We start from the raw sequence: 57671 nt of genomic DNA, 5'->3' as shown, positions 1-57671 counted from the left end.
CCGGAGATCCTCGATAAAGCCATCTCGCGCATCCCAGCAGAAGTAAAAGAGAAGTACACCGTATTGAAAAGTGCGCCGTATTTCCTCGAAATCCTCGATAAACGCGTCAATAAAGGGACGGGCGTAAAATCGCTGGCCGATGCGTTAGGTATTAAAGCCGAAGAGGTGATGGCGATAGGCGATCAGGAAAACGACATCGCGATGATTGAATACGCAGGCGTGGGCGTTGCCATGGACAACGCTATTCCATCAGTCAAAGAAATCGCCAACTTCGTGACCAAATCCAACCTCGAAGATGGCGTCGCGTATGCCATTGAGAAATTTGCGCTGAATTAAGAAATTATGGGCAAGTGCCTTGTTACATTTGCCCTGTTTCAGCCATGATTTGTGGTGCTGAATGGTCTCCCTGGGGAATATGCGCCACGCCGCTGCGCATAATCCATTTACGGGAAAATGCCGACGTCAGGGCTCGGCTTTTCAGGATTTTGCCATACAGTTTGAGACGTAACCTGTGGGTGGCTTTACGGTAAGCGTGATTCATATCTGGCGTATCCCGCAGCAGTACCGATTTGAGGATCTCCGCGCTGTCCAGCGCATAGCTAATCCCTTCCAGCGAGCTGGCGCTGATAAAACCGGCCGCTTCACCAATCAAAAATGCGTTGTCCTCTCCGCAGACAAAGTCTTTCCAGCGTGAGGGGAACAGAACCGTACATTTTTCACTTTTCACCGGTTTGCCGAACTGGAAATGGAATGCTTTCAGCTTCTCCTTCAGCGCGTCAAAGCGTGCCTGTCCGTCCTTCATGGGGTAGGCGCCACCAAAGATAAAATAGCCATCTTTGCTGATACTCCATGAATAACAGTCAGTTGCATCGTTATCAAAAATACAGGAATAGAACGGCACAGGATGTTTCTCCGCAAACCATTGTTGAATAGCGACATATTTACGGATTTGGTGCTGGGGATAGAGATGACGGCGCACCAGTGAATTCGCACCGTCTGCCCCCACCAGATAACGCGCGGTGATCTGCTGCTCCCAACCGTCGGCGCGGAAAATAACATGCCATTTATCGCCCTCGCGCCAGATTTTCCGACACAGGCTGTCGTGGTACACCTGCACATCATCAGGGATGAGAGATTTAAGCCATAAATCAAAAGCATGGCGGTTGATATTAATGTAGCTGCGCTGGTAGTTACGCGTCAAAGAAGCGGCAACATCAACCGTTTTAACGCTAAAAATCTGCGGGTTGGCGATGACATCAACGGGTAAGGTTATACCATCGCGGATAAACGAACGCTGGGCGTCCGGGGCCAGCAGACCGCCGCAGGGTTTAGTGAAACCTTCGTTGCCGCACTGGCGTTTTTTATCCAACGCAATCACGCGCATTTTTCCGCTCAACTGCCGCGCCAGCGCTGCGCCTGCCGGACCTAATCCGATAATCGCCACGTCAAAATGTTCCATCTTTCTGTCCGCAAAAATGAAGATGGCGATACGCTAAAGCCTGAAAGTGAAGTGCTTGTGAAGTATGATTGCTTTAATCGTCTTGTATCAGGGCATCCCATGAAGCAAATCACCTTTACGCCGCGTAATCATCAGCTTACCAATATTAACACCTGGACACCGGACAGCCAGTGGCTGGTCTTTGATGTGCGTCCTTCTGGCACCTCCTTTACCGGTGAAACAATTGAGCGCGTCAATATCCATACTGGCGAACTGGAGGTGATTTACCGGGCTACTCAGGGAGCGCACGTTGGCGTGGTGACCGTTCATCCAAAGTCGGAAAAATATGTATTCATTCACGGGCCTGAAAATCCTGATGAAACATGGCATTACGACTTCCATCATCGTCGTGGGGTGATTGTTACGCAGGCTGGGGTGGAGAATCTGGATGCGATGGATATTACCGCGCCGTACACGCCAGGCGCGCTGCGTGGCGGGAGTCATGTGCATGTCTTTAGCCCGAACGGTGAGTTTGTCAGTTTCACCTATAACGACCATGTTTTGCATGATCGCTCGTCGGCGCTGGATTTACGCAACGTCGGCGTGGCTGCACCATATGGGCCGGTGAAGGTCTCCGCGCAGCATCCGCGTGAATACAGTGGCAGCCATTGGTGCGTGCTGGTGAGCCAGACGACACCAACGCCAAAACCGGGTAGCGATGAGATTAACCGTGCCTATGAAGAGGGCTGGGTAGGAGAAAACAGGCTGGCGTTTATCGGCGATACGTTGTCAGTGAATGGCGAAAAAGTACCGGAATTGTTTATTGTCGATTTGCCACTGGATGAAAGTGGCTGGAAACAGCCGGGGGACGCGCCTCTGGAGGGGACTGACATGACCATGCCTGCGCCGCCATCCGGTATTTGCCAACGTCGCCTGACGTTTACCCATGAGCGCGCCTTCCCGGGGCTGGTGAATCAACCTCGCCATTGGGTTCGCAGTAATCCAAAGGCGTCTGAGATTGCGTTTTTAATGCGTGATGACAGCGGTATTGTGCAGCTATGGCTGATTTCCCCACAGGGGGGAGCACCGCGTCAGCTTACCCAATGCGCTACGAATATTCAGTCAGCCTTTAACTGGCACCCATCGGGGAAATGGCTGGGATTTGTACTGGAGAACAGAATTGCTTGTTGTAATGTTCAAACGGGCGAGATTGATTTTTTAACGGAACGTCATGGTAACCCGCCGTCGGCCGATGCGATCGTCTTCTCCCCTGATGGTCGACAGGTTGCGTGGATGGAAGACGTCGAGGGTTTCCGCCAGCTGTGGGTGACTGAAACCGGGCGTTAACTTATGGAGCGGACATTTCTGCCGGGGGAATAACGGCGTTCGTGGCCTGGGTTCTCTCCTCGCTCTTTTCTACGCGGGATCTCACCGAGTTGTCTTTGCGAAAGAGATCCCACGGTAGCAATACCGTATCGAGCACCGCGGTGAAAGGCATATCCAGAATTGCCAGTGACTTGGTTCCCCAGTTCGTATCACTTTCGCTAATCATTGTGGCACTGGCTCGCGTGCCAGGATATGTCCCTTCTTTGCCACCGGTATGCGACATGATGCTGGAACAGCCGCTTACAAACGCCATCCCACTACACATCGTCAGTGTTACCAACATTTTTTTAATCATCATTTATTCATCTGTATTTATCGTGTTTGCATGGTGAGTTAAAGCGATCCGTTGCGAAAATAACATCACCATTTCGTCGCACTGTGGCGGCCATCGCGATTTAACGAGAACAACTGCTCCCCCCAGTGTATGCAATAGACAACAAACTGCAAAAAAAGTCAGATGAATACGCTTGAAAAGTTTGTATTAAGACCCATTTTTAGAGTGTAGACAAATGAAGGGCATGCCTGATGGGTGTCCTGGCTACCTGACCTGTCCATGATGGAAGGTCAATTATTCTCGCTGATTTCAGGAGCTATTAATTATGCGTAACTTTGATTTATCCCCGCTGTACCGTTCTGCTATTGGTTTTGACCGTCTGTTTAACCTGCTGGAAAATAATCAGGGCCAAAGCAATGGCGGCTACCCTCCGTACAACGTTGAGCTGGTAGACGAAAACCATTACCGCATTGCAATTGCCGTTGCCGGTTTTGCTGAAAGCGAACTGGAAATTACTGCCCAGGATAATCTGCTGGTGGTGAAAGGCGCCCATGCGGACGATCAAAAAGAACGTACTTACCTGTATCAGGGTATTGCCGAGCGCAACTTCGAACGTAAGTTCCAGTTAGCGGAGAACATTCATGTTCGCGGCGCAAACCTGGTAAATGGTCTGCTGTATATCGATCTTGAGCGCGTGATTCCTGAAGCGAATAAGCCGCGCCGCATCGAAATCAACTAATTCTACAGGCCGCTTCAGGCGGCCTTGCTAAGTCATCGGCTTGCCGTCAGGGAGCCGAAAGGTACCTACTCGCTTCTTAGAAGGAGATTATTATGCGTAACTACGATTTATCCCCACTGCTGCGTCAATGGATCGGTTTTGACAAACTGGCCAATGCTTTGCAAAACACCGGTGAAAGCCAGAGCTTCCCGCCTTATAACATCGAAAAGAGCGATGATAACCACTACCGCATTACCCTTGCGTTAGCCGGTTTCCGCCAGGAAGATTTGGATATTCAACTGGAAGGTACGCGCCTGACCGTGAAAGGTACGCCGCAGCAGCCGGAAAAAGAGACCAAATGGTTGCACCAGGGGCTGGTCATTCAGCCGTTCAGCCTGAGCTTTACGCTGGCTGAAAATATGGAGGTCTCCGGCGCAAGCTTCACTAACGGCTTGCTGCATATCGATTTGACCCGGAATGAACCTGAAGCCATTGCTCCACAACGTATCGCTATCAGCGAACGCCCCGCATTAAATAGTTAAATAGCTCCATGCCTTTGCCCCGCCAGAAATGACGGGGCTTTTTTGTGCTTTACCACCCATACATTGCGACTGTACTCTGCGAGAATCCATTTACTTAATGATGTTATTCACAGGGAACAGGATAATGAGTGATATAGCATTGACGGTCAGCGTTCTGGCATTAGTGGCGGTTGTCGGATTATGGATCGGCAACGTAAAAATACGTGGTGTGGGTTTTGGCATCGGAGGTGTACTGTTCGGCGGTATTATTGTCGGGCATTTTGTCGATCAGGCAGGGATGACCCTGAGCGGCGATATGCTGCATTTTATTCAGGAATTTGGCCTGATCCTGTTCGTCTACACCATCGGTATCCAGGTCGGACCGGGTTTTTTTGCGTCATTGCGCGTTTCGGGCCTGCGGCTGAATCTGTTTGCCGTGCTGATTGTCATCATGGGTGGCCTGGTCACCGCGATTCTGCATAAGCTTTTTGCCATTCCTCTTCCCGTGGTACTGGGTATATTCTCCGGGGCGGTCACCAATACCCCGGCGTTGGGTGCCGGGCAGCAAATTCTGCGCGATCTGGGTACCCCTGGCGATGTGGTAGACCAGATGGGGATGAGCTATGCCATGGCTTATCCTTTCGGCATTTGCGGAATTTTACTCACCATGTGGCTGATGCGCCTTATTTTCCGCGTTAACGTCGATGCTGAAGCCCAGCAGCATGAATCCACGCTAACCAACGGGCACGCACTGATTCAGACGATGAACATCCGTGTGGAAAACCCAAACATCAACAATATGGCAATTCAGGATGTCCCGATTCTGAACAGCGACAAAATCATCTGCTCGCGTCTGAAACGTGACGAGACATTGATGGTGCCATCGCCGGGAACGGTTATCCAGATGGGCGACCTGTTACACCTGGTCGGGCAGCCAGCCGATCTGCACAACGCGCAGGTGGTGATTGGTCAGGAGGTGGACACATCGTTGTCGACACGCGGGACTGATTTACGCGTTGAGCGCGTGGTGGTGACCAACGAACAAGTGCTGGGTAAACGTATCCGCGATCTGCACTTTAAAGAACGTTACGACGTGGTGATCTCCCGCCTGAACCGTGCGGGGGTTGAGCTGGTAGCCAGCAGCGACGCCAGCCTGCAATTCGGGGACATCCTCAATCTGGTTGGGCGCCCTTCGTCGATTGACGCCGTTGCCAATGTTGTTGGTAACGCGCAGCAAAAACTGCAGCAGGTGCAGATGCTACCGGTATTTATCGGTATCGGACTGGGTGTTCTGCTGGGGTCAATCCCGCTGTTTATCCCGGGTTTCCCGGTGGCGTTAAAGCTGGGGCTGGCCGGTGGGCCGCTTATTATGGCTTTGATTCTTGGACGTATTGGCAGCATAGGTAAGCTGTACTGGTTTATGCCTCCCAGCGCTAACCTGGCGCTGCGAGAGTTGGGTATCGTACTGTTTCTCGCGGTGGTTGGTCTGAAGTCAGGCGGTGATTTTGTTCATACCCTGACGCAGGGCGATGGTCTGAGCTGGGTGGGCTACGGTATTTTCATTACCGCGATTCCGCTCATTACCGTGGGCTTGCTGGCGCGGATATTCGCCAAAATGAACTATCTGACGCTGTGCGGCATGCTGGCCGGCTCAATGACCGATCCTCCTGCGCTGGCGTTTGCTAACAACCTGCATGCCACCAGCGGGGCGGCAGCGCTCTCCTACGCCACCGTTTATCCGCTGGTCATGTTCCTGAGGATTATCACCCCGCAACTGTTGGCGGTGATCTTCTGGGGAATGGGTTAAAGCGTTAAACCCAGTCTAATAAATTGCTCTGCTGGAGCGTCGCTCTCTTTTAGTAGACGTACCAACAGGGCAATCATCCGCTCCTCCACCTCTTTATCATCGATTGGCGTAAGCTGTTGCGGGTCGGTGTGCAAATCGAACAACAAATGGCCCGTGCGATTGATTCCTGGGTATTTCTCTCGGGACGGAATACGCAACGTTTTAACCCCTTTGGTAAAGCTAAATGGAGGGGACAGTGTTAACGACTGTAATTCCGCCACATCAAAGCGAGTATTCATCTTGATTGGCATCAGGGTGTAGTTCGCAATGTCATTCTCACGTCCGGGTAGCGCCGCGCGCATATAGACATAGCGGCCATCGGTGACATTGACATGCCCACTGAAAACGCCAAACAGGGCCGCATCACGGACTGGAGTGTCATCCGCAAGGATTTTCGCCAGTGGATGACCCTGCACATCAGCAGGGATTGGTTGGTTAAAGAACTCCAATAGTGTCGGCGCCCAGTCAATCATCTGAACCAGAGCGTTACGTTGAACACCCCGCTGACCACCACGTGGGTCCCAGATAAATAAAGGATTGTTTGCCACTTCGTTGTAGTACGGCATCTGATTTTTTGCCCACCACCCATGCTCTCCAAGTAGGAAACCATGGTCGGTACCGACAATGAGCATCGTGTCGTTCCACATGTCAAAACGGTCCATCAGGTCGAGAATACGTCCCAGATTGCGATCGCACATTGACACAAGGGCCCGATATCGGCAGCGAATATGCTCTACCGCCTCTGCGCTTTCTTCAACCTTGCCCCTGGGCCAGTCGTAATGTGGGCCATCCCAGGGATCCTGATACAAGGAGAGATACTCTTCGGTTGTATAAAAAGGTTCATGCGGATCGAAGGTTTCGACCTGCAACAACCAGTTGTCCTGTTTAGCGTTTTTTTCGAGGAATTCACATCCCGCGGTAAAGACGCAGGTTTGCGGGAAGTCTGCTTCCTGCTGTATGTAATTTCGGTTTACCCAGTCATGTCGCCATAATCCTGAAACACCTCCACCGGTCTGTTTCTGGGGCACGCGTAACACCTCAGGAATAGCGGGATCTGCAACACTGGCTTTCCAGTGATCGCCCTCCTGACCACGAATGATTTCCCAAGAGCTGTAGCGGTTATGATAGTTACCACCACCGTCTTCCCAATAATGCAGATGGTCACTGATTAGATGTGTGTAGACCCCCGCTTTTTTCAATAACTCTGGCATTGAGTCGTCAAATGGCTCCAGTGGTCCCCATTCCCGGTGCAAAAAGTTATGTCGACCTGTGTGCAATTCTCGACGGGCTGGCATACAGGGCATGCTGCCAACATAACTGTTGTTGAACGTCGTACAGTGTGCGGCCAGGCGTTGGAAGTTGGGAGCCTGGGTGATCATATCGCCATAAGGTGGCAGATAATGTTTATTCAGGCTGTCGAATAGCAGGATAATCGCTTTCATCACTGCTCCTTACCGGGCAGATAACAAGTGTGGGAAATGCGCCTCAATCACCGCGTAAATCTGCTTACCAATGGTTTCTCCGTCCATAATATTTTCGATGGGTATAAGGTATTGACCATGGCGCGGATCCAGACTGACGACATCAATCAGTTTTTTTGAAATGGCATAGATATCAGCCCATTCAGTAAATCCACCTACTTCGCCTGCTGCTGTATGTTCCATCGCAAATTCGAACTGGAAATCATATTTAGCCAACGCTTTTTTGACGACCGTCTGTAACATTACGCTACTCCCGACACCATAGCCGCAAACAAACAGAAGGTTAATTTTGTCTTTCATGACGATATCCTTTTTATGCAAAGTTAGTTAGCCCGCGTAAGGGCCCAGATTGAATACAGTGGCGATCAGTTTTAGTAATTCGCAAATGGCAGGCCATAATGTCGCCCAGTCAAATATTCCGGTCCAGCCAACCCCTTCTGCTGCCAGACCTGTTAAGGGAATTGCCCATACTGTGCCGAAGGTTTGAATTATCCCCAGCAGGAATGTACAAATGATAACGGAGCGATAACCTCCCATCCGGTTGGCTAAAACACCAATAGGACCGCCAGAGAAGAAAAGGGGCACAAAACCAGGTAATACCATAATAGGGCTTTTGGTAATCAGCAGGATGCCCATCGAAAATATGGTGCCGAAGGTGCAGAAGATGAATCCAAGCGTGGCTGCATTTGGTGAAAAAGGTAATAAAGCGGCAACATCTACTGCCGGAATTGCATCGGGAATTAAACGATCTTGCCAGCCTTTAAAGGAGGCATTTATTTCCCCAACCATCATTCTTACACCCTGCAGGAGAATGACCATATACATGGAAAACTGCAGTCCGAGGTTGATAATATAGATATACCAGGGTTTACCTTTTGCCATCAATTGAACATTTTCAATACCGGTCGACAGCAGAAATCCGCCGACGAACAGCGTCATCACAATGGCAATAGCGGTTACATTATGGTTAAAAATAGCCAGCCAGCCGGGCAGCTTCATGTTTTCTGCATCCTGTTTTTCGGCATCGCCAAACAGGTGGGCAAATTTTGAAAAAAACCAGATCCCGAGCATCTGATTATGGGCGATAGTAAAACCGGCATTATTGGTGATTTTCGCAACGGGTTTAGCGATTAACGTTGTGGCAAAGGCCCAGAAAATACCCGTTAAAACACCAGCAATGATGATTGACTGTACCCAACCAAAACCTAACCAGAATACGATCAACCAGAGTACGGCCTGCGAGTGGGAAACTCCGGTGTTACCGGTTAAGAAGATCCCTTTTACACGTGTATAGCGGCCAAATAATACCAGCAAAAGGTTTGTGAAAAAGGCCAACACGAAAACGTAGCCCACATAACCAAAGTTATCCCCGAGAGCAATTTGGGTGGCGGCTTTCATGGCATACGAATCCATTAAATAACCATGAATACCGTAAGATTTACTGACTGCATCAGCGACAGGCTTAAAGGTGGCTGAAAATTGGAAGCCGCCAAATAACACCATCATCAACCCAACCATCGCGCTGACCATACCAGTAATAATTTTAATTAGCGGTTTTTTATCAAGGGCATACCCCAAACCGACTAACAATCCTATTAGAATGGCGGGTTCTGTTAGAAAAGATTGTATTACATCGATAAATTCAGAAAACATAGTTCAGTCAACCTCCATGATATTCGCTTCCAGATCAAAGTTGGTGATACTCATTCAGTAACGGACGACTATTTGTTTCTGTGACATATTTTTATGAATCTAAAATCACTCTAATAATCAAAATTGCTCATTAAAAGATTGTTTGTGATTTTTTGTGATTTAATTTGCAAAAATACCATGATCATAACCATCATTTATTTAATTGTTTTAAATATATTTAATTTGTATTTATGTTTTACTTTTAAATAAAACTTGCGTAGTCATGTATTTTATTTATATTTCATAATTGAATATTTATGCTTTAATTATTTGTGGTATTTATTTTTATTGAATTAATAGTGTGGTTTTATATTGGTTGTTTCATTTTGTGCACTTATCCACATAAAAAAACCAACATGAGATGTAGGTTTGTTTTTGCGAAAGTCATTACATTCTGTTTTTTTATAAAAAGGAATAGAAAATGAGAGCAACGTATACAGTGAAAATAAATCCTTACAATCAAAACAAACTTTGTGCATTAATTTCATTGGAAAATATAGAAGCGGTAAGGTTTGATTATACTGTTCATGGTAAAACATCAAATACAGACTTCTATTACAGTACTGACGAATATACTTCTCACACACAGGTCATCGTTGTTGGCTTGTATGCTGACTATTTGAATACTGTCGAGATCAATACTTACACGGCGGACAATGAAACCACCACCTTCACGGTAACAATTTCAACAGAGGGTCAGGACTACGGTGATGTGCCTCTGGCGCTGACAATCAATATTGACGACAGCGAGATGGCGGAAAGCACCTTGGGACAGGGCTGGTTTGTCACCAGTGCCTGGAATGGTTATGACATTAATGGCGATCTGCGCATTACCGGTCTCTTCCCCTGGATGTACGGTAACCTGAAGATTATAGACAATGCGTTGTGGTCAGCGTTGGCCAGTGAAACGTATGATCCTGATAAGCATGCATTTGCCCCCACTTTGTATCGTTTTAACCTGGCGGGTAACGTCTCGCAAACCTATACCGCACCTACTGGCTATGGTTTTCATCACGACATCACTACGGATGAGAAAGGTAATCTTTGGTTGTTGGGTTCGTTGCTGGATAACTGGAATGATGAGCAAAAACTGGAGTGTGTAATTTATAAATATGACATCGCCAGTGGGGGGTTACTCTGGCAGCGCGATTACTCTCAGGAGTTTTTGGGAGCCACGGTACTGGATAATACTGATACCAACGATGTACATTTTAATAGCCTCGAATATGTAAAAGAAACCAATCAGTTAATCGTCAACTCACGTTCAAGCTGCACGATTATTGGCCTGAACATTGACTCAGGCGATCCTGAGTGGATTATTGATAATCCGGATTTTCCGGTGTTGAATAGCCCACTCAATTTGAGTGTGGTGAATATCGACGATTTTAACTATCCCAACGGAGAGCATGCGGTTTTTATTACTCAAAACAGCAAGTATCAAGCCTGGCGGGGTGAAAATAAGTTTGTCCTTTCTCTCTTTAACAATAATTCCTGTGCGGATGAGAGTGGGAATGAGTTGGTTCGCATCATTGAATCTGATCCCGTCTCTTATACTTCAGCCGCGCTTGATTCCCTACCTACCATTCTTGCTGTCGATTTAACCGCTGCAACGGTAGAGCAATTGGATCAGTTTAGTTTTCCAGGGCAACGTAGTGAGCTTACATCGTCGGTCTTTGATGTAGGTAATGACTATTACAATGTCTATTTTGGCGCAGAACAATCCTTCTTCGTCTTTGATACAAATAACAATATTGGCCTCTCTATTTACAATATTGATACGGGATTAGGCTATCGCGGCCGCATCTTTTCGTATGAGGAATTACGCTCACTGATCTAACGATTTCATCTTTTCCTACATTATTCTGCACCTTTCAGGTGGATGTACCAAAAAAGGTTGTCCACCTTACATCTATGGGGTTGTCATTTCACTTTGCATGTTTCAGCACAGCCGACGGCGCATAGCCAAATTTGTGTTTAAAAGCTTTGCTGAAATGAAACGAGTCAAAAAAGTTAAGCATATCTGCCACCTGTCCGACCGTATTTCCCTCCTGTTTTAGCAGTGACAGCGCCAGTTCCAGCCGGGCATCGAGATAGTATTCTTTTGGCGTTTTTCCGGTATAACGTAAAAACAGACGGCGTAGCCAGGCTTCGCTACAGGGAATGGTGGCTGCCATATCCGCTACGCTCCAGCGTTTTTGCAGGCTGGCATGCAGAGTGGCAATCAGTTTTTCAATTTGCATCCGTTGTGGGTCTTTTTTACCTTCAGCGTAAATAAGACAAATCCATTGATAAATTATTTTTGTGAGAAAGGCGACGGCCAGATTATTTATCATTGAGTCTGAGGAAGTAATTAATTGTGAAACTTCAGCCAGCTCCTGATTATAAATATCACCATTATAAATAATGCTTTGTTGGCGTAGCGGAATATCCATTACGCTGGTTGGCGTGAACTCCATCCAGTATTGTTCCCATACCAACCCTTCGCAATGATAAGACTGTATATCGGTTGGTTTTAAAAAGATTATACAGTTTCCGGTGAGAGTAATCTGTTCGCCACCTTTTAGCAGGATTTTTCCACAACCCTGGACGGTATAGACAGCAACCCATGAATTAGCTATCAGTGGCTTTTTCTTATCGCGCGGCCAAATAACCCGGTAATGTTCGTCGGCATAGGTATGCCACAGCGAGATCAATGAAATTCCGCTTGAGATCACATTTTCGTTAATCAACAGGGGAATATTGTACGTAGTTTCGTTTTTTACATGCGAACTTTGCATCTTTCCATTCATTTTAATTTCCCGCCGGAGAATTATGCCCACAACCTGAACTTAACAGAAAAAATCCGTTCAGGGATATGACGTTTTTATTTTAAGAAATCTGACTGCCTGACCCGGTGCGCAATACCTCCTGTTACACCCTACAGCTACCGGGACATAATGAAAAAAAAGGGCTATGAGATGAATACGCTACAAATTTTAAGCTTTGTGGGCTTTACGCTGCTGGTGGCGGTAATCACCTGGTGGAAGTTACGCAAAGCGGATACCGGTTCGCAGCAGGGATATTTTCTGGCGGGACGTTCGTTAAAAGCGCCGGTGATTGCCGCATCGCTGATGCTAACCAATCTCTCCACGGAACAACTGGTAGGACTTACCGGCCAGGCTTACCGCAGCGGAATGTCGGTAATGGCCTGGGAAGTGATTTCAGCGATCCCACTTATTTTTCTGGCGCTGATTTTTTTACCGCGTTATCTGCAACGCGGCATCGCTACCATCCCGGATTTTATTGAAGAGCGCTATGACAAAACCACCCGCATCATCATCGACTGCTGTTTTTTGATCGCCACAGGGATTTGTTTCCTGCCGATCATTTTGTACTCCGGCGCACTCGCCTTTAACAGTATGTTTCATGTCACTGAAACTTTTGGTATTTCCCAGCATACGGCAATTTGGCTGATGGCGGTGGTTCTGGGGATAAGTGGCATTTTGTACGCCGTGGTCGGCGGAATGCGGGCGATTGCCATTGCGGATGTCATCAACGGTATTGGTTTGGTGATTGGCGGTCTGATGGTACCGCTGTTCGGTTTAATGGCAATGGGTAAAGGCAGTCTGAGCGAAGGCATTACGCGTTTAACCCAGGATCACAGCCAGATGCTGAACTCGATTGGCGGAAGTCACGACCCGGTACCTATCGGCGCGGCGCTGACCGGGCTTATTCTGGTGAATACTTTCTACTGGTGTACCAATCAGGGGATTGTTCAACGTACTTTGGCGTCAAAAAGTCTGTCGGAAGGACAAAAAGGAGCATTATTAACGGCAGTGCTGAAGATGCTGGATCCGTTGATTCTGGTATTGCCGGGCGTTATCGCCTTTCACCTTTTCCAGGATCTGCCAAAAGCAGATATGGCTTACCCAGCGCTGGTAAACAAAGTGATGCCGTTGCCGCTGATCGGTTTTTTCAGCGCGGTGCTGTTCGGTGCGATCATCAGCGCATTTTGCGGTTTCCTCAACAGCGCTTCGACGCTGTTCAGTCTCGGCATTTATCGTCGGTTGATTAACGAGCAGGCCAGTCCCGACAAGTTGGTCAGCATTGGCCGCCGCTTTGGGTTTATCGTCGCGGTGATCTCTGTGCTGGTCGCGCCGTGGATTGCTTATGCGCCGCAGGGGCTTTACAGCTGGATGAAGCAGCTCAACGGGATCTACAACGTTCCGCTGGTAACCATCGTGATCATGGGATTTTTCTTTCCGCGCATCCCCGCGCTGGCTGCGAAGGTGGCGATGGGGCTGGGTATCGTCAGCTATATCACCATCAACTATCTGGTGAAATTCGACTTTCACTTCCTCTACGTACTGGCCTGCACTTTCTGCATCAATGTGGCGGTCATGCTGGTTATCGGTGCCATCAAGCCGCGTGCCACGCCGTTTAAATTCCATGACGCCTTCGCGGTAGACATGAAACCGTGGAAAAACGTGAAAATCGCCTCTGTTGGCGTCCTGTTTGCGATGATTGGCGTTTATTCCGGTCTGGCGCAGTTTGGTGGCTACAACTCTCGCTGGCTGACGATCCTCAGCTACGCCATTACGGTGGCAGTCGCAATTTATTTGATTTACAGCAGTTGGCAGACGCGGCGTAACGCGACTGCACAATGTGTCCATGACGCTAAGGATGAAGCATGACCCGGCCCAATTTTCTGTTCATTATGACCGATACCCAGGCGACCAATATGGTCGGCTGCTACAGCGGTAAACCGCTGAACACCAATAATATTGATAGTCTGGCAGCGGAAGGTATTCGCTTTAACTCGGCCTATACCTGTTCACCGGTGTGTACGCCGGCCCGCGCGGGGCTGTTTACCGGGATTTATGCCAACCAGTCCGGGCCGTGGACCAATAACGTCGCACCGGGGAAAAACATCTCCACCATGGGGCGCTATTTTAAAGATGCGGGCTATCACACGTGCTACATCGGCAAGTGGCATCTCGATGGACATGACTACTTTGGGACCGGCGAATGTCCGCCCGAGTGGGATGTTGATTACTGGTATGACGGAGCCAATTACCTCGCGGAACTGACTGACGCAGAGATCGGTTTGTGGCGTAACGGCCTCAATAGCATGGAGGATCTGTTGACCAACAATATTGATGAAACCTTTACCTGGGCGCACCGCATCAGTAACCGGGCGGTCGATTTCCTCCATCAGCCTGCGCGTGCCAAGGAACCGTTCCTAATGGTGGTTTCCTATGACGAGCCGCACCATCCGTTTACCTGTCCGGTCGAGTATCTGCAGAAATATCAGGATTTTTATTACGATCTCGGTGCGAAAGCCCATGATGCTTTGCACGATAAGCCCGAGCACCACCGTCTATGGTCGCAAGCCATGCCATCCCCGGTTGGCGATGACGGGCGCTATCACCATCCGCTCTATTTTGCCTGCAACGACTTTGTTGATGATCAGATAGGTAGGGTGATCAATGCCTTAACGCCGCAACAGCGAGAGAATACCTGGGTCATTTATACCTCCGATCATGGTGAGATGATGGGGGCGCATAAGCTCATCAGTAAAGGGGCCGCGATGTATGACGATATCACACGAATTCCACTGATTATGCGCCCGCCGCAGGGAGAGTCTATGCAGGTAGACACGCCGGTCAGCCATATCGATCTGCTGCCGACGATGATGGCGCTGGCGGGTATTGAGAAGCCGCAAATCCTGCCGGGTGAAAACATTCTTGCCGTTGAAAAGCCGCGCGGTGTGATGGTGGAGTTCAACCGTTATGAGATTGAACATGACAGTTTTGGCGGATTTATTCCGGTACGCTGCTGGGTGACGGACGACTGGAAACTGGTATTAAATCTGTTTACCAGCGATGAGCTTTACGACAGGCGTAACGATCCTGATGAGCTACACAATCTGATTGATTCGCCACAATTGGCCGACGTTCGTTGCCAGATGCACGACGCGCTGCTGGACTACATGGATAAAATCCGCGATCCGTTCCGCACTTATCAATGGAGTTTGCGTCCGTGGCGACCTGATGCCGCACCGCGCTGGATGGGCGCTTTTCGCCCGCGCCCTGAAGACGGCTATTCTCCGGTAGTACGCGATTACGACACCGGTTTACCGACCCGGGGCGTAAAAGTGGAAGAGAAAAAGCAGAAGTTCTGACTACAATGCCAGTTGGCGCAAATATCCTTATTTGCACTTACTTGTAGGCCGGATAAGGCGCGAGCCACCATCCGGCAATGACAACCAGAGGAGTTTGGATGAAGATTTCCCGCCTTGGTGAAGCGCCGGATTACCGCTTCTCGTTGGCAAATGAACGTACTTTTCTGGCGTGGATCCGCACCTCGCTGGGGTTTCTGGCGGCGGGTGTGGGTCTTGACCAACTGGCCCCGGATTTTGCCACGCCGGTAATTCGTGAACTGCTGGCGCTGTTGTTGTGCCTGTTTGCCGGTGGCCTGGCGATTTATGGTTACCTGCGCTGGCTGCGCAATGAAAAGGCAATGCGTCTGAAAGAGGACTTGCCGTACACCCATAGCCTGTTAATCATCAGCCTGATTTTGATGATCGTCGCGGTGATTGTCATGGGACTGGTACTGTATGCCGGATAGCCGTAAATCGCGACGGATCGCCGATCCAGGGTTACAACCGGAACGTACCTCGCTGGCCTGGTTTCGCACGTTGTTGGGCTATGGCGCGTTAATGGCGCTGGCGCTAAAGCACAACTGGCATCAGACGGGGTTCCTGTTTTGGGTTTCAATTGTAGTGCTGGCGCTGGTGGCAATCGTTCTCTGGCGTTATACCCGTAGCCGCAACCTGATGGATGTCAGTCATAGCGATTTTTCTGAATCTCATGCGGTGCGTGACAAATTTATGATCTCCCTCGCGGTGTTATCCCTCGCAATACTGTTTGCTGTAGCGCATGTCCGCCAACTTATGGCATTTATCGGGAATTTAGCATGACAGGATGTCAGGTCATGGCCAAGCCGGCCAGCTCTCGTTGTAACCTCGATTGTCGCTACTGTTTTTACATTGAGAAACCCACTCAACCCACAATGGATGACGCTACCTTAGAGACGTTTATTCGCCAGCATATCGCCGCGCAGCCGGGGTCCGAAGTGATGTTCGCTTGGCAGGGCGGTGAGCCGACTCTTTGTGGGATCGACTTTTTTCGCCGCGTGGTGGCGTTGCAAAAACAGTACGGGGAAGGGAAGCAAATCCATAACGCTTTCCAGACCAACGGAATTTTGCTCAATGACGAATGGTGTCAGTTTTTACGCGATAACGGCTGGCTGGTTGGGATTTCCCAGGATGGCCCGGCCGAGTTGCATGATGCTTATCGCGTTAACCGCAGCGGAAAACCGACGCACCATAAGGTGGTGGAGGCCATTGCCAGACTTCGTGAGTATCAGGTGGAGTTCAATCTGTTGGTGGTGATTAACCGCCTGAACAGCCAGCAGCCCGGACAAATGTATCGTTACCTTCGCCAGTGCGGCACGCCGTTTTTGCAGTTCATTCCGCTGGTTGAATATGATGAAAAAGGCGAGCTTACCGCCGACTCGGTCCCGCCGCAGGCATGGGGAACCTTTCTGAATTCCGTCTTTGATATCTGGGTCAGAGAAGATATTGGCCGTGTATTCGTCCAGTTATTCGATTCAACCCTCGGGGTATGGTGCGGGCATCCGGCGCAGATGTGTTCGCTAAGCTCTACCTGTGGGCATGCTTTTGCCCTGGAAGCGAATGGCGATTTGTATCAGTGCGATCACTATGTTTACCCTGATTATCGCTTGGGTAATATTCATCACACATCGCTGGGTGAGCTCAATGCCAGCCCTCGGGCAGGGGAATTTGGTCAGTCCAAGAGAACCACGCTGAGCGCGGAATGTCAGGCGTGTTCACTGCTGCGTTTTTGCCACGGCGACTGTCCTAAGCACCGTGGCAGAAATGGAAAGAGTGCGATTTGCGGTGGATACAGCGCTTTTTTCAATCATACCGCGCCGCATATGCGAGTTATGCGCGATCTCATTAAGCAGCATCGCTCACCCGCGGAGCTGATGGCGATGCTGCGCTGAGATTAGCGCCCTTTCGCCAGGTATTGCGCCATCTCGGTTTCCGGCACCATGCCGCCGCCGGTTGCCCACACCAGATGGGTGGCGTTATTGAGCTGATCCGCGCTGAAGCCATGCATCTGCTGGTAAGCCCTGGAGGCACAAACGTGCTGAGGGCCAGCCATGCCTGCCAGCGCCGACGGCTCAAGACGAATGCCTTCTTCCTGCGCCAGCCAGCCCAGCATATCGTACATTGTCTGATCGTCCAGGGTGTACAGACCGTCGAGCAGACGTTCCATCGCCCGGCCAACAAAGCCTGAGGCGCGACCCACCGCCAGCCCATCCGCCGCCGTCAGGTTGTCGATACCGATGTCCTGTACGGAAATGGTATCGTGCAGCCCGGTGTAAATCCCCAGCAGCATGCACGGTGAATGAGTCGGTTCAGCGAAGAAGCAGTGCACGTTATCGCCGAATGCCAGCTTCAGGCCAAATGCCACTCCGCCAGGGCCGCCACCGACACCGCACGGTAGGTAGACAAACAGAGGATGATCGGCATCCACCACGCGCCCCTGCTGGGCAAACTGCGCTTTCAGACGCTGACCGGCGACCGCATAGCCTAAGAACAGCGTGCGGGAATTTTCATCATCGATAAAGAAGCAGTTCGGATCGGACTCTGCCGCCTTACGACCTTGTTCAACCGCCACGCCATAATCTTCTTCGTACTCCACCACCGTCACGCCGTGGCTGCGCAGCTTGGCTTTTTTCCACGCGCGGGCGTCGGCAGACATATGCACCGTAACGTTAAAGCCGATGCGGGCACTCATGATACCAATCGACATGCCGAGGTTGCCGGTGGAGCCAACCGCGATGCTGTACTGGCTGAAGAACTGTTTAAATTCAGGCGAAAGCAGAACGCGGTAATCGTCTTTGGTGGTCAGCAGACCGGCTTCCAGCGCCAGTTTTTCCGCATGGGTCAGTACTTCATAAATGCCACCGCGGGCTTTAATCGAGCCTGAAATCGGCAAGTGACTGTCTTTCTTCAGCAGGAGTTCGCCGTTAATGTGCTGCCCGAACTCTTTTTCCAACCGTTTTTGCATGGCAGGGATTGCGGCCAGCTCAGATTCGATAATGCCCCCAGTGGCGGCAGTTTCCGGGAAGGCCTGCGCCAGATACGGTGCGAAGCGCGTCAGACGCGCGTGGGCGTCCTCAACGTCGTGTGCTGTCAGGCCAACATACGGTAAACCTTCCGCAAGAGAGGTGGTGCCAGGGTTAAACCAGGTTGTCTCTTTCAGAGCCACCAGATCTTCCACTAAAGGATGCTGGGCGATAAGTGTTTGAATGTTTTCCATAGTCAGTCTCTTCGCGCTTAGATAATAAAGGAAAGCAGGAATGTGCAAGCCAGTGCAATAACGGACGCGATAAATGTCGCGGTCGTATAGTATTTGAACGTTTCATTCAGGGTGGCGCCGCAATACTGCTTCACCAGCCAGAACAGGGAATCGGTGACGATCGTGCAGCCAATAGCGCCGGAACCGATGGCAATGGCGATGATCTCCGGGCTAACGTTGGGATACAGCGGTAGCATCGGGGCAACGATTGCCGTTGCGCCCATCATCGCCACCGTGGCAGAGCCTACCGCCGCATGCAGAATCAGAGCGACCAGCCATGCCAGTAGAATCGGGTGCATATGCATGTTTGAGAGGATCAGCGCCAGAGTATCCGCCAGCCCGCTGCTCTTGAGAATAGCGTTGAATGCGCCGCCTGCGCCTATAATCAGCAAAATGTTAGCAATCGAGCCAAAACCGTTTTCGGTGTGGGTCAGCAGCGCACCCATACCGATGTGCTGACGCAGACCGAGAATGTAATAGGCTACGAAAACGGCGATAAACATCGCGGTGATCGGGTTACCAATAAACTCCAGCAGCGTATACAGCGTACCGCCTTTCGCCATGTTCAGCTCAGCGACGGTTTTGACCAGCATCAGGCCAATAGGTAACAGGACGGTAAACAGCGTGGCACCCAGCGACGGCAGCGTACTTTCGTCGCGCACTTTCAGGTCGGAAAACTCAGCCGGTACCGGTTTAAATGGCAGACGGTTACCGAGGAATTTCAGGTACAACGGTCCGCCGACAAGCGAAGCCATTAAACCAACCAGTAAGCCGTAGACAATCACGGTGCCAATGTCTGCGCCCAGCTTGTTCGCCACGAACAGGGCGGCTGGATGCGGAGGTACGACGCAGTGTACTGCCATCAGCGCCGTACACAGCGGAATCGCCAGCTTCAGTAATGAGGTATTGGTTTTTTTAGCAATCGAAAAGGCCAGTGGAATCAACAGCACCACGCCGACCTCAACGAACAGCGTGATCCCGCAAATCAGCCCGACCAGCACCATAATGACGTCAGCGGAAAGCCAGCGGCAGCGCTGCAGCGTCAGACCGATGCGTTCGGCCGCGCCGGACACTTCCATCATTTTGCCCAAAATGGTCCCAAGGCCAATAACCGCCGCGAGGAAGCCCAGCGTACCGCCGATGCCGCTCTCAATGGCATTGACCATATCTAGCGGCCCCATCCCCATCATCGTACCCACGAAGAAACTGGCTAACAGCAGCGCCAGAAACGGGTGGAATTTGAACTTCACGATGGTCAAAACGATTAACACGATGCTTATCAGCAGCGTGCTCACAACCCAGATTTGAGAGTGCATAGCTCACCTTGCCCTGTGATTAATATAAGGTTATTGGACAAAAATAAGGCACCGTCTGACAAACGATATAAATCTCCTTTCACATGAGCTAGATTGCATCAAGTGAGTGATTTATGTCTAATTACGCTATGTTTATGCGATATGGTTCACCTTGATTCATCTTTATGCTGATTTTTGCAGCGAAGTTTTTTACACTCCGGCGAATGAATCAGGAGGACAGGAGGTGAGTTTGGATCCCCTACGCGAGGTCAGAAACCGGCTGCTCAATGGCTGGCAGTTGTCAAAGCTGTATACTTTTGAAGTGGCGGCCCGGCATCAGTCGTTTGCGCTGGCGGCAGATGAGCTGTCGTTAAGCCCCAGCGCCGTCAGCCATCGCATTAATCAACTGGAAGATGAGCTGGGCATTCAGCTGTTTGTCCGTTCGCACCGTAAAGTGGAACTCACCCACGAGGGTAAGCGGGTGTTCTGGGCGCTGAAATCGTCGCTGGATACGCTGAATCAGGAAATCCTCGATATTAAAAATCAGGAGTTGTCCGGGACGCTCACCGTTTACTCTCGACCTTCTATCGCCCAGTGCTGGCTGGTTCCGGCGCTCGGTGACTTTACCCGTCGCTACCCGTCAATTTCACTGACCATCCTGACCGGAAACGACAACGTCAATCTGCAGCGTGCCGGGGTCGATCTGGCTATCTATTTTGATGATGCGCCCTCCGCGCAGCTTACGCACCACTTCCTGATGGATGAAGAGATCCTACCGGTATGCAGCCCGGACTACGCTCGCCGCCATGACCTTACCGGTTCGTTAGTGAATTTGCCGCACTGCACCTTGCTGCACGACAGACAGGCATGGAGTAACGACTCAGGAACCGATGAATGGCACAGCTGGGCGCAGCATTTTACGGCGAATTTGCCGACATCATCGGGGATTGGTTTCGATCGTTCTGATTTAGCGGTAATTGCCGCCATGAACCATATCGGCGTGGCGATGGGCCGAAAGCGGCTGGTGCAAAAACGTCTCGACAGCGGAGAACTGGTCGCGCCTTTTGGCGATATGGCGCTGAAATGCCATCAGCATTACTACATCACCACGCTGCCCGGCAGGCAGTGGCCGAAAATCGAGGCGTTTATTAGCTGGCTTCAGGAACAGGTTAAATAAGCGGACCGCGAATATTTTTTACGCTTTCTCTCTACACGGAAAGTGAAAAAGCGTGCTAAATACGTGATATCACTCCTGATGATTTGCGTAAGGACGACCGTGTTAAAGCCGATTGTTTCCCTTTTACTGTTGGCCAGCGCCACCGTGTGTGCCGCGCAACCTGCGCTGACGGCGGCGCAGTATGCGCAGCAGCTTGGCGTTGGGATGGACGTAGATTGGGCGCGCACCGATCGGGGTATCCGTGAATTCGATCCGCTGGTAGTGCGGGACTACAAGGCGAAAGGATTGGCCCACGTACGCATTCGCGTAGCGGGAGAGCCTACGGAGGCACGGCTGATTCATCTGCGCAAGCTGGTGGAAGCCTGCGAGCAGTATGGCGTGATCCCGATAATCGCCTATCAGGCAGACGAATATAAAAAAGACCCCAGCGCCGGGAACGAAAAAGAGGTGGTTAACTGGTGGGTGGCGGTGGCGCATTACTTTGGTCAACGCTCGCCGTTGCTGGGGTTCGACCTGATCTACGACCCCTCTGATAAGCTCAACCATAATCAGGCGTCGCTTAATCGCGTGTATGACAAAACCATTCGAACCATCCATGCCATCGATCCACAGCGAATGATTTTTATCGCGCCGAAACTGCATGCCGCTCCGGAAGATTTGGCCAACCTAAAGCTGCCGCCACAAAGTCAGAATACGGTGCTGGCCCAATGGCATATTTTTCCGTGGGGACCGCTGAAAAATAACGGCAAATATCCGTGGACCTCAGGGACTGCGGCAGAAAAGGCCGCCATTCGCGCCCGTATCAATACCGCCATTCATTGGCAGCAGAAAACCGGGCATGTCAGTTGGGTAGGGGGCTGGTCGCCGGGAGAAACCGTCAAAAACGCGCCTTCTGCCTCGCAAATGGCGTTTGCCCGCTTTATGGCGTGCGAGCTGAAAAAAGCGAAAATTCCCTATGCTATCAATGCGGATACGCAGTTCTATGATGGTGAGGAGGGGGCCTGGCGTCCGGCGCTGGAGCCGTTACTGACGACGATTATCGCGCCAGAATGCGAAAAGCCCGGCGATAAGCCGGGCCATCATACGCTTAAACCGCCTGTCCCTGATGCGACACGCGTGATGCCAGCGGAAGCCAGCAAACAAAAATCAACAGCCCCATAAGGGTCATCAGCAGTCCCAGACTGGCTTGTCCGGTCTGCGGCAGCATGGCAGAGAACCACGCCAGCACGCCGGAACCAATGTTCTGTAATCCCCCAACCAGCGCGCCAGCAGTGCCTGCCAGGAACGGGAAAGGCTCCATTGCACCGCTGGTTGCCAGCGGAAACAACATTCCGGCGCCGAAGAAAAATAGTGCGGCAGGAACCAGCAGCGTCCAGACGTTCATCACGTCAAACAGCCCTGGGATCCACATCATTAAACCCGCTACCAGACAGCAGGTCACCGACTGCCACATTAGCGTCGAGAAACGTTTATTCGGGCGACCGGCGAACCATGCGCCGAAAAACGCCGCCGGGATGGGCAGGATAAACAGGATACTGACCACCATGCTGCTTAGACCGAGACGTGCGCCCAATAATACTCCGGAGCAGGCCTCAAAGACCGCAACACCCGCCAGACCACCGATCAACATCAGCACGTAACAGGTGAAAGCGCTATTACCAAACAGGGTTTTGTAGCTGGCGATCAGCTGTGGACGCGGCGCACCTGCAGGGCGCGTTTCCGGCATCCAGCGTGCCATGCTAAACGTCACGCCCGCACACAGAATCAACAGAAAAATATAGCAGGCACGCCAGTTCCACACTGTATCCAGCACACCGCCAATCAGCGGAGCTAACAGCGGACTGACCAGAATCCCCATGTTTAACAGACTATTGGCGTGGCGCAGCTGCGTGCCTTCGTACAGATCGCGCGGTAACGTTCGCGCCATCACACCGCCGACGCCCGTTCCCATCCCCTGGATGGCACTGGCGATAATCAGTACCGTCAGGCTATGCGTGGTAATCGCGACCAGCGTGGCAAGCATAAAAATAGACATCCCGGCGAGGATAACCGGGCGGCGGCCAACGCGGTCTGAAAGGGGACCATAAACCAGTTGTGATAGACCATAGGTCAACAGATAGGCGGCCATTACGCTTTGCACCGCCCCTTCGCGAACGTTCAGTTCACGCGCCATATCAGCAATCGCGGGGATATAAATGGTTTGCGCCATCTGACCTACCGCCACCAGTAATACCAACATCAACAACAAATTGACGCTTCTATGCCTTTTCATTTCGCTGATTACTTTTAAAAAAGAGAAAAAAGAAGAATAAGGTGCTGCACTTTCCCGTAAATGCGCGTGGAATCTACCACAACAGAAAAAGAAGGCCAGATAGTGGGCTGGAATGTTTATTTGATGGACGGCAGGAAATGTAAACAAAAAGCGGCAACAAATGTTGCCGGATTGCATCGGGTTTACAACGCGATCATGATAAGCGTAGTAAAACTGCGCCTACGGCAATACCTGCTGCCGCGACAAGACGTATTCCGGCAACCTTCTCTTTCAGTAGCAGCCACGCGAGCAGCGCGCCAAACAGGATAGAGGTTTCACGCAGTGCCGCGACTACCGCCAACGGAGCCTGGGTCATGGCCCACAGCGCCAGGCCGTAAGAACCCATTGTGCCAATGCCACCAAGAATACCTTTTTTCCACTGCTGTACCAGATAACGTGACGCTTCCCGGCGTCTGGCGATCATCGCCCAGCCCAGCAGGCAGGAGCCGTTCAGAAAGAAGGTCCACAGCGTGTAGCCCAGCGCGGTTTCTGATAAACGTACGCCAGTGCCATCAACCAGCGTATAACCGGCGATAAAGCAGGCGTTAATGAGCGCCAGGATAATCCCGCGTTGCGAACCGCTGCGTCCGTTAAATGCCATCCCGAGAATAGCCAGACAGATGGTGGCAATCCCCACCCAGGCGAGTAGCGAAAGGCTATCGCCAAGAAACAGGACGCTGATAATCGCGACCAGCAGTGGCGCTGTGCCGCGCATCAGAGGATAGGTCTGGCTCATATCCGAAACCTGATAGGTTTTAGCGACCAGGACGGTATAGACCACCTGTAATGCGGTTGAGACAGCCAAAAACGGCAGGCTGGCGGCAGAGGGTTGCGGCGCAAAGGGTAAACAAATCAGCGCCATAATCGCAGCGGTTCCGCTGACGCTGATCGCCGAGTACAGCTTGTCGTTTCCCGCTTTTACGATGGCATTCCAGCTGGCATGCAGCAGTGCGGCGAACAGCAAAATGCAGAAAACAGAAAGCGTCATGGCGGAATTCTTCCCTGAGGATGTCATAAAAACGTAACATATTGACGCGATACAAGCACCAGGGAGAAGGTGAAAGGGGAGCGGAGTGTTATCCGCCCCCCTTAGGTGCGACTTGAATCTGAATTACTTAATGTATTTCAGAACGGCATCAAGGAGTTGCAGTGCTGCAACAATGAGTTTGAGGATAAGAATAGCGATATCCACGAGGCTCATACGCTCTCCTTTTGGTACAAGGAGCACGGTGCTGACGTACCTCGCCGCTGCCTGTTGCCAGCACCTTTGTTGACATAACACAGTGTGCTCACGCGGGGGTTAAGGCGCTGACGGCACCACCCGTTTCAGCCAGGACTTTGATGCGCCGGTTTACGATGCGGCCCCCGCATAACACATTGCGTACCGAGACATTATAGATAAATACTGTATAAGTTAACAGTATTTTATGGACGTTACGCTATTCATGTTCCATACTCAAAAACATCAAAATTCGTGCCGAAATTGCGTGTTCTTCGTAGAACGCGTATACTTTTTTCGTTGACATAACACAGTGTGTTCGGCGGCTACCAACCGCACAACGCTGAAAAAACCTCGCTCCGGCGGGGTTTTTTGTTTTTGCACGACATACAATTAAATGTGATCGTTGAAGCATTTTTGTGCAGATGAAAATTTTTCCATTGTCACGCTGAAAAACCTGTGTTTGTATAAATCCAGTTAATCAACAAACAGACAGGTCCCTAATGAACCCTTCCATGCTGACTGCGACCCTACTAAAAACTGCGCCATCTCGCGCAGCGGTCGTCGTGCGTGTGGTGGTGGTCGTCGGCAATGCGCCGTAGGGTCCGAATCAACACACGATTCCAAAACCCCGCCGGCGCAAACCGGGCGGGGTTTTTCGTTTCAGAGACCTGCCCGGAGCAAAGGCCCAGAATAAAAGGACTGGAGCATGGCAAGTTCGGGCATAACATCCAAGCGTACGCGTTTTACGGGCGCAGAATTCATCGTTCATTTCCTGGAACGTCAGGGGATTCAGGTCGTCACCGGTATTCCAGGCGGCTCGATTCTTCCCGTCTATGACGCCTTAAGCCAAAGCACACAAATCCGTCATATCCTGGCGCGCCACGAGCAGGGCGCGGGGTTTATCGCGCAGGGAATGGCGAGAACCGATGGCAAACCCGCTGTGTGTATGGCCTGTAGCGGACCGGGCGCAACCAACCTGGTAACCGCCATTGCCGATGCGCGTCTGGATTCCATCCCGCTGGTGTGTATCACCGGGCAGGTTCCGGCCTCAATGATCGGCACCGACGCTTTCCAGGAAGTCGACACCTACGGCATCTCTATCCCCATCACTAAGCACAACTATCTGGTCCGCCATATCAGTGAATTACCGCAGGTCATGAGCGATGCGTTCCGCATTGCGCAGTCCGGACGTCCAGGCCCGGTGTGGATAGACATTCCTAAGGATATTCAAACCGCCGTTTTTGAAATTGAAGAGATGCCGGAACCCGCGCAGAAAATGGCGGCACCAGCGTTCAGCCAGGACAGCATTCGCGATGCTGCAGCTATGATTAACGCCGCCAAACGCCCGGTGCTGTATCTCGGCGGCGGCGTAATTAATGCGCCTGAGAGGGTGCGTGAACTGGCCGAAAAAGCAAAACTGCCAACCACCATGACGTTGATGGCGCTCGGTATGCTGCCAAAAGCGCATCCGCTGTCGTTAGGCATGCTGGGCATGCATGGCGCGCGCAGCACCAACTTTATTCTGCAAGAAGCGGATTTACTGATTGTCCTGGGCGCACGTTTTGATGACCGGGCGATTGGTAAAACCGAACAGTTCTGCCCGAATGCCAAAATCATTCACGTGGATATTGACCGCGCGGAGCTGGGTAAAATCAAACAGCCGCACGTGGCGATCCAGGCAGATGTCGATGAGGTTCTGGCACAATTGATCCCGCAGATTGAAGCGCAGCCGCGTGAAGAGTGGCATCAACTGGTGTCTGACCTGCAGCAAGAATTTCCGTGCGCGATCCCCCAGGAAAAAAATCCGCTCAGCCACTATGGATTGATCAACGCCGTGGCTGCCTGCGTAGACGACAGCGCCATTATCACCACCGACGTAGGCCAGCATCAGATGTGGGCGGCACAGGCTTACCCGCTGAATCGTCCGCGCCAGTGGCTGACCTCCGGCGGTCTGGGAACCATGGGCTTTGGCCTGCCTGCGGCGATTGGTGCGGCCCTGGCTAACCCAGACAAAAAAGTGCTGTGCTTCTCCGGCGATGGCAGCCTGATGATGAATATTCAGGAAATGGCGACCGCCAGCGAAAATCAGCTGGATATTAAAATCATTCTGATGAATAACGAAGCGTTAGGTCTTGTATATCAGCAGCAGAGTCTGTTCTATAAGCAGGGCGTTTTTGCCGCGACCTATCCGGGGATGATTAACTTTATGCAGATAGCTGCCGGGTTTGGTCTCGAAACCTGCGATCTGAATAACGAAGCGGACCCACAGGCAGCGTTGCAGGAGATTATTAATCGCCCAGGACCTGCGCTGATCCACGTGCGCATCGATGCCGAAGAAAAAGTGTACCCGATGGTGCCGCCGGGTGCGGCAAACACAGAAATGGTGGGGGAATAAGCCATGCAACAGCAGACTCATGACAACGTAATCCTGGAACTCACCGTACGTAACCATCCGGGCGTAATGACTCACGTTTGCGGCCTGTTCGCCCGTCGTGCGTTCAACGTAGAAGGCATCCTCTGTCTACCGATTCAGGACAGCGATAAGAGCCGCATCTGGCTACTGGTCAACGACGATCAACGTCTTGAGCAGATGATAAGCCAGATCGACAAGCTTGAAGATGTGGTGAAAGTGGCCCGCAATCAGTCCGATCCGTCGATGTTTAACAAAATCACCGTGTTCTTTGAGTGAGTTAGTCGCCGTCTGAATCCGGGGTGATCACTTTGACAGAGCCGTTCCGGCAGTGGGTTGCGTAATCTGCCGGTAACGGACGATCGCTTATCAGTACGTCAAAGGTGGAGAGTGGACCAATGCTGGCGGGGGCGACCTCATCGAACAGGGCGCGGCGCGTCAGCAGAATTTTGCGTAATCCGCGTTCCATTGCTTTGCGTTTTGTGGCTAGATCGTCCGGATTGAACCAGCTAACGCCGAAATGCTCATGGACGCCGCTGGCGGAGATGAATACTTTTCGTGGGTTGAGCGCATCCAGCGGAGAGGGGGTGCTGGTATCGTAAAAGGCGTCACTTTTCGCCCGATAGGTGCCTCCGCAAAGAATCACCGTGGCGTTGGGTTTTTCATTTAGCGCCACGAATACCCGGTGCGAGTAGCAAATTCCGGTAAAGGAAATATCATCCGGGATCATGCTGACCACCAACGGCATTTCCGCACCATTATCAAAAAAGACCAGATCATTTTCACTTACCAGTCCCGCGGCCAGAATGGCAACCGGTAAATCGTCGCGGTGATACTGTTTTTGCGCAGGCACTGGGGCATTAACGATGGCGGCGGGCTTGTTCACCATCACAATGTAACCACCGAGCAGCGTAAGCGGTAACGGCTCGTCATCCTGACTGAGATCCCGACGAATAGTCATCACGGAAACTTCCAGCATTCGTGCCGCCTCTTTCAGATGGATTCGGTCGGTCTTCTTCAACAATTCCATCAGACGTCGAATACGTTCTTTTTGCTTAGTTTCCATGTGCTTCTCCACGAATCATGTTCCCATGTTCCTTCAGTAACATTTTTGTGTTTCTGAGAACATGGCATTGCCGCATTACTATACGTCTGACTATTCGGAAATAAAAGCGTGTTTTTTCACGTTTTATTGATTATATCCAGTTAACTTTCAGTCAATTGTAAGCAACTTCATTATTTGTAGTGTGATGGGGCCGCAACATTTAGCGTAATAAATAAACAATAAAATGATCTTCCAATCGCGATCCTAGTCACAAATGATACGAAAGTAACATGATAATGTTATTTTAATATCATTGTGGTGTGATTGTTTCTGAGAGGTAGTAAAATGGATATCGCGGTTATTGGCTCCAACATGGTGGATCTCATCACCTACATCAACCAGATGCCCAAAGAAGGGGAAACGCTGGAAGCACCGGCGTTCAAAATTGGTTGTGGCGGTAAAGGGGCAAATCAGGCCGTTGCAGCCGCTAAGCTCAATTCCAAAGTACTGATGCTGACAAAAGTCGGTGATGATATTTTTGCGGATAACACTATTCGCAATCTCGAATCCTGGGGGATTAATACCACCTATGTCGAAAAGGTACCCTGCACCAGCAGCGGTGTCGCACCGATCTTTGTTAATGCGAACTCTAGCAACAGTATTCTGATTATTAAAGGAGCGAACAAATTTCTCTCCCCGGAAGATATCGATCGTGCGGCGGAAGATCTGAAAAAATGTCAGCTTATTGTCCTGCAACTGGAAGTGCAGCTGGAAACTGTTTATCACGCGATTGAATTTGGCAAAAAACACGGTATTGAAGTGTTACTAAATCCCGCTCCTGCATTACGGGAATTAGATATGTCTTATGCCTGTAAATGTGATTTTTTTGTGCCGAATGAAACCGAGCTGGAAATATTAACCGGTATGCCAGTGGATACTTATGACCATATTCGCGCAGCGGCACGTTCTCTGGTTGATAAAGGTTTGAACAATATTATCGTCACCATGGGTGAGAAAGGTGCGTTGTGGATGACGCGTGACCAGGAAGTCCATGTTCCGGCGTTTAAAGTGAACGCTGTCGATACCAGTGGTGCAGGCGACGCTTTCATCGGTTGTTTTGCCCATTATTACGTTCAAAGCGGTGATGTCGAAGCCGCCATGAAAAAAGCCGTTCTCTTCGCTGCATTTAGCGTTACCGGGAAAGGCACTCAATCATCTTATCCAAGCATCGAACAATTTAATGAGTTTCTTACCTTAAACGAATAATACTCCTGCATTGTAAAAGGTAGCACTATGAACGATAAAAACATCATTCAGATGCCCGACGGCTATCTGAATAAGACGCCTCTATTCCAGTTTATTTTGTTATCCTGTTTATTCCCATTATGGGGATGCGCAGCCGCATTAAATGATATTCTGATTACGCAATTCAAAAGCGTATTTTCACTCAGCAACTTTGCCTCGGCATTAGTGCAGAGTGCCTTTTATGGCGGATATTTTTTAATTGCGATTCCAGCATCTTTGGTGATTAAAAAGACCAGCTATAAAATTGCCATCTTAATGGGGCTGACGCTATATATTGTTGGCTGTACGCTCTTTTTCCCGGCATCGCACATGGCCACCTACACCATGTTCCTCGCGGCAATTTTTGCGATTGCGATTGGCCTGAGCTTCCTGGAAACGGCAGCTAATACCTACAGCTCCATGATCGGCCCAAAAGCGTATGCCACTTTACGCCTGAACATCAGCCAGACCTTTTACCCCATTGGCGCCGCCGCCGGTATTCTGCTGGGCAAATATCTGGTCTTCTCTGAAGGCGAGAGTCTGGAAAAACAGATGGCTGGGATGAACGCGGAACAGATCCACAACTTTAAAGTGTTGATGCTGGAAAATACCCTTGAGCCTTACAAGTACATGATTATGGTACTGGTTGTGGTGATGGTGTTGTTCCTGCTGACCCGCTTCCCGACCTGCAAAGTCGCGCAAACGGCGAGTCATAAGCGTCCGTCAGCGATGGACACGCTGCGTTATCTGGCCAGCAATGCCCGTTTCCGCCGTGGGATTGTTGCGCAGTTCCTGTATGTGGGGATGCAGGTTGCGGTGTGGTCATTCACTATCCGTCTGGCACTGGAATTGGGTGATATCAACGAGCGTGATGCCTCAACCTTCATGGTCTATAGCTTTGCCTGCTTCTTTATCGGGAAGTTTATCGCCAACATATTGATGACGCGCTTCAATCCGGAAAAAGTGCTGATCCTCTACTCCATTATTGGCGCGCTGTTCCTCGTCTATGTTGCGCTGGCGCCAAGCTTCAGCGCCGTGTACGTCGCCGTGCTGGTGAGCGTCCTGTTTGGACCCTGCTGGGCGACAATCTACGCCGGTACGCTGGATACCGTGGATAACGAGCATACTGAAATGGCGGGAGCTGTCATTGTCATGGCGATTGTCGGTGCGGCGGTGGTTCCGGCAATTCAGGGCTATGTGGCTGATATGTTCCACTCGCTGCAACTTTCGTTCCTGGTTTCTATGTTGTGCTTCGTGTACGTCGGAATCTACTTCTGGCGTGAGAGCAAAGTACGCAACAATCTGGCTGAAGCGACGGTTTCCTGAGGAGAACGATCATGACAACACGTATCACGCTGTGGCGGGAACTCTTTGCAGAGCATCCGCGAATCTTACTGAAAAATAGCGATTTCACGGTTACCGCGTTTCGTTACGCCAGCGGAGTGGAAGGGCTGAAGATAGAAAACAGTCGTGGACATCTGGTTATTCTGCCCTGGATGGGGCAGATGATCTGGGATGCGCAGTTTGACGGGCATGATCTGACCATGCGCAACATGTTCAGTCAGCCAAAACCGGCTGCAGAAGTGGTCGCGACCTACGGCTGCTTTGCTTTCCACTCGGGGCTATTGGCTAATGGCTGCCCGTCGCCGGAGGATTCTCACCCGCTGCATGGTGAAATGGCCTGTGCCGCGATGGATGAGGCCTGGCTGGAGCTGGAAGGCGAGAATTTACGCGTGAGCGGACGCTACGAGTATGTGATGGGGTTCGGTCATCATTATCAGGCGTATCCTGCGGTGGTTATGCGTAAGGCGAGCGCGCTGTTTGATATTCAGATGGCGGTCACTAACCTCGCCTCAGTGGCAATGCCTTTGCAGTACATGTGCCATATGAACTATGCCTACGTCCCGGAGGCGACCTTCAGCCAGAATATCCCGGATGAAGCCATAACGCTGCGTGAATCGGTACCCGCACATGTTAAGCCTACCGAGCAGTGGCTGGCGTTTAATCAGCGGATTATTCAGGGTGAGGCTTCGCTGGCGCGCCTTAATGAACCCGATTTTTACGATCCGGAAATCGTTTTCTTTGCTGACCAACTGGATAGATACACAGATAAGCCTGAATTTAGCATGATCGCACCTGATGGCACCACGTTCGTGACGCGTTTCTCCAGCGCGGAGCTGAATTATGTCACCCGTTGGATCCTCTATAACGGCGATCAGCAGGTGGCAGCCTTCGCCCTACCCGCGACTTGTCGACCTGAAGGCTTCCTGGCGGCGGAACGAAACGGGACGTTGATTCAGATAGAACCGAAACACACCCGCACATTTACCGTCACAACGGGCATAGCCTGATCGCTCAAGGCTTGAACAGCAAAGCACTTATCGTTAAGGTAAGCGCTTTTGCCGGTTGGCGGTATTAATGCCTTATCCGGCCTACAACGGCACCTGCCCGTAGGCCTGATAAGCGCAGCGCCATCAGGCATGTCTTAGCGCCAGGATGAACCCATGATTACCGTTGCCCTTATTGACGACCACCTTATCGTCCGCTCCGGCTTTGCCCAACTGCTGGGGCTGGAACCTGATTTGCAGGTGGTGGCTGAGTTTGGCTCAGGCAGTGAGGCGCTGGCGGGATTACCGGGGCGCGGCGTGCAGGTCTGTATCTGTGATATCTCGATGCCAGATATCTCCGGTCTTGAACTGTTAAGCCAGTTACCAAAAGGAATGGCGATTATCATGCTCTCCGTCCACGACAGCCCGGCGCTGGTGGAGCAGGCGCTCAACGCGGGCGCGCGTGGTTTCCTTTCTAAACGCTGTAGCCCGGATGAGCTGATCGCAGCGGTGCATACCGTTGCGACCGGCGGCTGTTACCTGACGCCGGACATCGCCGTCAAACTGGCGGCTGGTCGTCAGGATCCGCTCACCAAACGCGAACGTCAGGTAGCGGAAAAACTGGCACAAGGTATGGCGGTCAAAGAGATTGCTGCTGAACTGGGTCTGTCGCCGAAAACGGTGCACGTGCATCGCGCCAACCTGATGGAAAAGCTGGGTGTCAGTAACGACGTCGAACTGGCCCGCCGGATGTTTGACGGCTGGCAATGAACACGCTTTGTTCCCGGTTAATCACCGTTGTTGCCTGCTTCTTTATCTTCTCTGCCGCGTGGTTTTGCCTGTGGAGCATCAGCCTGCATCTGGTTGAGCGCCCGGAGCTGGCGGTACTGCTGTTTCCGTTTGGCCTGCGTCTGGGGCTGATGCTGCAATGTCCACGTGACTACTGGCCGGTGCTGTTGGGCGCGGAATGGCTGCTTCTTTTCTGGTTGGCACAGGAAGTGGTGCTGGCCCATTTGCCACTTTTGATGATCGGCAGCTTCCTCACGTTACTCCCGGTGATGCTGATATCGCGATACCGCCACCAGCGTGACTGGCGTACGCTGCTGTTGCAGGGCGCGGCGCTTACGGCGGCGGCATTGCTGCAATCGCTGCCCTGGCTTGGGCAGGGTGAAGAGGCATGGAACGCGCTGTTGCTGACGCTCACCGGCGGATTAACGCTGGCGCCGATCTGCCTGGTGTTCTGGCACTATCTGACCAGCACCACCTGGCTGCCGCTGGGCCCTGCGGTGGTGTCGCAGCCGGTGAACTGGCGCGGGCGGCATCTGGTCTGGTACCTGCTGCTGTTTAGCGTCAGCCTGTGGCTACAGCTCGGTTTACCCGCCGAGCTTTCGCGCTTCACGCCGTTTTGCCTCGCGTTGCCGATCATTGCGCTGGCCTGGCACTACGGCTGGCAGGGGGCGCTGATTGCGACGCTGATGAACGCCATCGCGCTGATTGCCAGCCAGACCTGGCACGATCATCCCGTCGACCTGTTGCTCTCGCTGCTGGTGCAAAGCCTGACCGGGCTGCTGCTCGGCGCGGGCATTCAGCGTCTGCGTGAGCTTAACCAGTCGCTGCAAAACGAATTAGCGCGCAACCATCGTCTGGCTGAACGCCTGCTGGAGACCGAAGAGAGCGTGCGCCGGGACGTGGCGCGCGAACTGCATGATGATATCGGCCAAACCATCACCGCCATTCGTACCCAGGCGGGTATTGTCCAGCGCCTGGCGCCGGAAAACGCAGGGGTGAAGCTTAGCGGGGCACACATCGAACAACTTTCTCTCGGCGTGTACGATTCGGTGCGTCGCCTGTTAGGCCGCCTACGACCACGCCAGTTGGATGATCTCACGCTGGAGCAGGCCATCCGCTCATTGATGCGCGAAATGGAGCTGGAAAGCCGCGGCATCGTCAGCCATCTCGACTGGCGAATTGACGAATCTGCACTCAGCGAAAGCCAGCGGGTGACGTTGTTTCGCGTCTGTCAGGAAGGACTGAACAACATCGTTAAGCACGCCGACGCCAGCGCGGTGACGCTTCAGGGCTGGCAACAGGATGAACGGCTGATGCTGGTGATTGAGGACGACGGCAGCGGCCTGCCGCCGGGGTCGAGTCAGCATGGATTTGGCCTCACCGGGATGCGTGAACGGATTAGCGCCCTCGGAGGATCGCTGTCGATTTCCTGTACGCACGGCACGCGGGTCAGCGTGTCACTGCCTCAACGTTATGTGTAAGGAGCGGCCATGTTTGCGTTTTTAAAAGCCCCGGCCAATGCGCCGCTCATCACCGACAAGCAGGAAGTGGATGCCCGCTATCGCTATTGGCGGCGGCATATTCTGACCACTATCTGGCTCGGCTACGCGCTGTTCTATTTCACACGCAAAAGCTTCAATGCCGCCGTACCGGATATCCTCACCAGCGGTGTGCTGACCCGCAGCGATATTGGGCTATTGGCGACGCTGTTTTACATCACCTACGGCCTGTCGAAGTTTGTTTCCGGTATCGTCAGCGACCGCTCCAACGCACGCTATTTTATGGGCATCGGGCTGATCGCCACCGGCGTGGTGAACATTCTGTTTGGATTCTCTACCTCACTGTGGGCCTTTGCGGTGCTGTGGGCGCTGAACGCCTTTTTCCAGGGCTGGGGGTCGCCGGTCTGCGCGCGTTTATTGACCGCGTGGTATTCGCGTACCGAGCGCGGCGGCTGGTGGGCGCTGTGGAATACCGCGCACAACGTCGGCGGGGCGCTGATCCCTATCGTGATGGCGGCGACAGCGCTGCACTACGGCTGGCGCGCCGGGATGATGATCGCTGGGCTGCTGGCGATTGTGGTGGGGGTTTTCCTCTGCTGGCGGCTGCGCGACAGACCGCAGGCGATTGGTCTGCCGCCGATTGGCGACTGGCGACATGATGAGCTGGAAATTGCTCAGCAGCAGGAAGGTGCAGGGCTGAGCCGCAAAGAGATCCTCACCCGCTATGTGCTGCTGAATCCTTATATCTGGCTGCTGTCATTGTGTTATGTGCTGGTGTACGTGGTCCGTGCAGCGATTAATGACTGGGGCAATCTGTACATGTCTGAGACGCTCGGCGTGGATCTGGTGACTGCCAATACCGCCGTGACCATGTTCGAACTGGGTGGATTTGTCGGTGCGCTGGTGGCGGGGTGGGGCTCGGACAAGCTGTTTAACGGCAACCGCGGTCCAATGAACCTGATTTTTGCCGCCGGAATTTTGCTCTCCGTTGGTTCGCTGTGGCTGATGCCGTTCGCCAGCTACGTGATGCAGGCAGCGTGCTTCTTCACCACCGGATTCTTCGTCTTCGGCCCGCAGATGCTGATCGGCATGGCGGCAGCGGAGTGTTCGCACAAAGAGGCAGCAGGTGCAGCAACCGGTTTTGTTGGTCTGTTTGCCTATCTGGGGGCATCGCTCTCCGGCTGGCCGCTGGCGAAGGTGATGGAGGTCTGGCACTGGACCGGGTTTTTTGTGGTGATCGCCATTGCGGCGGGGATTTCCGCGCTGCTGCTGCTGCCGTTTTTAAACGCCCAGGCTCCGCGCGATCTCAACGAAGCGTGATGCACCTCACCTTTTTGCCCTGAGTGGGGCAAAACTAAGAAATTTTCCCGGTTTCACCTGGACGCTGTCTCAGGCACGTCTCCCGGCTGATTTTTACAATGCCTGCTATTCGCAGGTATAAAAATTAGCTCGGGAGTGTCAAATGCTGGCCTTTCTCAACCAGGTGCGCAAGCCGACCCTGGATCTGCCGCTCGATGTGCGGCGCAAAATGTGGTTCAAACCGTTCATGCAGTCCTATCTGGTGGTATTTATCGGCTACCTGACCATGTACCTGATCCGCAAAAACTTCAACATCGCGCAGAACGACATGATCTCCACCTACGGGCTGAGCATGACGCAACTGGGGATGATTGGCCTGGGCTTCTCCATCACCTACGGCGTGGGAAAAACGCTGGTTTCCTACTACGCGGACGGCAAAAACACCAAGCAGTTCCTGCCGTTTATGCTGATCCTCTCTGCCATCTGTATGCTCGGCTTCAGCGCCAGCATGGGCGCGGGTTCAACCAGCCTGTTCCTGATGATTGCCTTCTATGCGCTGAGTGGTTTCTTCCAGAGTACCGGCGGCTCGTGTAGCTATTCCACCATCACCAAATGGACGCCGCGTCGCAAGCGGGGTTCTTACCTCGGTATGTGGAACATCTCCCACAACCTCGGCGGTGCGGGTGCGGCAGGCGTGGCGCTGTTTGGCGCTAACTATCTGTTCGACGGTCACGTCATCGGGATGTTTATCTTCCCGTCGATTATCGCGCTGATTGTTGGTTTTATCGGCCTGCGCTACGGCAGTGACTCCCCGGAATCTTATGGTCTTGGTAAAGCTGAAGAGTTGTTTGGCGAGGAGATCAGCGAAGAAGACAAAGAGACCGAAGAAAACGAGATGACGAAATGGCAGATCTTTGTTGAGTACGTGCTGAAAAACAAAGTGATCTGGTTGTTATGTTTCTCGAACATCTTCCTGTACGTAGTGCGTATCGGTATTGACCAGTGGTCCACCGTCTACGCTTTCCAGGAGCTAAAGCTCTCCAAAGAAGTGGCGATTCAGGGCTTTACCCTGTTTGAAGTGGGCGCGCTGGTCGGCACGCTGCTGTGGGGCTGGCTCTCTGACCTGGCGAATGGCCGCCGTGCGCTGGTGGCCTGCGTGGCGCTGGCGTTGATTATCGCCACCCTGGGCGTTTATCAGCACGCCAGCAACCAGTACGTTTATCTGGCTTCGCTGTTTGCGCTGGGCTTCCTGGTGTTTGGTCCGCAGCTGTTAATCGGCGTTGCGGCAGTCGGATTTGTACCGAAAAAAGCGATCGGCGCAGCCGATGGGATTAAAGGCACCTTTGCTTATCTGATTGGTGACAGCTTCGCCAAGCTTGGTCTGGGGATGATTGCCGACGGCACGCCGATTTTCGGCCTCACCGGCTGGGCAGGAACCTTCGCCGCGCTGGACACCGCCGCCATCGGTTGTATCTGTCTGATGGCCATCGTGGCCGTGTTTGAAGAACGTAAAATTCGCCGCGAGAAAAAGATTCAACAATTGAAAGTCGCTTAAGTTAAGTGTGCATTGGTAACTTTTGCCCGCCTTAATGGCGGGCTTTTTTATGCCGTGGCGTTCATCCATCGACAGCGATAAATTTGCCGCTATGATGGGCATCCTGTCTGGTAATGGATGTGCGCATGATTTGGATAATGTTGGCCACCCTGGTGGTTGTTTTTGTGGTGGGGTTTCGGGTGCTGACGTCCGGTTCACGGCGGGCAATTCGCCGTCTGAGCGAGCGACTGAACATTGATGTCGTGCCAGTAGAATCGATGATCGATCAGATGGGAAAAGTACAGGGTGAGGCTTTTTTACAGTACCTCCACCGCCCTGATGAATCACATCTGCAAAATGCGGCCCAGGTGCTGTTGATCTGGCAAATCGTGATTGTCGACGGCAGTGAGCCGAATCTGCTGCAGTGGCACCGTTGGCTGCAAAAAGCTCGGCTGGCAGCGCCGATTACTGACGCGCAGGTGCGTCTGGCGCTCGGTTTTTTGCGCGAAATGGAGCCGGATATGCAGGAGCTTAATGCGTTTCAAATGCGCTATAACGCCTTTTTCCAGCCCGAAGATGGTGTGCATTGGTTGCATTGAGAATCAGGTCTGATGGCGAATAAATTATGCAAATAACGATTGATTCAATAGCTAATAAGCTATAATTTCTCTATAGCTTATTAGCTATGAGGGATCGTTGATGTGGGAAGTGGAAACAACGGATGCTTTCGATAAATGGTTTGACGTACAGACCGAAGCGCTCAAGGAAGATATGCTCGCAGCAATGATGATTTTATCCGAGTATGGTCCTCAGTTAGGTAGGCCGTTTGCTGATACGGTAAATGCTTCTGCTTTTTCAAATATGAAAGAGTTGCGAGTACAGCATCAGGGTAGTCCGATTCGGGCGTTCTTCGCGTTTGATCCTTCTCGCCATGGCATCGCGCGCTATGCGCTGGAGATAAAACAGGGTTAAACGAAAAGAAATTCTATAAAGAGATGATCAGGCTTGCGGATGCTGAGTACCGAAATCACCTAATAAGTAAGGAAAATTATGGCTACCCTTAAAGAATTGATGGCGAAACAAAGCCCGGAAAGCCAGGAGCGTATTACCGAAAAAGTAGAAATACTACGTCAGGCGGTTGCGTTAAATATGTTAAGGGAAGAACTGAATCTCTCTCAGGCTGAACTTGCCTCGGCAATGGGTGTTAAGCAGCCAACAATCGCAAAAATGGAGCAGGCAGATAACGATCCTCGTCTGTCGACGCTCAAGCGTTATGTCACGGCACTGGGTGGTGAACTTAGCATTGATGTTAAGCTACCTACAGGTAAAAGAGTCGCGTTCTATCTTTAAAAATCCGAGTAACCGATATTCTTTGTTAAATGAAACTAGTTGCTGAAACGTTAAATACGTCACAAATTTAATGTTACACTGCGTAACTTTTCTACAATAACCCCACGCAGGTAACAAAATGAGTGAAGCTGTTGAACAAAAATCCCGCGCTGAGGCAAATTCCCGACCTAACTGGTCGGCGGTATTTGCCGTGGCGTTCTGTGTTGCCTGCCTGATAACCGTTGAGTTTCTGCCCGTTAGCCTGTTAACGCCGATGGCGCAGGATCTGGGGATTTCTGAAGGTGTGGCGGGGCAATCGGTGACCGTGACGGCATTTGTCGCCATGTTCGCCAGCCTGTTTGTGACGCAAATTATTCAGGCGACCGATCGTCGCTATGTGGTGATCCTGTTTTCGGTGCTGCTAACGCTCTCCTGCCTGCTGGTTTCCTTTGCCAACTCTTTTTCGCTGCTGCTCGTTGGCCGCGCCTGTCTCGGTCTGGCGCTTGGTGGCTTCTGGGCGATGTCGGCGTCGCTGACCATGCGTCTGGTTCCTGCACGTACGGTGCCGAAGGCGCTGTCGGTTATTTTTGGCGCAGTCTCCATCGCGCTGGTGATTGCCGCGCCGTTGGGGAGCTTTTTAGGCGGCATTATCGGCTGGCGTAATGTGTTTAATGCGGCGGCGGTGATGGGCGTGCTGTGCACAATTTGGGTGGTGAGAGCGTTGCCTTCGCTGCCTGGCGAGCCTTCGCATCAGAAACAAAACATGTTCAGCCTGCTGCAGAGACCGGGGGTGATGGCCGGGATGATTGCCATCTTCATGTCCTTTGCCGGGCAGTTCGCCTTCTTTACCTATATTCGCCCGATCTATATGAATCTGGCGGGCTTTGACGTTGATGGCCTGACGCTGGTGCTGCTGAGCTTCGGTATTGCCAGCTTTGTTGGTACGTCGCTTTCGTCGATGATTTTGAAGCGTTCGGTCAAACTGGCGTTAGCCGGTGCGCCACTGGTGCTGGCGCTCAGTGCACTGGTCCTGATTCTGTGGGGCAGTGACAAAGTGGTGGCGGCGGGTATTGCGATTATCTGGGGACTGTTGTTTGCGCTGGTACCGGTCGGCTGGTCGACGTGGATCACGCGCTCGCTTGCCGATCAGGCAGAAAAAGCCGGATCGGTGCAGGTCGCCGTGATCCAGCTTGCCAATACCTGTGGGGCTGCGGTGGGAGGCTATGCGCTCGATACTCTCGGATTGCTGTCACCCCTGATGCTTTCCGGCAGTCTGATGCTGCTGACGGCGCTTCTGGTGGCAGCAAAAGTTCGCATAAAGGGTATGTAATAAACTAAAGCTCGGTATGCCGGATCGCTATCCGGCATCCTGGTTATTTTTAATTAAAACCATTGTTTTCGGCAGTATGGGCAAACCATTCGCCGCTCTTTTTCACCGTACGTTTTTGCGTGTCTAAATCTAACTGGACAAAACCGTAGCGGTTTTTATATCCGTTGAGCCAGGACCAGTTATCAATAAAAGTCCACATATGGTAGCCAAGACAATTACAACCTTCGCTGATGCCTTTATGTAGCCATTTAAGATGCTCAGAAACAAATTCAATGCGGTAGCTGTCGTTGATCTGGTCATGCTCAACGAAACGCTGCTCATTTTCCACACCCATACCGTTTTCAGAAATAAAGCAGCGTGGGTTGCCGTAATTATCACGAAGATTAGTAATAATATCGTAAATACCAGGCTCATAAATTTCCCAGCCACGGTAAGGGTTCATTTTACGCCCCGGCATTTCGTAATAATCAAACAGCCACTCCGGCATAAACGGCGCGTTTGGATTGACCGCAGTATCACGACATTTCACGCGACGCGGCTGATAATAATTGATACCGAGCAGGTCGATTTTCCCCTCGGCGATGAGCTGACTGTCGCCTGGCTGACAGGTTGGTAGCTGATCGTACTCTTTCAGCAATTCGACCAGATCTGCCGGATATTCCCCTTTTAGTACCGGGTCAAGGAAGCTGCGGTTAAACAGCAGATCCGCATGGTGCGCGGCTTTCACATCCGCCGGGTGCTGAGAGCGTGGATAAGAGGGTGTCAGATTTAGGATCACACCGATCTCACCGCCGTAGTTTCCGGCGCGATACGCCCGCACCGCCGTGGAATGCGCCAGTACAGTGTGATATGCCACGGTGGCCGCGCGTTTGAAATCCACCACGTTTGGGTAATGGAAGTCATACAGATAGCCGCCTTCCACCGGGACAATAGGCTCGTTAAAGGTGAACCAGTGCTTCACCCGGTTGCCGAACAATGTAAAACACGTCTGCGCGTAGCGGCCAAACGCCTCAACCACCTCACGGTTTTCCCAGCCGCCTTTCTCCTGCATCACCATTGGCATGTCAAAGTGGAACAGGGTGAAAAATGGCGTAATGCCTTGCGCCAGCAGCTCGTCGATGACGTTGTTATAGAATTCGACGGCTTCCGGATTAACATCGCCGGTACCGTCCGGGATCAGGCGTGACCAGCTCAGAGACGTACGGAAGCTGTTGTGCTTCAGCTGCTTGAGCAGTGCGATGTCCTGTTTCCAGTGCTGATAAAAGGTTGAGGTGTTTGCCGGACCAACCCCCTGGTGGAAACGACCTGGCTGGCGGTCGAACCACACGTCCCACGTGGTCTGGCTTTTGCCGCCGTTCAGGCTATCCCCTTCGGTTTGCAGTGCCGAGCAGGCACTGCCCCACCAGAAGTTTTCTGGAAAACGGTATCGCATTGTTATTGCTCCATTGCTATTTATACGTTCTGGCAACAATACGTGTTTTTGCGACACAGAAACCGGTTACAGTGCTCATTTTACAACAAGATGCTTATAAATCCGGGCATTCAACTTTGCCAAGTGCTTCCCAGTAGTTGTTCTGGTTATTTCTTTGTATTGCCAGAATAGCCTCGCGGATATGCTGCTGATTACGTGTATCAGACATAATCGTTTTTTCCCACACGTCATCGGATGGCGACCCCTGTGGGGTGCAAATCTTGCGTAAGTCCTTCAATACAGTATTTTTTTCATGAACGGACTGTAGAGAGCCGTAAGCCGAATCGGCCTGCGCTAAACCCGGCAGCGTGAAAAGAATGGCAATAAGCGGTAAAGCGGCTCGTTTCATGATAATAATCCTTGTTGTCGATGCGCATCATCTCAAGAGTAAGTGTAGACGGCATGCGTCTCACTCATCAGCCTGTGTTAATTTCTAAACAAATAATCAGCCAGAAGTTGTAGTTTTTCAGGAGGATAGGATGCAAATACAGATTACAGATACCATTACCGAAGACGATCAAAATGCCCTGCTTGCCGGATTGCGCGCCTACAACCGCCAGTTCCTGCGAACCACCAACTTTGGCGACCTGGCGGTGTACTGGCGCGATGAAAGCAATGAAATTCTGGGCGGGCTGATTGGCAAAATCAAAGGCGAATGGCTGTGTATTGATTTCCTGTGGATGCATGATTCGCTGCGCAAAGGCGGTTACGGCACAAAATTGATGCAGGCTGCCGAGCAGACAGCGCGTGAGAGAGGATGCCTGCATGCATTGGTGGATACCATGAGTTTCCAGGCGCTGCCGTTTTATCAGAAAAACGGCTATCAGCTGCAAATGACCCTCGATAACTTTCCGGAAACCGGCTCCGCGCGGCATTATTTGTCGAAAACGTTTTGATGACCGGAAGCTCTGGACGCCGCCTCACTTTCTTGCGCAGCAGAATAGTGTATGTTCTGAACAATCATTTATTTCTTAAGCGGTAAAGAGATGAGACGGATTGAGATAATACTGGGGGAGCTGGAACGGCTGACGCGAGGACTGAATCTTGCCCATCTGGCGCAGGAAACGGCGTTCACAGCGGAAGCTATCGGCTTTAACCTCGGACTGGCGCGCAACTCGGTCAGTAAAGATCTCAATCAGCTCTGGAACGACGGCCTGGCGATTAAAAGCCGCGGACGCCCGGTATTCTTTCTGCATCGTCAGGCGATTGAAACGCTGCTGGGACGCAAACTCGATGAGTCCGAGCGCGAAGTGCAAACCGTTGCCGACCTGTTACCTGTTCAGGAAAACCAGGCGACAGAGGATCCCTTTTCTGGCCTGATTGGTTACGATCGCAGCCTGCGCGACGCGGTGGAAAAAGGCCGCGCGGCGGTGCTGTATCCCCACGGGCTGCACGTTCTGCTGACCGGTCCCTCCGGCGTCGGCAAAACCTTTTTTGCCGAACTGATGCACCGTTTTGCCTGCGAACGCGCAGTGGGAGCGTCGCCGCCGCTGGTTTACTTTAACTGCGCGGAATACGCCCATAACCCGGAGCTGCTTTCTTCGCACCTGTTTGGTCATCGACAGGGGGCATTTACCGGCGCAAATGAAAATAAACCCGGTCTGGTCGAGCAAGCCGACGGCGGCTATTTGCTGCTCGACGAAGTGCATCGTCTGCCGTATGAAGGCCAGGAAAAGCTATTTTCTATTCTCGACAAAGGCGAATACCGGCCGCTGGGTTCCAGCGCCGTGGCGCGGTCAATCTCGGTTCGCCTGATATGTGCGACCACCGAACCGGTAAGCTCGGCGTTGCTGCGCACTTTCCAGCGACGTATTCAGGTATGTATCGATTTGCCCGGCATCCGCCAGCGTTCGGTGGAAGAGCAGGTTGAACTGATCGTTGGCTTCTTACAGCGTGAGAGCCGCAAAATCGAGCGTACGATAAGCATCGACCGTACCCTGCTGCTCTGGCTGCTGAACAAGCCGCTGGAAGGCAACATTGGTCAGCTTAAGAGCGACATTCAGTTTCTCTGCGCCCAAGCCTGGGCCTCGGGGATGACCGAGCACAGCGACACGCTACAACTGGATAAACGTCTGACCGAGATCCCCTTTAACGCCACGCCGGAACAACGTCTGTTGGTTGGAGCGCTGTTCGAAGGCAAAGAACACCTGAGCATCGATGCCCGCACGCTGCCCGCGCTGAAAAATTCGCTGGCCACCGGAGCCGAAATTGAAGAGAGCGATCTTTTCTACAGCTTCCTGACCCGCGAATATATCAACCTGCGTAACAGCAACGTGCCGCCAGCCGAAACGCTGGCAATCCTCAAAAACAAGCTCAGTTCGATATTTGAATATGGTCTCTACAGCCGCGACAGCGTGGCGCATCCTCCGCGCTATGGCGATCAGATTGAAGAGCGAGTCACGCTGCTGATCGGCTGCGTTGAACAGGTGCTCGGTTTTACGCTGCCGGAAAATCTGGTTAACCCGCTGCGCAAACACTTCCTGGCGCTGATTGGCTATGTGCAACGCGGCCTTATTCCGCAACTTTATTCTTCCAGCCTGATCCTCGATCGCTGCAAAGATGAATACGAAAACGCTACGCTGTTATGCCGAAAAATCAATGAACTGCTGCATATTCAGTGTCCGGCGACGGAGGTGGTCTGGCTGTGCCTGTTCCTCAAAGAGTGTCGCCATTACCGCCAACGGATTGACGCCAGTCCTGACTGCGGGGTGATTTTGATTGCCCACGGTGCGACGACCGCCACAAGTCAGGCGCAGTACGTGAATCGCGTGCTGGAGCGCGAGGTGTTCAGCGCTATCGATATGCCTTTCGAGCAGTCGGTGCATGACACGCTGGAAGCCCTGACGCAGATGATCCAGACCCGGCAATATCGCCGATTGATCCTGATGGTGGATATTGGTTCACTGGTCCATTTTGGCAGCACGATCAGTAAGTTATTCCAGATAGACGTACTGTTAATGCCCAATATCACGCTCACCAGCCTGCTGGAGATTGGGCTGGATTTAAGCTACGAAACCAGCGACTTGCCGCAGCTGGCGGCGTTGATGCAGAGCAAAAATATTCCCTGTCAGCTTTGTACTCCGCAGCAGGAAAACAGCGGTAAAGTGCTGGTTATCTCCTGCATCACCGGGATGGGAACGGCAGAGAAAATCAAAAAGGTGCTGGAGGAGAGCTTCGGTGAGTTGATGTCGCAGGATACGCGGATGGTTATCCTCGATTACAACGAAGTTCGCAGCCTGGAGCGTGTTCAGCAGGCGATTAACGCCAGTGAACGCCTGGCGGGAATAGTGGGCACTTTCCAGCCAGGACTGCCGGATATTCCGTTTATCTCGCTCGAGGAGCTGTTCTCTGAGCAAGGCCCCGAGCTGGTACTCAGCCTGCTGACGCCAGATCTCTCCAGCAGCGAACGCCGTCTGGAGATGGAGCGCAGCGCGATGCGCTTTATCAGCGCGTTGACTATGGAGAGCATCATTAACCATATTTCGGTGCTCAACCCGCAGCGTATTCTCAAAGAGATGGAAGGCGTGCTGAATCATCTGACCACCGCGCTTTCGCTCAAACCGAGCCGTCAGGTGACACTGCGCTTCCTGATCCACTGCTGCTGTATGGTCGAGCGTATCGTGATTAACCGCAAACCGTTACAGATGGCGCTGGAGAACAAGCCGGATCTGGATAATCGCGCGTTTAGTGTCATTAAATCCGCTTTCCTGCCGATCGAAGAAGCCTATGCCATTCGCTTATCGGACGCGGAATATTTTTATATCTACGAACTGCTGTATAGCTAATCCCTTTACTGGCGCGGCTTTCTGCCTCGCCAGCGCTCCTCTCTTCCCCGCGTGACACAAATTCTGGCACAGCCTTTGCTCTGTTTATCTATGTCTATGTAATCGAGCCAGGAGGCCATTTTGACTACCACTGAATCCTTGCCCCAGATCCTGCTGCTGACCCATGGCGGCTGGGGGCAACAGCTTTGCAACAGCCTGCGCATGGTGATGGGTGAAATCAAAGGCGTGACGGAAATTGCGCTGATGCCCGTTGATACGCTCGGCGAGTTTTATCAACGCGTTGAAGCCGTAGTGAAAACCATGCCGGAAGGCTCATTGATCCTGACTGATTTTATTGGCGGCACCACCTCCAACGTGGCGGCGCGGCTGAGCGCCGATTACCCGGTGGCTGTTATTTCCGGGCTCAACGCCTCTTTGCTGCTGGAGGCGCTCGACAAACGCGAGCATGGCCGGTTGACCACCTGCGTGGCTGAACTGGTCGACGCCGGGCGTAGCAGTTGCCTGGACGTTGTCGCCCACGTGCGTCAATTACAACAATCACAATAAGGAAAAAACATCATGGCAAACATCGTCTTATGTCGTATCGATAGCCGTCTGATTCATGGACAAGTGGTGACCAAATGGGTTGGGCAATCTCAGGCAAACCGGATTGCGGTGGTTAGCGATGAGCTGGATGCCGATCCGTTTATGAAAAACATCTACCTGATGGCCGCGCCGCCAAACATCAAAGTGGATTGTTTCGGTAACCAAAGTTTTGCGGCCGCCTGGAAAGAAAACCAGCTTGGTGACGGCAAAGTGCTGGTGCTGTTCCCTTCTCTGGCGGCGGTTCAGGAAGCGGTCCAGTTGGGGTTTGACGTCACTACCATTCAGGTCGGTGGGCTGGGCGGTGGGCCAAACCGCAAAGCGGTATTCCAGAACATTACGCTGGATGAAAAAGACGTCGGCATTCTGAGCGACCTGAAAAATCGTGGGATTCAGGTGTTCTTCCAGACTATCCCGGAAGATAAGCCTCAGTCGCTGGACGATATCCTGAAAAAATTCTAATTCTTTGATAACAGGGTACTTAACTATGGATACTTTAGTCTTTGCAAGCCTGATGGGGTTGTATTACTGGTTTGCCCGTTTACGCCTTGGCTACACCTTCTCCGCTATGCTGCTGCAACCGGTCGTGATTGCCGTATTCGTTGGCCTGCTGTTAGGCAACATGGAAACGGCGATGATCATCGGTGCCGGTATGCAGCTGGTTTATCTCGGCGTGACCTCTACGCCAGGCGGTAACGTCCCGTCGGATCCGGCGCTGGCCGCCTGTATTTCAATTCCTATCGCTGTGAAGGCCGGAATGGACCCGAACCTGGCTATCGCGCTGGCGATCCCGTTTGGCGTCATCGGCGTGTTCCTCGACCAGCTGCGCCGCACGTTAAACGCGGCATGGGTGCATATGGCCGACAAACATGCGGAAACGGCCAACATGGCGGGCATTATGCGCTGTGCATTCCTCTACCCGGCGTTGCTTGGCCTTGTACTGCGTTTCCCGGTGGTTTTCGCCGCCAACTATTTTGGTCAGGACGTGGTGGAAAGCTTCCTTAAGCTGATGCCGCACTGGCTGACGCACTCCTTTGAAATTATGGGCGGCATTCTGCCAGCGTTGGGCTTCGCCATCACCATTATGGTGATCGGTAAAAAGAGCCTGCTGCCGTGGTTTATCGGCGGTTTCTTTGCGGTGCTGTACCTGAAGGTAGACATCATGGCGATGGCTATCTTTGGTACCTGCGTGGCTTTCCTGATTAAAGGTCTGGCGAAAAATGAAGGAGCAGCATGATGAGCAGCGACGTAATGCAACATGAACTGGTGGAGCGTGCGCGTGAAAGCGGCACGCTGACCAAAGCAGACATCACCAAAGCCTGGTTTATCTACTGGCTGGGTGCGGAAGTTTCCAGCTCCTATGAGCGTTTGCAGAGCCTGATTTTCTGCGCCTCGATGACGCCGATCATCAAAAAGCTCTACCCGCAAAAAGAGGAACAGGTAGAAGCGCTGAAACGCCATCTGAACTTCTTCAACTCAGAGCAGACGTTCGGGGCGGTGATTCAGGGGATCTCCATTGCAATGGAGGAACAGAAAACCCGCGGCGAGCCGATCAGCGATGCTTCAATTACCGGGATTAAAACCGGGCTAATGGGACCGCTGGCCGGGATGGGGGACTCGATCATCTGGGCCGCCGTGATGCCGCTGTTAATTGCTATTTTTATCCCATTCGCCGCCAATGGCAGCGCGATGGGCGGAATTGTACCGTTAATCCTCTACCCGGCCATTACGTTGGCAATCAGCTACGGTATGGTGCACAAAGGCTATACGCTGGGACGTGACTCGATAATTGGTCTGCTGCAGGGAGGGCGAATAAAGGAACTGATCTACGGCGCGAACGTGCTGGGCCTGATCATGATGGGTGCGCTTTCTGCGAGCTACGTCAAGATCACCACGCCGTTAAAACTCAGCGCCCTGAAAGGCTCTGAAGTGGTGGTTCAGCAAATCCTCGACTCTATTGCTCCCGGTCTGTTGCCGCTGGCGGCGGTGTTCGCCATTTATTTCTATCTGGTGAAGAAAGGGCCGCGTTACACCACGATTTTGCTGTCGATTGTTGCGCTCAGCGTGGTCTGCTCGCTACTGGGAGTGCTGTAAGCCATGACACAGAATATCTACCAACAATTGGGGCTAAAACAGGTGATTAACGCCTGCGGCAAGATGACGATTCTGGGCGTTTCCAGCGTTGCGCCGGAAGTGATGCAAGCCACCGCGCGGGCAGCTTCGGCCTTTGTTGAAATTGACCGGCTGGTGGACCGTACCGGTCAATTGGTTTCCCGCTACACCGGCGCGGAGGACAGCTATGTTACTTCGTGCGCCTCGGCGGGTATTGCGATTGCCGTTGCCGCCGCCATTACCCGCGGTGACCAGGCTAGTGTCACGCTGATGCCGGACAGCGCGGGTATGGCCAATGAAGTGGTCATGCTGCGCGGGCATAACGTTGACTACGGTGCGCCCATCACCAGCGCGATCCGCTTAGGCGGCGGACGGGTGGTGGAGGTTGGCTCAAGTAATCTGGCGGCCCGCTGGCAGCTGGAGAGCGCGATTACCGATAACACCGCCGCGCTGCTGTACGTGAAATCGCACCACTGCGTGCAGAAAGGCATGTTGAGCATTGCAGACTTCGTACGGGTTGCGCAGGTTCATAACCTGCCGCTGATTGTCGATGCCGCCGCCGAGGAAGACTTACACGCCTGGGTGGCGAGCGGGGCGGATATGGTGGTCTACAGCGGGGCAAAAGCCTTTAACGCGCCGACCTCCGGGTTTATCACCGGAAAGAAAAAGTGGATTGCCGCGTGTAAAGCGCAGCACCACGGAATTGCCCGGGCGATGAAGATCGGCAAAGAGAATATGGTCGGGCTGGTGTATGCCCTGGAAAACTATCATCAGGGGCAAACCGTGGTCACCGCCGAAGAGCTTCGCCCCGTGGCGCAGGCGATTTCAGCGATTCGCGGACTGGATGCGGATATTGAGCAGGACGAAGCCGGGCGCGCCATCTGGCGGATTCGTATTCGGGTGAATGCACAAGAGCTGGGGATGGATGCTTACGCCGTAGAAGCGCAGCTGCGAGAGGGTGATATCGCGATTTACGCTCGCCGTTACAACCTTCATCAGGGCGTCTTTAGTCTTGACCCGCGTACGGTTGCAGAAGGGGAAATGGCACTGATCGTGGCCCGACTAAAGGAGATTGCAGACCATGCAGCACATTAATTTTTATCGCAATAAAGTGGCTATTAACGTGCTGGCGAAGGATATCGCCAACGCCCGGGAAATCTATGACGCTGCCGAAGGTCACGCGGTGATCGGCATTCTTTCGGCGCAGTTCTCCTCGGTTGAGGAAGGGGTTAAGGAAGTAAAACGCTGGATGGTCGACGTGCCGTCGATTTCCGTGGGGCTGGGGGCGGGCGACCCGGCGCAGTATTACAAAGCGGCGATGATTGCCTCACAGGTCCATCCGGCACACGTCAACCAGACCTTTACCGGTTGTGGTTTTGCGGCAGGCGCGCTGGCGGCAACGGGCGGTGAACAGACCCATATCAACGCGTTAGTCAGTCCCACGGGCACGCCGGGGGAAGTGTTGATCTCCACTGGCGTCAGCAGCAGCCAGGGCACGCCAGCCCGCGTTTCCTGTGATGCAGCGGTACGTATGATGCTGGACTCTGGCGCGCATGCGGCGAAGTTCTTCCCAATGGGCGGTGAGCAGTCCCTGCCTGAGTTGTACGCACTGGCGACGACAGCGGCGCGCAACGGCATGACGTTGATTGAGCCGACCGGCGGTATCGATCTCGATAACTTCGGCATTATCCTGCAATCCTGTCTGGAAGCAGGAGTACCGCGCGTCATGCCGCATGTTTACAGCTCGATTATCGACCCACAGACCGGTAATACCCGGCCTGCAGATATCATCAGGTTGATGGAGATAGTCAAAGCCCTGGTGTAATGTTGCTATCGCCGGATGGCACACAAAAAATGCCCGGTAAGCGTTAGGTGCTACCGGGCATTTTTGCGAACACCCTTCCCTGAAAATGAATATATTGCAGCAGCATCTATTTATCCTCGAAAACGCCTCGCAAAGGGGTAATTTCCCTGATGTCGTCTGTAGCATTGGCGAGTAATGTCCCGTCATCTTGTTCTTCCGGTGACGGACCGCCATGCAAAAACCAACAACATCTACACCGCATGATGCGGTGTTTAAAAAATTCTTAGGTCATCCAGATACGGCGCGGGATTTTCTTGATACCTATCTTCCTGCGTCATTACATGAGCTTTGCGATCTGGATACACTGAAACTGGAACCCGGGAGTTTTATTGAGGAGGATCTGCGTGCCAGTTATTCCGATGTTCTGTGGTCGCTAAAAACTAGAACCGGTAAAGGCTATATCTACGCGTTGATTGAACACCAAAGCTCGCCAGATGCTCATATGGCATTCAGGATGATGCGTTATGCCATTGCTACGATGCAGAAGCATCTTGATGCAGGACACAAAACGCTGCCGCTGGTGGTGCCGATACTTTTTTATCATGGCGTTGACAGCCCGTATCCATACTCGCTGTGTTGGCTGGATGAATTTGATGATCCACAAACTGCGCGGCAGCTTTATGGTTCTGCCTTCCCGCTGGTAGACATCACGGTGGTGTCTGATGATGAGATTATGCAGCATCGGCGGATGGCGCTACTTGAACTTGTCCAGAAGCATATACGTGAACGTGACCTGATGGTGCTGGTGGATAACCTGGTTGCTCTGCTGGTTAAGGGATACGCTAATGACAGCCAGGTAGAAACGCTATTTAATTATCTGATGCAGTCTGGCAGCGCACCGCGTTTCGAGGCGTTTATTCGCGAGGTGGCTTTACGCGTTCCCCAACACAAGGAGAGATTAATGACTATTGCAGAATGCTTACGCGAGTCGGGGCGAAGAAGGGGTTTATTAGAGGGTAAACTCGAAGGTAAACAAGACGAAGCGTTGCGGATAGCCCATGCCATGCTGGAGAAGGGTATTGATCGTGAACTGGTGCTGATTATTACCGGACTTTCGTTGGACGAACTGGCGGCACATTCAGACTAATCCTTCTCTTTCCCTGTTATGCCTTTTTCTTCTTGCTGATGCTTTTTCGTTTTTTAAACCGCAGCGACCTTGCCGCTATAGTCATTTCATTACTCATCAGGCGGTTATTGCAAAAGGATAGAACGTGAAGCTGAAGATACCTTTTTTCGGGGCCGGGGCGGCGGTATTACTGGCGGGATTATTGCTGGCAGGATGCGATCAACAGAGCAGTGATGCAAAGCATATCAAAGTGGGTGTGATTAACGGTGCCGAGCAGGATGTGGCGGAGGTCGCGAAGAAAGTGGCCAAAGAGAAGTACGGCCTCGATGTTGAACTGGTGGGTTTTAGCGGTTCTCTGCTGCCCAACGATGCCACTAATCATGGTGAGCTGGATGCCAACGTCTTCCAGCATCGTCCGTTCCTCGAACAAGATAATAAAGCACACGACTATAAGCTGGTTGCGGTGGGCAATACCTTTGTGTTCCCGATGGCAGGGTATTCGAAGAAAATCAAAACCGTCGCTGAACTAAAAGACGGTGCAACGATTGCGATACCTAACGATCCAACCAACCTCGGGCGGGCGCTGTTGCTGCTGCAAAAAGAGAAGTTAATTACGCTGAAAGCGGATACCGGCCTGCTGCCAACAGCGTTGGATATCACTGATAACCCGCGGCATCTGAAAATTATGGAACTGGAAGGCGCGCAGTTGCCGCGCGTATTGGACGATCAGAAAGTGGATGTAGCGATTATCAGTACCACCTACATCCAGCAAACCGGGCTTTCCCCGGTACATGACAGCGTATTTATCGAAGACAAAAACTCACCGTACGTGAACATCCTGGTGGCGCGAGAAGACAACAAAGATGCCGAGAATGTGAAAGAATTCCTGCAATCTTATCAGTCACCGGAAGTGGCAAAGGCGGCAGAAACTATCTTTAACGGCGGCGCGGTTCCGGGTTGGTAATCATGACCCGTTGCCGCGCCGGTTGGGGTTAAACCGTTCTGGCGCGGCGACGTGAGTCCATTGAGATCAGCACTACCGATGAGAGGATTAAAAGCGTGCCCAGCCAGTCTGGCAGGGTAAAGGTAATACCTAACAACAGTAGTGACAGCAACGCGCTGCTCAACGGTTCTGCGCAGCTTAAAATGCTCGCTTTCGGTCCGCCAATCATCTGCGCGCCTTTCAGGTACAGGCTAAACGTCAGCGACGTGCCGATGACCACCAGATAGAAAAACGCCAGAATCAAACTGCCATTCACCACGAAATTAGTGCCCTGTCCGGCATAAAACGGCAGCAGGATCATGCCGCCGATTAACATACTCCAGCCGACAACCGGCAGCGTGCCGTAGCGCGCGATAAGCGTTGAGGGGTAGGTGGTGTAGAACGCGGCGGCAAACGCCGAGGCAATTCCCCAGAACAGCGCGGCAGGTGATATAGACAGCGACGTTGGGTTACCGTGGGTGACCAGTAAGAAGGTGCCGATAAGCGAGGTGAAGATTGCGGTCAGCACTAAAATCCCCGGTCGAGCTTTGCGCACCACGGAAAACCACGCCACGATAATGGTCGGTGACAAAAATTGCAGCACCGTCGCGGTAGCGGCGTTGGATTTTTCAATGGTCAGCAGAAAGGTGAGCTGTACGGTGAGCGCTCCAACTACGGAAAAAATCAGCAGGCTGATGGCGTCTTTGCGGTTTTTGATAATGGAGAACACTTTGTCGCCGTGAACGAAAGAGAGCATCAGCAGAATCAGCCCGGCGAAAATCAGACGTGTCATGGTCAGAAACTGCGACGACATCTGACTTTGCTCCATGATGTACTGCGCGCAAACGCCTGAACTTCCCCACAATACGGCGGCAATCAGGACGTTCATCATCCCTCTTCTGGTGGAACTCATCTTTCCCTCGGCATGTTGTTTTGTTTTATTTGTGTGCAGGCATCATAGCAGAGATAGCGAAGCGAGTGAGACATGACTGGTGTAGCCCCCACGAGGCAGGGGGCTTCGGCAGTTATTTTATGGCGCAATCGGCGTCAGATAATCCAGCCGTAGCGGTTCGGCTAGCAGATCGTTCATTTGTAGAATGAACGCCTGGAAATGTGGCAGAGCGATATGCTCGTCCAGACCGGCCTGACCGTGCCAGGATTCGCGCACGTAAAACACATCCGGCGTGTCGCGTAACTGGAACAGGGCATATTCAATATTGCCCGGCTCCCGGCGAGTAGGCAGTAACAGAGCCTGCAGTGCCTGTTTCAGTGCATCGATTTTCCCTGGTTTGGCTTTCAGTACCGCAATAATTGAAATCACTTCTGAATCGGACATGTTAAAACCCCTCCAGCACAATCTTGCCGACCGAACGACCGGTTTCAATTTGCGCGTGGGCTTTTTGCAGATTTGCCGCGGTGATCGCGCCAAAATGTTCGCCCAGCGTGGTGCGGAGGGTGTTGCTGTCGATCAGCTGTGCCACGCGGGTCAGTAACTGATGCTGCGCAATGATGTCGTGGGTGGTAAACATCGAACGGGTAAACATAAACTCCCAGTGCAGCGAAATGCTTTTGGCCTTCAGCGGACGCGCATCGAGAGTGTGCGGATCGTCAATCAACGCCAGTTTGCCCTGCGGTGCCAGGGCGGCAATAATTTGCGAATAGTGCTGCTCGGTATTGTTCAGGCTGGCAACGTGCGTCACCTCTTTAATGCCTATCCGTGCCAGCTCTTCCGTCAACGGCTTGCTGTGGTCAATCACATGATGAGCGCCCGCTTCACGAACCCATTTCTGGCTCTGCGGACGTGATGCCGTACCGATGACGGTCATTTTGGTCAGCTTACTGGCCAGTTGCGTCAGAATAGAACCGACGCCGCCAGCCGCGCCAACGATCAATAACACATCATCTTCATTGCTATTCTCCTCAACGCCCAGACGGTCGAACAGCATTTCCCAGGCGGTGATGGCGGTCAGCGGCAGCGCCGCAGCAGAAGCATTATCCAGTGTTTTTGGCTTCAGCGCGGTAATACGTTCATCAACCAGCTGAAATTCACTGTTACTGCCAGCGCGGCCCAGCGCTCCGGCGTACCAGACTTCATCGCCAGGTGTGAACAGGGTGACGGCTTCACCCACGGACTTCACCACACCAACGGCGTCCCAGCCCAGAACGCGCGGCACATCGGCGTTAAAACCTTCGCGAACCTTGGTATCAACGGGATTGACGGAAATGGCTTTCACTTCAACCAGCAGATCGTGCCCGGTAGCGACTGGCATGGGCAGGTCAATCTCTTGTAAAAATTCAATGTTATTGCCGTCGGTCGCGGCGCGGGTAATAGCGATGGCTTTCATGGTCTCTCCGGTCACAGGAATCAGTTGAATAATTCGATGGTAAACCGGTAGCAGAACGGGAAAAATAGCCCTACGGCGACAGGACTTATACTCGGGGAGTGAAAATGTTCCGGCTTGAAGATCTCACGTTGTTTGTCCGCGCCGCGGCGCTGAATAGTTTTAGCGATGCTGCGCGCGAAGTCGGCGTTCAGCCTGCTCAGGTCAGTTCAGCTATCAAGCGACTGGAGTCTACGTTGGCTATCCGCTTGTTCGCCCGCTCCACGCGCAGCCTACGCCTGACGCCGGAGGGCGAGGTCTGGCTACCCTATGCCCGCCAGATGCTGGACGTGATGCATGCCGGGCTGCAAAAAATTCAGACCCCAGAAGATGAAGTTTCTGGCACGCTGCAAATCGCCGTGCCTTCCGATCTTGGCCGTAACCTGCTTCTGCCGGTCTTTCAGTCGTTTCGACGTCGCTATCCCGCGCTGCGCCTGCGGATTTTTTTCTCCGATCAGGTGACGGATGTCTTTAAAGACCCCGTCGATGTTGCGTTTCGCTATGGCAATACCGAAGACGCGTCTTACATTGCGCTGCCCGTTGCACCGAGTAACCGACGTGTGCTGGTGGCATCACCGGAATGGGTTGCACAAAACGGCGCGCCGCAAACCCCGGATGATTTAACACAGCTCAACGCCATGACCTTCGTATTACGCGGCCGTCTGCACGATCGCTGGACGTTTACGCGCAACGGCGAGGTCAGTAGTGTGCAGGTTAACGGCACCATTATGAGCGACGATGCGGAAGTGATCCGACGGCTGGCAATTGCCGGGGAAGGTGTGGCGTACAAGTCGTGGCTGGATGTCAGCGAAGATGTGCGTGACGGTCGATTACAACTGCTGATGCCGGATTATCAGGGGGAGAAAGTCCCGCTGAATATGATTTGTCCCCATCGGAAGCAGCTTTCAAGAGCAGTCCGTCTGCTGCACGACGCAGTGAAGGCGCGGTGTGAAATGCTGGCGCAAAGCTAATAAGCGCTTTACGCCAGAATACTATCGCGTCGTTACTCAGTCTTTTTTCGCAGCGTTTGCAAAGAAGATATCAGACTGAATGTCTTTGGTGCGGATGGTAAATAGCTGATTAGTCAGATCTTCCGTCAGCTTCTCGGCGTCGGCCATGATGCGCAGGTTGAAGTCATTCAGCATCTTATCGGCGGCTGGTTTATCAGTTTTCGCCATCTTCAGATACTCTGCTTCAACCTCTTTTTGCTCCTTGGCCACTTTGTCTTCCCACGCTTTGTAGGCTTTTTTGACGATTGGCGCGAGCTTCGGATAATCGGTCATCGTCAGCGTTTGTAATTTACGATATTTCCAGTAGATAGACTGATCGTCCGCTTTATCAGTACCCATCGTATAGTTAGCCGGATACGCTTTCAGGCCGCTGTAGTACGGAACAAAGGCGGTGAGGTCGGCCATGCCCAAACCAATGTAGGTCGTTTCACCGATCTCTTTTGGCAACCACGGACGGACCTGCATAACATGCGCTTCATAGGTGCGGAAGACGCTGACCGGACGCCATGGCTCTTTGCCGTTCAGACCGTTGGTGTAGGGGTCATGGCTGGTGCCTTCATAATGGTTACGCAGTACGGCCTTCACATCGTCCAGTGTCATTTTCTTCTCTGGCGTCATGAAGACCGGGAATTCGCGCCCTTTGGCCATATCCTGGTTTACGGAAGGATTGAACTCTTTCTGGATGGTCCAAACGCGAGGGTCGTTATACGTGCGGTCACGCTCATCATCACGGGTATAGGCTTTGGAGAAGTTGAATTTGCCATCTTTTGCCGGTTCGTACAGACCCTTTTCGGTCGCAAATTGAATCAGGTTTTTTGACGCCATCATGTCCGGGTTTTTCGGATCGTAATCCTGTAAGCGGCCCTGGTTACCGGTGGCAAAATACTGGTTATTTGGCAGACGCTGCGCCATCCACTGATGGCCGCTGCCGGTTTCCAGATACCAGATCTCGTTATCGTCGACGACGGCAACGCCAAAGCCTTCGCCTGCGCCGACGGTCTCAACGATATGGCCCAGTAGCGCCACGGCTTCACGCGCGGTTTTACTCTGCGACAGCAGAATATCCGGAATATCGTCTTCGGTGATCCCTTTATCCTCAACGTACGGGTCGGCGGCCAGCGCTTTTGGTGAGGCAAAAATAGATTCTGTGCCGCTCACGCCAACGCCCAGCTCGTTAAATCCGGTCGCGCCGTGCAGTTGGGTTTTCCAGTTTGGAACAGTGGTATAACGCAGCGAGTTTTTGGGTAGCGGCCAGGTAAAGTCATTCGCACCGTTATGTGCTTTGGTGCTGTATACCCCGGTCTGATTCTGTTTTGCCGGGTGAATGACAAAATGTTGCGCTTTCAGGGCATCGCTGTCAGCGCTACGGGCAACCAGCATCGAGCCGTCCGCTGATGCTTCGTTACCGACCAGCAGGGTCGTACAAGCAAAACCTGATGAAACAACGGCCAAATTTATAGAAAGTGCAATCAGGCACTTTTTAAAAGTAAACATTACGTATCCCTCATATGTACGCCAAAAATACACCGGAAACATACCGTTTCCTGAAATGCGATAACGCCTGAACCTTCAGACATTGCTCGCGAGAGAGATAAACGCCCCTGCCCACGCCTTCTCCAAATATCCATCCGTAGATTGAAGTCTTCTGGACAAAATAAAACGCCCATTTCGCTTAATTATTACGCAATGGATATCGTGATATTCAGGATGTTTCCTGATTCGGGATGAAGAATAGCAATGGGTTATTAGAGGATTCAGTGACCCATGTCGCGTAAGTCGATGATGACAAATATGAATTCCATTGAGGGGGCGCGATTTTTGTTTCCGGATATGACGTTACCTCTTGCGGCAATACAGCGAGGGTACATTGGAGCTGGCAAAGATCCATGCGCCCTTATACTCTTCCATGACCAGACTGAGGGTTCGTCCGCTTTGGCGGTAAAAACCGGGTAAGGTATTGTTAATATCCGTTTCATCGGCGCTGTCTGCGAAGGTTTTGACCACCTGCATCGCCTGTAGCACCCGGGCTTCGTGCTGTCTGGTGTAGTTGAAATAAATGTTCCTGCTGATGTCTGAGGTATTACGTCCGTACAGTTTTCCGGTAATGGTGGCCAAACCTGCATTATCGTACATCCGAAACGCTAACGTACCGGCAAAGCGATTGCTGCCAATATTCCATTCCACGTTGCCGATGCAACTCAGCGGCTTTTCGGCAAAGCGTGAATACCATAGCCACCCGCCTGAACCGAGCAACGTCGCCAGACCGATTACCAGCAGAATAAGGTGATGTATTTTTTTCATTACCCGCGCATCCAGTAATAGTGGGTAGTACAAAACGCGTTAGCATCTATCCGCGCATCTTTATCACAGACAAACGCCACGATCCTCTCCGCTTTGCGGTAGCCGGAAAGGAAGACGTGCTTGTTGTTTTCGCAGAGATAGGGATGCAGTTGCATCAGATTGAAATAATTCTCCTGGTCGTGCTCATTTGGTGAGTAATAAATTTTACAGTTTTGCCGAGAGGGAACTTGCATAGAAACAGACACGAATTTACTAAACGGCATAACAGGACGCGTCTGATACCACACCAGCCAGATAATCAGGGTGGCAATAACGATGCCCGTGCTAAATATAATGTACCACCAGGGTCCCCGCGTCGTTTGTTGAGGCGCGGGAGCAATTATCTTTGGGGGCGCGTAATCCTCTATAACCGGTGGCTGGTAAACTTCACTTTGAGGATGTGTTATCGCCTCAACCTGCGTATTTTCATTTAATGC

The 57671-nt window shown here is 52.3% G+C and carries 57 protein-coding genes, 1 pseudogene and 1 other annotated feature (2 of these 59 running past the window's edge); of the genes and pseudogenes, 38 read left to right on the top strand and 20 right to left on the bottom strand.

The genetic code is table 11. From position 1 onward, the window contains the following. On the top strand, positions 1-336 hold the final stretch of the coding sequence (gene yidA, locus SK34_RS11480; protein ID WP_048233081.1) for a sugar-phosphatase. 477 nt of this gene lie to the left of the window's left edge; only the last 336 of its 813 coding nucleotides appear in the window; its start codon lies beyond the left edge, outside the window; the stop codon is at positions 334-336. Between the two features lie 22 nt (positions 337-358). Here yidA and cbrA read toward each other — a convergent pair whose 3' ends face one another. After that, complete coding sequence (cbrA, locus tag SK34_RS11475; protein ID WP_048233079.1) at positions 359-1459, bottom strand: colicin M resistance lipid reductase CbrA; 1101 nt, start codon at positions 1457-1459, stop codon at positions 359-361. Between the two features lie 99 nt (positions 1460-1558). Between cbrA and SK34_RS11470 the strand changes: the two genes are divergently transcribed. Then, complete coding sequence (locus SK34_RS11470; protein ID WP_048233078.1) at positions 1559-2785, top strand: YidR family protein; 1227 nt, start codon at positions 1559-1561, stop codon at positions 2783-2785. Position 2786: 1 nt separating this feature from the next. On the opposite strand, the gene SK34_RS11465 is transcribed toward SK34_RS11470, so the two are convergent. Further along, positions 2787-3119, bottom strand: a complete 333-nt coding sequence (locus SK34_RS11465) for a YceK/YidQ family lipoprotein (RefSeq protein WP_003023879.1) — start codon at positions 3117-3119, stop codon at positions 2787-2789. Between the two features lie 238 nt (positions 3120-3357). After that, positions 3358-3430 (top strand) — a sequence feature (ROSE (Repression Of Heat Shock gene Expression) occurs in the 5'-region of heat shock genes and acts as an RNA thermometer to modulate expression.). Between SK34_RS11465 and ibpA the strand changes: the two genes are divergently transcribed. From ibpA to SK34_RS11450, 3 genes are all read left to right on the top strand, one after another. Beyond that, complete coding sequence (ibpA, locus tag SK34_RS11460) at positions 3424-3837, top strand: small heat shock chaperone IbpA (RefSeq protein WP_003023882.1); 414 nt, start codon at positions 3424-3426, stop codon at positions 3835-3837. Its footprint overlaps the feature before it by 7 nt. Before the next feature lie 92 nt (positions 3838-3929). Next, positions 3930-4358, top strand: coding sequence for a small heat shock chaperone IbpB (gene ibpB, locus SK34_RS11455; protein WP_003840609.1), 429 nt, complete (start codon positions 3930-3932; stop codon positions 4356-4358). Positions 4359-4482: 124 nt separating this feature from the next. Then, positions 4483-6144, top strand: coding sequence for a putative transporter (locus tag SK34_RS11450; RefSeq protein WP_044714262.1), 1662 nt, complete (start codon positions 4483-4485; stop codon positions 6142-6144). Here the strand turns inward: SK34_RS11450 and SK34_RS11445 are convergent. The 3 genes from SK34_RS11445 to SK34_RS11435 are packed head-to-tail and all read right to left on the bottom strand — an operon-like array spanning position 6141 to position 9317. Further along, complete coding sequence (locus SK34_RS11445; RefSeq protein ID WP_003844439.1) at positions 6141-7625, bottom strand: sulfatase; 1485 nt, start codon at positions 7623-7625, stop codon at positions 6141-6143. The genes SK34_RS11450 and SK34_RS11445 overlap by 4 nt on opposite strands. A gap of 9 nt (positions 7626-7634) precedes the next feature. Further along, a complete protein-coding gene (locus SK34_RS11440; protein WP_003844441.1) occupies positions 7635-7964 on the bottom strand; it encodes a PTS sugar transporter subunit IIB in 330 nt (109 codons plus the stop codon). Between the two features lie 27 nt (positions 7965-7991). Next, a complete protein-coding gene (locus SK34_RS11435) occupies positions 7992-9317 on the bottom strand; it encodes a PTS sugar transporter subunit IIC (RefSeq protein ID WP_003844442.1) in 1326 nt (441 codons plus the stop codon). 460 nt (positions 9318-9777) lie between these two features. On the opposite strand from SK34_RS11435, the gene SK34_RS11430 reads away from it, so the two are divergent. Then, entirely contained in the window at positions 9778-11193 is a 1416-nt protein-coding gene (locus SK34_RS11430) for an aryl-sulfate sulfotransferase (RefSeq protein WP_003844444.1), read from the top strand. 88 nt (positions 11194-11281) lie between these two features. Here SK34_RS11430 and SK34_RS11425 read toward each other — a convergent pair whose 3' ends face one another. Then, on the bottom strand, positions 11282-12145 hold the full coding sequence (locus tag SK34_RS11425; RefSeq protein ID WP_032937126.1) for an AraC family transcriptional regulator: 864 nt from the start codon (positions 12143-12145) through the stop codon (positions 11282-11284). Between the two features lie 168 nt (positions 12146-12313). Between SK34_RS11425 and SK34_RS11420 the strand changes: the two genes are divergently transcribed. From SK34_RS11420 to SK34_RS11400, 5 genes are all read left to right on the top strand, one after another. Next, a complete protein-coding gene (locus tag SK34_RS11420) occupies positions 12314-14029 on the top strand; it encodes a solute:sodium symporter family transporter (protein WP_032937290.1) in 1716 nt (571 codons plus the stop codon). Further along, the gene (locus SK34_RS11415) at positions 14026-15519 is read left to right on the top strand and encodes a sulfatase-like hydrolase/transferase (RefSeq protein WP_048233074.1); all 1494 of its coding nucleotides are present in this window, start codon (positions 14026-14028) and stop codon (positions 15517-15519) included. Before SK34_RS11420 ends, SK34_RS11415 begins: the two co-directional genes overlap by 4 nt. Before the next feature lie 98 nt (positions 15520-15617). Further along, positions 15618-15965, top strand: coding sequence for a YidH family protein (locus SK34_RS11410; RefSeq protein ID WP_003840625.1), 348 nt, complete (start codon positions 15618-15620; stop codon positions 15963-15965). Beyond that, the gene (locus SK34_RS11405) at positions 15955-16317 is read left to right on the top strand and encodes a DUF202 domain-containing protein (protein WP_003840628.1); all 363 of its coding nucleotides are present in this window, start codon (positions 15955-15957) and stop codon (positions 16315-16317) included. The genes SK34_RS11410 and SK34_RS11405 overlap by 11 nt, the downstream gene beginning before the upstream one ends. Then, positions 16314-17426 carry an anaerobic sulfatase maturase gene (locus tag SK34_RS11400; protein WP_174329816.1) on the top strand — a complete coding sequence of 371 codons (1113 nt, stop codon included), beginning with the start codon at positions 16314-16316 and terminating at the stop codon, positions 17424-17426. The genes SK34_RS11405 and SK34_RS11400 overlap by 4 nt, the downstream gene beginning before the upstream one ends. A 2-nt stretch (positions 17427-17428) precedes the next feature. On the opposite strand, the gene dsdA is transcribed toward SK34_RS11400, so the two are convergent. Both dsdA and dsdX read right to left on the bottom strand, forming a co-directional pair. After that, a complete protein-coding gene (dsdA, locus tag SK34_RS11395; RefSeq protein ID WP_048233071.1) occupies positions 17429-18751 on the bottom strand; it encodes a D-serine ammonia-lyase in 1323 nt (440 codons plus the stop codon). Between the two features lie 17 nt (positions 18752-18768). Next, positions 18769-20106, bottom strand: a complete 1338-nt coding sequence (gene dsdX / locus SK34_RS11390) for a D-serine transporter DsdX (RefSeq protein WP_048233068.1) — start codon at positions 20104-20106, stop codon at positions 18769-18771. Between the two features lie 229 nt (positions 20107-20335). Between dsdX and dsdC the strand changes: the two genes are divergently transcribed. Continuing rightward, the gene (gene dsdC / locus SK34_RS11385; protein WP_003840637.1) at positions 20336-21262 is read left to right on the top strand and encodes a DNA-binding transcriptional regulator DsdC; all 927 of its coding nucleotides are present in this window, start codon (positions 20336-20338) and stop codon (positions 21260-21262) included. 78 nt (positions 21263-21340) lie between these two features. After that, positions 21341-22423 carry a cellulase family glycosylhydrolase gene (locus SK34_RS11380; protein ID WP_044714290.1) on the top strand — a complete coding sequence of 361 codons (1083 nt, stop codon included), beginning with the start codon at positions 21341-21343 and terminating at the stop codon, positions 22421-22423. Here the strand turns inward: SK34_RS11380 and emrD are convergent. The 3 genes from emrD to tisB all read right to left on the bottom strand — a co-directional run bounded on the left by emrD (position 22350) and on the right by tisB (position 24774). Then, the gene (gene emrD / locus SK34_RS11375; RefSeq protein WP_044714253.1) at positions 22350-23534 is read right to left on the bottom strand and encodes a multidrug efflux MFS transporter EmrD; all 1185 of its coding nucleotides are present in this window, start codon (positions 23532-23534) and stop codon (positions 22350-22352) included. The genes SK34_RS11380 and emrD overlap by 74 nt on opposite strands. A 193-nt stretch (positions 23535-23727) precedes the next feature. Continuing rightward, positions 23728-24561 carry a DMT family transporter gene (locus SK34_RS11370; RefSeq protein WP_003840641.1) on the bottom strand — a complete coding sequence of 278 codons (834 nt, stop codon included), beginning with the start codon at positions 24559-24561 and terminating at the stop codon, positions 23728-23730. Positions 24562-24684: 123 nt separating this feature from the next. After that, positions 24685-24774: a type I toxin-antitoxin system toxin TisB gene (gene tisB / locus SK34_RS11365; protein ID WP_003840643.1), complete on the bottom strand. Its 90-nt coding sequence runs from the start codon at positions 24772-24774 to the stop codon at positions 24685-24687. A gap of 521 nt (positions 24775-25295) precedes the next feature. Here tisB and ivbL point away from each other — a divergent pair. The 3 genes from ivbL (at position 25296) to ilvN (ending at position 27484) form a co-directional block, all read left to right on the top strand. Then, positions 25296-25394: an ilvB operon leader peptide IvbL gene (ivbL, locus tag SK34_RS23800; protein WP_003827118.1), complete on the top strand. Its 99-nt coding sequence runs from the start codon at positions 25296-25298 to the stop codon at positions 25392-25394. Between the two features lie 107 nt (positions 25395-25501). Beyond that, on the top strand, positions 25502-27190 hold the full coding sequence (ilvB, locus tag SK34_RS11360; protein ID WP_003844460.1) for an acetolactate synthase large subunit: 1689 nt from the start codon (positions 25502-25504) through the stop codon (positions 27188-27190). Positions 27191-27193: 3 nt separating this feature from the next. Further along, on the top strand, positions 27194-27484 hold the full coding sequence (gene ilvN, locus SK34_RS11355; RefSeq protein WP_003023914.1) for an acetolactate synthase small subunit: 291 nt from the start codon (positions 27194-27196) through the stop codon (positions 27482-27484). Between the two features lies 1 nt (position 27485). Here ilvN and SK34_RS11350 read toward each other — a convergent pair whose 3' ends face one another. Next, complete coding sequence (locus SK34_RS11350) at positions 27486-28271, bottom strand: DeoR family transcriptional regulator (protein ID WP_003844461.1); 786 nt, start codon at positions 28269-28271, stop codon at positions 27486-27488. A 324-nt stretch (positions 28272-28595) separates the two neighbouring features. On the opposite strand from SK34_RS11350, the gene rbsK reads away from it, so the two are divergent. From rbsK to nepI, 11 genes and pseudogenes are all read left to right on the top strand, one after another. Further along, a complete protein-coding gene (rbsK, locus tag SK34_RS11345) occupies positions 28596-29516 on the top strand; it encodes a ribokinase (RefSeq protein WP_003844463.1) in 921 nt (306 codons plus the stop codon). A 27-nt stretch (positions 29517-29543) separates the two neighbouring features. Next, positions 29544-30860, top strand: coding sequence for an L-fucose:H+ symporter permease (fucP, locus tag SK34_RS11340; RefSeq protein ID WP_003023919.1), 1317 nt, complete (start codon positions 29544-29546; stop codon positions 30858-30860). A gap of 11 nt (positions 30861-30871) precedes the next feature. Beyond that, positions 30872-31885 carry an aldose 1-epimerase family protein gene (locus SK34_RS11335; protein WP_048233066.1) on the top strand — a complete coding sequence of 338 codons (1014 nt, stop codon included), beginning with the start codon at positions 30872-30874 and terminating at the stop codon, positions 31883-31885. A gap of 153 nt (positions 31886-32038) precedes the next feature. Further along, positions 32039-32632 (top strand): response regulator transcription factor UhpA, encoded by a 594-nt coding sequence (gene uhpA, locus SK34_RS11330; RefSeq protein ID WP_003023923.1) that lies wholly within the window; start codon positions 32039-32041, stop codon positions 32630-32632. Next, on the top strand, positions 32629-34131 hold the full coding sequence (uhpB, locus tag SK34_RS11325) for a signal transduction histidine-protein kinase/phosphatase UhpB (protein WP_048233064.1): 1503 nt from the start codon (positions 32629-32631) through the stop codon (positions 34129-34131). Before uhpA ends, uhpB begins: the two co-directional genes overlap by 4 nt. Before the next feature lie 9 nt (positions 34132-34140). Then, positions 34141-35469: an MFS transporter gene (locus tag SK34_RS11320; RefSeq protein WP_003023927.1), complete on the top strand. Its 1329-nt coding sequence runs from the start codon at positions 34141-34143 to the stop codon at positions 35467-35469. Between the two features lie 142 nt (positions 35470-35611). Continuing rightward, complete coding sequence (uhpT, locus tag SK34_RS11315) at positions 35612-37003, top strand: hexose-6-phosphate:phosphate antiporter (protein ID WP_003023929.1); 1392 nt, start codon at positions 35612-35614, stop codon at positions 37001-37003. Positions 37004-37128: 125 nt separating this feature from the next. Then, positions 37129-37581: a DUF1198 family protein gene (locus SK34_RS11310; protein WP_003023933.1), complete on the top strand. Its 453-nt coding sequence runs from the start codon at positions 37129-37131 to the stop codon at positions 37579-37581. Positions 37582-37681: 100 nt separating this feature from the next. Next, positions 37682-38046: pseudogene (locus SK34_RS11305) on the top strand (type II toxin-antitoxin system RelE/ParE family toxin). After that, the gene (locus SK34_RS11300) at positions 38033-38332 is read left to right on the top strand and encodes a helix-turn-helix domain-containing protein (protein ID WP_003840660.1); all 300 of its coding nucleotides are present in this window, start codon (positions 38033-38035) and stop codon (positions 38330-38332) included. Before SK34_RS11305 ends, SK34_RS11300 begins: the two are co-directional and overlap by 14 nt. 118 nt (positions 38333-38450) lie before the next feature. Next, complete coding sequence (nepI, locus tag SK34_RS11295) at positions 38451-39641, top strand: purine ribonucleoside efflux pump NepI (RefSeq protein WP_032937137.1); 1191 nt, start codon at positions 38451-38453, stop codon at positions 39639-39641. 49 nt (positions 39642-39690) lie between these two features. Here the strand turns inward: nepI and SK34_RS11290 are convergent, their stop codons facing one another. Together SK34_RS11290 and SK34_RS11285 are read right to left on the bottom strand one after the other, a co-directional pair. After that, entirely contained in the window at positions 39691-41073 is a 1383-nt protein-coding gene (locus SK34_RS11290) for a glycoside hydrolase family 1 protein (RefSeq protein WP_048233063.1), read from the bottom strand. A gap of 94 nt (positions 41074-41167) precedes the next feature. Then, a complete protein-coding gene (locus tag SK34_RS11285) occupies positions 41168-41461 on the bottom strand; it encodes a YicS family protein (protein WP_003840665.1) in 294 nt (97 codons plus the stop codon). Between the two features lie 130 nt (positions 41462-41591). Here SK34_RS11285 and SK34_RS11280 point away from each other — a divergent pair, with 130 nt between their 5' ends. From SK34_RS11280 to nlpA, 10 genes are all read left to right on the top strand, one after another. Next, positions 41592-42008: a GNAT family N-acetyltransferase gene (locus tag SK34_RS11280; protein ID WP_003023951.1), complete on the top strand. Its 417-nt coding sequence runs from the start codon at positions 41592-41594 to the stop codon at positions 42006-42008. Between the two features lie 90 nt (positions 42009-42098). After that, on the top strand, positions 42099-44897 hold the full coding sequence (dagR, locus tag SK34_RS11275; protein WP_048233062.1) for a transcriptional regulator DagR: 2799 nt from the start codon (positions 42099-42101) through the stop codon (positions 44895-44897). A 120-nt stretch (positions 44898-45017) separates the two neighbouring features. Further along, the gene (locus tag SK34_RS11270; RefSeq protein ID WP_003840671.1) at positions 45018-45443 is read left to right on the top strand and encodes a PTS sugar transporter subunit IIA; all 426 of its coding nucleotides are present in this window, start codon (positions 45018-45020) and stop codon (positions 45441-45443) included. Positions 45444-45455: 12 nt separating this feature from the next. After that, the gene (locus SK34_RS11265) at positions 45456-45941 is read left to right on the top strand and encodes a PTS sugar transporter subunit IIB (RefSeq protein ID WP_003023959.1); all 486 of its coding nucleotides are present in this window, start codon (positions 45456-45458) and stop codon (positions 45939-45941) included. Positions 45942-45966: 25 nt separating this feature from the next. Then, positions 45967-46716: a PTS mannose/fructose/sorbose/N-acetylgalactosamine transporter subunit IIC gene (locus SK34_RS11260; protein WP_003023960.1), complete on the top strand. Its 750-nt coding sequence runs from the start codon at positions 45967-45969 to the stop codon at positions 46714-46716. Continuing rightward, entirely contained in the window at positions 46713-47573 is an 861-nt protein-coding gene (locus tag SK34_RS11255; protein ID WP_005121522.1) for a PTS system mannose/fructose/sorbose family transporter subunit IID, read from the top strand. Before SK34_RS11260 ends, SK34_RS11255 begins: the two co-directional genes overlap by 4 nt. 3 nt (positions 47574-47576) lie before the next feature. After that, entirely contained in the window at positions 47577-48686 is a 1110-nt protein-coding gene (dgaE, locus tag SK34_RS11250) for a D-glucosaminate-6-phosphate ammonia lyase (RefSeq protein WP_016151208.1), read from the top strand. Further along, the gene (dagF, locus tag SK34_RS11245; protein ID WP_003844475.1) at positions 48673-49416 is read left to right on the top strand and encodes a 2-dehydro-3-deoxy-phosphogluconate aldolase; all 744 of its coding nucleotides are present in this window, start codon (positions 48673-48675) and stop codon (positions 49414-49416) included. The genes dgaE and dagF overlap by 14 nt, the downstream gene beginning before the upstream one ends. A 211-nt stretch (positions 49417-49627) precedes the next feature. Beyond that, complete coding sequence (locus tag SK34_RS11240) at positions 49628-50542, top strand: Rpn family recombination-promoting nuclease/putative transposase (RefSeq protein WP_003844476.1); 915 nt, start codon at positions 49628-49630, stop codon at positions 50540-50542. Positions 50543-50666: 124 nt separating this feature from the next. Beyond that, positions 50667-51485 (top strand): lipoprotein NlpA, encoded by an 819-nt coding sequence (gene nlpA / locus SK34_RS11235; protein WP_003840678.1) that lies wholly within the window; start codon positions 50667-50669, stop codon positions 51483-51485. Positions 51486-51513: 28 nt separating this feature from the next. Here nlpA and SK34_RS11230 read toward each other — a convergent pair whose 3' ends face one another. The 3 genes from SK34_RS11230 to SK34_RS11220 form a co-directional block, all read right to left on the bottom strand. After that, positions 51514-52416 (bottom strand): carboxylate/amino acid/amine transporter, encoded by a 903-nt coding sequence (locus SK34_RS11230; protein ID WP_003840681.1) that lies wholly within the window; start codon positions 52414-52416, stop codon positions 51514-51516. Positions 52417-52533: 117 nt separating this feature from the next. After that, positions 52534-52839: a putative quinol monooxygenase gene (locus SK34_RS11225; protein ID WP_003023975.1), complete on the bottom strand. Its 306-nt coding sequence runs from the start codon at positions 52837-52839 to the stop codon at positions 52534-52536. Position 52840: 1 nt separating this feature from the next. Continuing rightward, entirely contained in the window at positions 52841-53848 is a 1008-nt protein-coding gene (locus tag SK34_RS11220; protein WP_032937145.1) for a zinc-binding alcohol dehydrogenase family protein, read from the bottom strand. A gap of 104 nt (positions 53849-53952) precedes the next feature. On the opposite strand from SK34_RS11220, the gene SK34_RS11215 reads away from it, so the two are divergent. Then, positions 53953-54855: a LysR family transcriptional regulator gene (locus SK34_RS11215; protein WP_003844479.1), complete on the top strand. Its 903-nt coding sequence runs from the start codon at positions 53953-53955 to the stop codon at positions 54853-54855. Between the two features lie 36 nt (positions 54856-54891). Here SK34_RS11215 and SK34_RS11210 read toward each other — a convergent pair whose 3' ends face one another. The 3 genes from SK34_RS11210 to SK34_RS11200 form a co-directional block, all read right to left on the bottom strand. Further along, positions 54892-56388 (bottom strand): C69 family dipeptidase, encoded by a 1497-nt coding sequence (locus SK34_RS11210; RefSeq protein ID WP_005121531.1) that lies wholly within the window; start codon positions 56386-56388, stop codon positions 54892-54894. Between the two features lie 342 nt (positions 56389-56730). After that, complete coding sequence (locus SK34_RS11205; protein WP_048233061.1) at positions 56731-57195, bottom strand: hypothetical protein; 465 nt, start codon at positions 57193-57195, stop codon at positions 56731-56733. After that, on the bottom strand, positions 57195-57671 hold the 3' portion of the coding sequence (locus tag SK34_RS11200) for a winged helix-turn-helix domain-containing protein (RefSeq protein WP_016151203.1). 294 nt of this gene lie beyond the right edge of the window; the window shows 477 of its 771 coding nt (coding positions 295-771); its start codon lies beyond the right edge, outside the window; it ends in the stop codon at positions 57195-57197. The genes SK34_RS11205 and SK34_RS11200 overlap by 1 nt, the downstream gene beginning before the upstream one ends.

The organism is Citrobacter sp. MGH104 (genome assembly GCF_001034485.1).
Classification (GTDB): Bacteria; Pseudomonadota; Gammaproteobacteria; order Enterobacterales; family Enterobacteriaceae; genus Citrobacter; species Citrobacter freundii.
Note: the sequence above shows the minus strand (reverse complement) of the source record. Positions and strands in the feature narration are given on the sequence as shown.

Bases quoted from the DNA above. Each gene is read 5' to 3' on its own strand.
- SK34_RS11290 (WP_048233063.1), bottom strand. From the start codon at position 41,073: ATGCGATACCGTTTTCCAGAAAACTTCTGGTGGGGCAGTGCCTGCTCG.
- ibpB (WP_003840609.1), top strand. From the start codon at position 3,930: ATGCGTAACTACGATTTATCCCCACTGCTGCGTCAATGGATCGGTTTT.
- nepI (WP_032937137.1), top strand. From the start codon at position 38,451: ATGAGTGAAGCTGTTGAACAAAAATCCCGCGCTGAGGCAAATTCCCGA.
- SK34_RS11260 (WP_003023960.1), top strand. From the start codon at position 45,967: ATGGATACTTTAGTCTTTGCAAGCCTGATGGGGTTGTATTACTGGTTT.
- SK34_RS11310 (WP_003023933.1), top strand. From the start codon at position 37,129: ATGATTTGGATAATGTTGGCCACCCTGGTGGTTGTTTTTGTGGTGGGG.
- SK34_RS11285 (WP_003840665.1), bottom strand. From the start codon at position 41,461: ATGAAACGAGCCGCTTTACCGCTTATTGCCATTCTTTTCACGCTGCCG.
- SK34_RS11240 (WP_003844476.1), top strand. From the start codon at position 49,628: ATGCAAAAACCAACAACATCTACACCGCATGATGCGGTGTTTAAAAAA.
- dsdX (WP_048233068.1), bottom strand. From the start codon at position 20,106: ATGCACTCTCAAATCTGGGTTGTGAGCACGCTGCTGATAAGCATCGTG.
- uhpA (WP_003023923.1), top strand. From the start codon at position 32,039: ATGATTACCGTTGCCCTTATTGACGACCACCTTATCGTCCGCTCCGGC.
- dagR (WP_048233062.1), top strand. From the start codon at position 42,099: ATGAGACGGATTGAGATAATACTGGGGGAGCTGGAACGGCTGACGCGA.
- SK34_RS11335 (WP_048233066.1), top strand. From the start codon at position 30,872: ATGACAACACGTATCACGCTGTGGCGGGAACTCTTTGCAGAGCATCCG.
- tisB (WP_003840643.1), bottom strand. From the start codon at position 24,774: ATGAGCCTCGTGGATATCGCTATTCTTATCCTCAAACTCATTGTTGCA.
- SK34_RS11415 (WP_048233074.1), top strand. From the start codon at position 14,026: ATGACCCGGCCCAATTTTCTGTTCATTATGACCGATACCCAGGCGACC.
- SK34_RS11405 (WP_003840628.1), top strand. From the start codon at position 15,955: ATGCCGGATAGCCGTAAATCGCGACGGATCGCCGATCCAGGGTTACAA.
- dagF (WP_003844475.1), top strand. From the start codon at position 48,673: ATGCAGCACATTAATTTTTATCGCAATAAAGTGGCTATTAACGTGCTG.
- SK34_RS11425 (WP_032937126.1), bottom strand. From the start codon at position 12,145: ATGAATGGAAAGATGCAAAGTTCGCATGTAAAAAACGAAACTACGTAC.
- SK34_RS11205 (WP_048233061.1), bottom strand. From the start codon at position 57,195: ATGAAAAAAATACATCACCTTATTCTGCTGGTAATCGGTCTGGCGACG.
- dsdA (WP_048233071.1), bottom strand. From the start codon at position 18,751: ATGGAAAACATTCAAACACTTATCGCCCAGCATCCTTTAGTGGAAGAT.
- ilvB (WP_003844460.1), top strand. From the start codon at position 25,502: ATGGCAAGTTCGGGCATAACATCCAAGCGTACGCGTTTTACGGGCGCA.
- cbrA (WP_048233079.1), bottom strand. From the start codon at position 1,459: ATGGAACATTTTGACGTGGCGATTATCGGATTAGGTCCGGCAGGCGCA.
- SK34_RS11220 (WP_032937145.1), bottom strand. From the start codon at position 53,848: ATGAAAGCCATCGCTATTACCCGCGCCGCGACCGACGGCAATAACATT.
- ibpA (WP_003023882.1), top strand. From the start codon at position 3,424: ATGCGTAACTTTGATTTATCCCCGCTGTACCGTTCTGCTATTGGTTTT.
- ivbL (WP_003827118.1), top strand. From the start codon at position 25,296: ATGAACCCTTCCATGCTGACTGCGACCCTACTAAAAACTGCGCCATCT.
- uhpT (WP_003023929.1), top strand. From the start codon at position 35,612: ATGCTGGCCTTTCTCAACCAGGTGCGCAAGCCGACCCTGGATCTGCCG.
- SK34_RS11215 (WP_003844479.1), top strand. From the start codon at position 53,953: ATGTTCCGGCTTGAAGATCTCACGTTGTTTGTCCGCGCCGCGGCGCTG.
- SK34_RS11450 (WP_044714262.1), top strand. From the start codon at position 4,483: ATGAGTGATATAGCATTGACGGTCAGCGTTCTGGCATTAGTGGCGGTT.
- SK34_RS11440 (WP_003844441.1), bottom strand. From the start codon at position 7,964: ATGAAAGACAAAATTAACCTTCTGTTTGTTTGCGGCTATGGTGTCGGG.
- SK34_RS11225 (WP_003023975.1), bottom strand. From the start codon at position 52,839: ATGTCCGATTCAGAAGTGATTTCAATTATTGCGGTACTGAAAGCCAAA.
- SK34_RS11265 (WP_003023959.1), top strand. From the start codon at position 45,456: ATGGCAAACATCGTCTTATGTCGTATCGATAGCCGTCTGATTCATGGA.
- SK34_RS11280 (WP_003023951.1), top strand. From the start codon at position 41,592: ATGCAAATACAGATTACAGATACCATTACCGAAGACGATCAAAATGCC.
- SK34_RS11210 (WP_005121531.1), bottom strand. From the start codon at position 56,388: ATGTTTACTTTTAAAAAGTGCCTGATTGCACTTTCTATAAATTTGGCC.
- emrD (WP_044714253.1), bottom strand. From the start codon at position 23,534: ATGAAAAGGCATAGAAGCGTCAATTTGTTGTTGATGTTGGTATTACTG.
- SK34_RS11380 (WP_044714290.1), top strand. From the start codon at position 21,341: ATGATTTGCGTAAGGACGACCGTGTTAAAGCCGATTGTTTCCCTTTTA.
- SK34_RS11470 (WP_048233078.1), top strand. From the start codon at position 1,559: ATGAAGCAAATCACCTTTACGCCGCGTAATCATCAGCTTACCAATATT.
- SK34_RS11435 (WP_003844442.1), bottom strand. From the start codon at position 9,317: ATGTTTTCTGAATTTATCGATGTAATACAATCTTTTCTAACAGAACCC.
- SK34_RS11410 (WP_003840625.1), top strand. From the start codon at position 15,618: ATGAAGATTTCCCGCCTTGGTGAAGCGCCGGATTACCGCTTCTCGTTG.
- rbsK (WP_003844463.1), top strand. From the start codon at position 28,596: ATGGATATCGCGGTTATTGGCTCCAACATGGTGGATCTCATCACCTAC.
- SK34_RS11320 (WP_003023927.1), top strand. From the start codon at position 34,141: ATGTTTGCGTTTTTAAAAGCCCCGGCCAATGCGCCGCTCATCACCGAC.
- SK34_RS11400 (WP_174329816.1), top strand. From the start codon at position 16,314: ATGACAGGATGTCAGGTCATGGCCAAGCCGGCCAGCTCTCGTTGTAAC.
- SK34_RS11445 (WP_003844439.1), bottom strand. From the start codon at position 7,625: ATGAAAGCGATTATCCTGCTATTCGACAGCCTGAATAAACATTATCTG.
- uhpB (WP_048233064.1), top strand. From the start codon at position 32,629: ATGAACACGCTTTGTTCCCGGTTAATCACCGTTGTTGCCTGCTTCTTT.
- ilvN (WP_003023914.1), top strand. From the start codon at position 27,194: ATGCAACAGCAGACTCATGACAACGTAATCCTGGAACTCACCGTACGT.
- SK34_RS11350 (WP_003844461.1), bottom strand. From the start codon at position 28,271: ATGGAAACTAAGCAAAAAGAACGTATTCGACGTCTGATGGAATTGTTG.
- SK34_RS11430 (WP_003844444.1), top strand. From the start codon at position 9,778: ATGAGAGCAACGTATACAGTGAAAATAAATCCTTACAATCAAAACAAA.
- SK34_RS11255 (WP_005121522.1), top strand. From the start codon at position 46,713: ATGATGAGCAGCGACGTAATGCAACATGAACTGGTGGAGCGTGCGCGT.
- SK34_RS11230 (WP_003840681.1), bottom strand. From the start codon at position 52,416: ATGAGTTCCACCAGAAGAGGGATGATGAACGTCCTGATTGCCGCCGTA.
- SK34_RS11465 (WP_003023879.1), bottom strand. From the start codon at position 3,119: ATGATTAAAAAAATGTTGGTAACACTGACGATGTGTAGTGGGATGGCG.
- dgaE (WP_016151208.1), top strand. From the start codon at position 47,577: ATGACACAGAATATCTACCAACAATTGGGGCTAAAACAGGTGATTAAC.
- SK34_RS11420 (WP_032937290.1), top strand. From the start codon at position 12,314: ATGAATACGCTACAAATTTTAAGCTTTGTGGGCTTTACGCTGCTGGTG.
- fucP (WP_003023919.1), top strand. From the start codon at position 29,544: ATGAACGATAAAAACATCATTCAGATGCCCGACGGCTATCTGAATAAG.
- SK34_RS11370 (WP_003840641.1), bottom strand. From the start codon at position 24,561: ATGACGCTTTCTGTTTTCTGCATTTTGCTGTTCGCCGCACTGCTGCAT.
- SK34_RS11300 (WP_003840660.1), top strand. From the start codon at position 38,033: ATGGCTACCCTTAAAGAATTGATGGCGAAACAAAGCCCGGAAAGCCAG.